This window comes from Streptomyces sp. AK010 (assembly GCF_014207295.1).
GTDB classification, from domain to species: Bacteria; Actinomycetota; Actinomycetes; order Streptomycetales; family Streptomycetaceae; genus Streptomyces; species Streptomyces massasporeus.
On record NZ_JACHCX010000004.1, the window covers coordinates 235,830 to 292,015 of the forward strand.

General features: G+C 72.2%; 51 protein-coding genes and 2 pseudogenes (1 of these 53 only partly in view). 14 read left to right on the forward strand and 39 right to left on the reverse strand.

What is annotated here, in order from left to right; all coding sequences use genetic code 11:
* Positions 1-21: 21 nt before the first annotated feature.
* The 6 genes from HDC93_RS09885 to HDC93_RS09910 form a co-directional block, all read right to left on the reverse strand.
* A complete protein-coding gene (locus HDC93_RS09885) occupies positions 22-573 on the reverse strand; it encodes an arginine repressor (RefSeq protein WP_185009258.1) in 552 nt (183 codons plus the stop codon).
* A 7-nt stretch (positions 574-580) separates the two neighbouring features.
* On the reverse strand, positions 581-1,780 hold the full coding sequence (locus tag HDC93_RS09890; RefSeq protein ID WP_185009260.1) for an acetylornithine transaminase: 1,200 nt from the start codon (positions 1,778-1,780) through the stop codon (positions 581-583).
* Positions 1,777-2,691, reverse strand: a complete 915-nt coding sequence (gene argB / locus HDC93_RS09895) for an acetylglutamate kinase (protein WP_185009262.1) — start codon at positions 2,689-2,691, stop codon at positions 1,777-1,779. The genes HDC93_RS09890 and argB overlap by 4 nt, the downstream gene beginning before the upstream one ends.
* Positions 2,688-3,839, reverse strand: coding sequence for a bifunctional glutamate N-acetyltransferase/amino-acid acetyltransferase ArgJ (gene argJ, locus HDC93_RS09900; protein ID WP_185009264.1), 1,152 nt, complete (start codon positions 3,837-3,839; stop codon positions 2,688-2,690). Before argJ ends, argB begins: the two co-directional genes overlap by 4 nt.
* Positions 3,836-4,864, reverse strand: a complete 1,029-nt coding sequence (argC, locus tag HDC93_RS09905; protein ID WP_185009266.1) for an N-acetyl-gamma-glutamyl-phosphate reductase — start codon at positions 4,862-4,864, stop codon at positions 3,836-3,838. The genes argJ and argC overlap by 4 nt, the downstream gene beginning before the upstream one ends.
* A gap of 409 nt (positions 4,865-5,273) precedes the next feature.
* Complete coding sequence (locus HDC93_RS09910; protein WP_185009268.1) at positions 5,274-7,760, reverse strand: alpha-L-arabinofuranosidase C-terminal domain-containing protein; 2,487 nt, start codon at positions 7,758-7,760, stop codon at positions 5,274-5,276.
* Between the two features lie 137 nt (positions 7,761-7,897).
* Between HDC93_RS09910 and HDC93_RS09915 the strand changes: the two genes are divergently transcribed.
* Positions 7,898-8,368 carry a DUF6314 family protein gene (locus HDC93_RS09915; protein ID WP_185009271.1) on the forward strand — a complete coding sequence of 157 codons (471 nt, stop codon included), beginning with the start codon at positions 7,898-7,900 and terminating at the stop codon, positions 8,366-8,368.
* Here HDC93_RS09915 and HDC93_RS09920 read toward each other — a convergent pair.
* The 3 genes from HDC93_RS09920 to HDC93_RS09930 all read right to left on the reverse strand — a co-directional run bounded on the left by HDC93_RS09920 (position 8,350) and on the right by HDC93_RS09930 (position 10,935).
* Complete coding sequence (locus tag HDC93_RS09920; protein WP_185009273.1) at positions 8,350-8,943, reverse strand: histidine phosphatase family protein; 594 nt, start codon at positions 8,941-8,943, stop codon at positions 8,350-8,352. The genes HDC93_RS09915 and HDC93_RS09920 overlap by 19 nt on opposite strands.
* A gap of 73 nt (positions 8,944-9,016) precedes the next feature.
* Entirely contained in the window at positions 9,017-9,457 is a 441-nt protein-coding gene (locus HDC93_RS09925; protein ID WP_185009275.1) for a GNAT family N-acetyltransferase, read from the reverse strand.
* A complete protein-coding gene (locus HDC93_RS09930) occupies positions 9,454-10,935 on the reverse strand; it encodes a PLP-dependent aminotransferase family protein (RefSeq protein ID WP_185009276.1) in 1,482 nt (493 codons plus the stop codon). Before HDC93_RS09930 ends, HDC93_RS09925 begins: the two co-directional genes overlap by 4 nt.
* Here HDC93_RS09930 and HDC93_RS09935 point away from each other — a divergent pair.
* Positions 10,934-11,854: a DMT family transporter gene (locus HDC93_RS09935; protein WP_185009279.1), complete on the forward strand. Its 921-nt coding sequence runs from the start codon at positions 10,934-10,936 to the stop codon at positions 11,852-11,854. The genes HDC93_RS09930 and HDC93_RS09935 overlap by 2 nt on opposite strands.
* Positions 11,855-11,947: 93 nt before the next feature.
* On the forward strand, positions 11,948-12,148 hold the full coding sequence (locus HDC93_RS09940) for a DUF1918 domain-containing protein (RefSeq protein ID WP_185009281.1): 201 nt from the start codon (positions 11,948-11,950) through the stop codon (positions 12,146-12,148).
* Between the two features lies 1 nt (position 12,149).
* Here HDC93_RS09940 and HDC93_RS09945 read toward each other — a convergent pair whose 3' ends face one another.
* Complete coding sequence (locus HDC93_RS09945; protein WP_185009284.1) at positions 12,150-13,379, reverse strand: glycoside hydrolase family 10 protein; 1,230 nt, start codon at positions 13,377-13,379, stop codon at positions 12,150-12,152.
* 180 nt (positions 13,380-13,559) lie between these two features.
* Between HDC93_RS09945 and HDC93_RS09950 the strand changes: the two genes are divergently transcribed.
* Positions 13,560-14,435, forward strand: coding sequence for a 3-hydroxybutyryl-CoA dehydrogenase (locus HDC93_RS09950; protein ID WP_185009286.1), 876 nt, complete (start codon positions 13,560-13,562; stop codon positions 14,433-14,435).
* A 210-nt stretch (positions 14,436-14,645) separates the two neighbouring features.
* Positions 14,646-14,903, forward strand: a complete 258-nt coding sequence (locus tag HDC93_RS09955; RefSeq protein ID WP_185009288.1) for a hypothetical protein — start codon at positions 14,646-14,648, stop codon at positions 14,901-14,903.
* A gap of 13 nt (positions 14,904-14,916) precedes the next feature.
* Here HDC93_RS09955 and HDC93_RS09960 read toward each other — a convergent pair whose 3' ends face one another.
* From HDC93_RS09960 to infC, 10 genes and pseudogenes are all read right to left on the reverse strand, one after another.
* Positions 14,917-15,462: an NUDIX hydrolase gene (locus HDC93_RS09960; RefSeq protein ID WP_185009290.1), complete on the reverse strand. Its 546-nt coding sequence runs from the start codon at positions 15,460-15,462 to the stop codon at positions 14,917-14,919.
* A 106-nt stretch (positions 15,463-15,568) separates the two neighbouring features.
* Positions 15,569-16,909 carry a transcriptional regulator gene (locus tag HDC93_RS09965; protein WP_185009292.1) on the reverse strand — a complete coding sequence of 447 codons (1,341 nt, stop codon included), beginning with the start codon at positions 16,907-16,909 and terminating at the stop codon, positions 15,569-15,571.
* Between the two features lie 246 nt (positions 16,910-17,155).
* Positions 17,156-17,562 (reverse strand): annotated as a pseudogene (locus HDC93_RS09970) (serine/threonine-protein phosphatase); the annotation flags it as partial.
* 153 nt (positions 17,563-17,715) lie between these two features.
* Positions 17,716-20,268: a phenylalanine--tRNA ligase subunit beta gene (pheT, locus tag HDC93_RS09975; RefSeq protein ID WP_185009295.1), complete on the reverse strand. Its 2,553-nt coding sequence runs from the start codon at positions 20,266-20,268 to the stop codon at positions 17,716-17,718.
* Positions 20,268-21,395, reverse strand: coding sequence for a phenylalanine--tRNA ligase subunit alpha (pheS, locus tag HDC93_RS09980; RefSeq protein WP_185009297.1), 1,128 nt, complete (start codon positions 21,393-21,395; stop codon positions 20,268-20,270). The genes pheT and pheS overlap by 1 nt, the downstream gene beginning before the upstream one ends.
* Positions 21,396-21,523: 128 nt before the next feature.
* Positions 21,524-22,675 carry an ATP-binding protein gene (locus HDC93_RS09985; protein ID WP_185009299.1) on the reverse strand — a complete coding sequence of 384 codons (1,152 nt, stop codon included), beginning with the start codon at positions 22,673-22,675 and terminating at the stop codon, positions 21,524-21,526.
* Between the two features lie 54 nt (positions 22,676-22,729).
* A complete protein-coding gene (locus tag HDC93_RS09990) occupies positions 22,730-23,590 on the reverse strand; it encodes an RNA methyltransferase (protein ID WP_185009301.1) in 861 nt (286 codons plus the stop codon).
* Positions 23,591-23,677: 87 nt separating this feature from the next.
* A complete protein-coding gene (gene rplT, locus HDC93_RS09995; RefSeq protein ID WP_010045263.1) occupies positions 23,678-24,061 on the reverse strand; it encodes a 50S ribosomal protein L20 in 384 nt (127 codons plus the stop codon).
* Between the two features lie 98 nt (positions 24,062-24,159).
* On the reverse strand, positions 24,160-24,354 hold the full coding sequence (rpmI, locus tag HDC93_RS10000) for a 50S ribosomal protein L35 (protein ID WP_003977225.1): 195 nt from the start codon (positions 24,352-24,354) through the stop codon (positions 24,160-24,162).
* Between the two features lie 107 nt (positions 24,355-24,461).
* Positions 24,462-25,112: a translation initiation factor IF-3 gene (gene infC / locus HDC93_RS10005; protein WP_185009647.1), complete on the reverse strand. Its 651-nt coding sequence runs from the start codon at positions 25,110-25,112 to the stop codon at positions 24,462-24,464.
* 395 nt (positions 25,113-25,507) lie between these two features.
* Here infC and HDC93_RS10010 point away from each other — a divergent pair, with 395 nt between their 5' ends.
* Positions 25,508-25,864 (forward strand): DUF1844 domain-containing protein, encoded by a 357-nt coding sequence (locus HDC93_RS10010; RefSeq protein WP_104778687.1) that lies wholly within the window; start codon positions 25,508-25,510, stop codon positions 25,862-25,864.
* A 10-nt stretch (positions 25,865-25,874) separates the two neighbouring features.
* Here the strand turns inward: HDC93_RS10010 and HDC93_RS10015 are convergent, their stop codons facing one another.
* From HDC93_RS10015 to HDC93_RS10025, 3 genes are all read right to left on the reverse strand, one after another.
* Positions 25,875-26,606, reverse strand: a complete 732-nt coding sequence (locus HDC93_RS10015) for an SseB family protein (RefSeq protein ID WP_185009304.1) — start codon at positions 26,604-26,606, stop codon at positions 25,875-25,877.
* A 77-nt stretch (positions 26,607-26,683) separates the two neighbouring features.
* Positions 26,684-27,820, reverse strand: coding sequence for a type VII secretion-associated serine protease mycosin (gene mycP, locus HDC93_RS10020; RefSeq protein WP_221516510.1), 1,137 nt, complete (start codon positions 27,818-27,820; stop codon positions 26,684-26,686).
* A 68-nt stretch (positions 27,821-27,888) separates the two neighbouring features.
* Positions 27,889-28,998 (reverse strand): hypothetical protein, encoded by a 1,110-nt coding sequence (locus tag HDC93_RS10025; protein WP_398984466.1) that lies wholly within the window; start codon positions 28,996-28,998, stop codon positions 27,889-27,891.
* Positions 28,999-30,042: 1,044 nt separating this feature from the next.
* Between HDC93_RS10025 and HDC93_RS10030 the strand changes: the two genes are divergently transcribed.
* On the forward strand, positions 30,043-31,245 hold the full coding sequence (locus HDC93_RS10030) for an amino acid deaminase/aldolase (protein ID WP_185009308.1): 1,203 nt from the start codon (positions 30,043-30,045) through the stop codon (positions 31,243-31,245).
* 13 nt (positions 31,246-31,258) lie between these two features.
* Here the strand turns inward: HDC93_RS10030 and HDC93_RS10035 are convergent, their stop codons facing one another.
* Genes HDC93_RS10035 through HDC93_RS10050 form a run of 4 tightly spaced genes read right to left on the reverse strand, consistent with a single transcriptional unit; the run spans position 31,259 to position 35,732 of the window.
* Entirely contained in the window at positions 31,259-32,155 is an 897-nt protein-coding gene (locus HDC93_RS10035; RefSeq protein WP_185009651.1) for a DUF2510 domain-containing protein, read from the reverse strand.
* A 48-nt stretch (positions 32,156-32,203) separates the two neighbouring features.
* Positions 32,204-32,989, reverse strand: coding sequence for a 3-oxoacyl-ACP reductase (locus HDC93_RS10040; protein WP_185009310.1), 786 nt, complete (start codon positions 32,987-32,989; stop codon positions 32,204-32,206).
* Entirely contained in the window at positions 32,986-34,359 is a 1,374-nt protein-coding gene (locus HDC93_RS10045; RefSeq protein WP_185009312.1) for an aldehyde dehydrogenase, read from the reverse strand. The genes HDC93_RS10040 and HDC93_RS10045 overlap by 4 nt, the downstream gene beginning before the upstream one ends.
* A gap of 8 nt (positions 34,360-34,367) precedes the next feature.
* Positions 34,368-35,732 carry a glutamine synthetase family protein gene (locus HDC93_RS10050; RefSeq protein WP_185009314.1) on the reverse strand — a complete coding sequence of 455 codons (1,365 nt, stop codon included), beginning with the start codon at positions 35,730-35,732 and terminating at the stop codon, positions 34,368-34,370.
* 98 nt (positions 35,733-35,830) lie between these two features.
* On the opposite strand from HDC93_RS10050, the gene HDC93_RS10055 reads away from it, so the two are divergent.
* From HDC93_RS10055 to HDC93_RS10065, 3 genes are all read left to right on the forward strand, one after another.
* Positions 35,831-36,568 (forward strand): FadR/GntR family transcriptional regulator, encoded by a 738-nt coding sequence (locus tag HDC93_RS10055; RefSeq protein WP_185009316.1) that lies wholly within the window; start codon positions 35,831-35,833, stop codon positions 36,566-36,568.
* Between the two features lie 149 nt (positions 36,569-36,717).
* Positions 36,718-38,163 (forward strand): ethanolamine permease, encoded by a 1,446-nt coding sequence (gene eat, locus HDC93_RS10060; protein ID WP_185009318.1) that lies wholly within the window; start codon positions 36,718-36,720, stop codon positions 38,161-38,163.
* A gap of 37 nt (positions 38,164-38,200) precedes the next feature.
* Positions 38,201-38,896, forward strand: a complete 696-nt coding sequence (locus HDC93_RS10065; RefSeq protein WP_185009654.1) for a gamma-glutamyl-gamma-aminobutyrate hydrolase family protein — start codon at positions 38,201-38,203, stop codon at positions 38,894-38,896.
* Between the two features lie 139 nt (positions 38,897-39,035).
* Here the strand turns inward: HDC93_RS10065 and HDC93_RS10070 are convergent, their stop codons facing one another.
* Positions 39,036-39,965, reverse strand: coding sequence for a LysR family transcriptional regulator (locus tag HDC93_RS10070; RefSeq protein ID WP_185009320.1), 930 nt, complete (start codon positions 39,963-39,965; stop codon positions 39,036-39,038).
* A gap of 70 nt (positions 39,966-40,035) precedes the next feature.
* On the opposite strand from HDC93_RS10070, the gene HDC93_RS10075 reads away from it, so the two are divergent.
* Positions 40,036-41,187, forward strand: coding sequence for a TDT family transporter (locus HDC93_RS10075; RefSeq protein ID WP_185009322.1), 1,152 nt, complete (start codon positions 40,036-40,038; stop codon positions 41,185-41,187).
* On the opposite strand, the gene HDC93_RS10080 is transcribed toward HDC93_RS10075, so the two are convergent.
* The 3 genes and pseudogenes from HDC93_RS10080 to HDC93_RS10090 all read right to left on the reverse strand — a co-directional run.
* Entirely contained in the window at positions 41,099-41,818 is a 720-nt protein-coding gene (locus HDC93_RS10080; protein WP_185009324.1) for a helical backbone metal receptor, read from the reverse strand. The genes HDC93_RS10075 and HDC93_RS10080 overlap by 89 nt on opposite strands.
* Complete coding sequence (locus HDC93_RS10085) at positions 41,815-42,384, reverse strand: helix-turn-helix domain-containing protein (protein WP_142164937.1); 570 nt, start codon at positions 42,382-42,384, stop codon at positions 41,815-41,817. Before HDC93_RS10085 ends, HDC93_RS10080 begins: the two co-directional genes overlap by 4 nt.
* 333 nt (positions 42,385-42,717) lie before the next feature.
* Positions 42,718-43,149 (reverse strand): annotated as a pseudogene (locus tag HDC93_RS10090) (glycine betaine ABC transporter substrate-binding protein); the annotation flags it as partial.
* A gap of 150 nt (positions 43,150-43,299) precedes the next feature.
* Between HDC93_RS10090 and HDC93_RS10095 the strand changes: the two are divergent.
* Together HDC93_RS10095 and HDC93_RS10100 are read left to right on the forward strand one after the other, a co-directional pair.
* Positions 43,300-44,229 (forward strand): 5'-3' exonuclease, encoded by a 930-nt coding sequence (locus HDC93_RS10095; protein ID WP_260419519.1) that lies wholly within the window; start codon positions 43,300-43,302, stop codon positions 44,227-44,229.
* A 79-nt stretch (positions 44,230-44,308) separates the two neighbouring features.
* Entirely contained in the window at positions 44,309-45,151 is an 843-nt protein-coding gene (locus HDC93_RS10100; RefSeq protein WP_185009328.1) for a siderophore-interacting protein, read from the forward strand.
* Between the two features lie 30 nt (positions 45,152-45,181).
* On the opposite strand, the gene HDC93_RS10105 is transcribed toward HDC93_RS10100, so the two are convergent.
* A complete protein-coding gene (locus tag HDC93_RS10105) occupies positions 45,182-45,763 on the reverse strand; it encodes a GNAT family N-acetyltransferase (protein WP_185009330.1) in 582 nt (193 codons plus the stop codon).
* 667 nt (positions 45,764-46,430) lie between these two features.
* On the opposite strand from HDC93_RS10105, the gene HDC93_RS10110 reads away from it, so the two are divergent.
* Positions 46,431-47,423, forward strand: coding sequence for a pseudouridine synthase (locus HDC93_RS10110; RefSeq protein ID WP_185009332.1), 993 nt, complete (start codon positions 46,431-46,433; stop codon positions 47,421-47,423).
* On the opposite strand, the gene HDC93_RS10115 is transcribed toward HDC93_RS10110, so the two are convergent.
* The 7 genes from HDC93_RS10115 to HDC93_RS10145 form a co-directional block, all read right to left on the reverse strand.
* A complete protein-coding gene (locus HDC93_RS10115; protein WP_185009334.1) occupies positions 47,417-48,940 on the reverse strand; it encodes a cytochrome P450 in 1,524 nt (507 codons plus the stop codon). The two genes, HDC93_RS10110 and HDC93_RS10115, sit on opposite strands and share 7 nt — an antisense overlap.
* A gap of 60 nt (positions 48,941-49,000) precedes the next feature.
* Positions 49,001-49,621, reverse strand: coding sequence for an ATP/GTP-binding protein (locus HDC93_RS10120; protein WP_031108857.1), 621 nt, complete (start codon positions 49,619-49,621; stop codon positions 49,001-49,003).
* Positions 49,602-50,000 carry a DUF742 domain-containing protein gene (locus HDC93_RS10125; protein ID WP_185009336.1) on the reverse strand — a complete coding sequence of 133 codons (399 nt, stop codon included), beginning with the start codon at positions 49,998-50,000 and terminating at the stop codon, positions 49,602-49,604. Before HDC93_RS10125 ends, HDC93_RS10120 begins: the two co-directional genes overlap by 20 nt.
* Positions 49,997-50,404, reverse strand: coding sequence for a roadblock/LC7 domain-containing protein (locus tag HDC93_RS10130; RefSeq protein ID WP_030848665.1), 408 nt, complete (start codon positions 50,402-50,404; stop codon positions 49,997-49,999). Before HDC93_RS10130 ends, HDC93_RS10125 begins: the two co-directional genes overlap by 4 nt.
* Entirely contained in the window at positions 50,401-52,041 is a 1,641-nt protein-coding gene (locus HDC93_RS10135) for a sensor histidine kinase KdpD (protein WP_185009338.1), read from the reverse strand. The genes HDC93_RS10130 and HDC93_RS10135 overlap by 4 nt, the downstream gene beginning before the upstream one ends.
* A gap of 400 nt (positions 52,042-52,441) precedes the next feature.
* The gene (locus HDC93_RS10140) at positions 52,442-55,291 is read right to left on the reverse strand and encodes an RNA helicase (protein ID WP_185009340.1); all 2,850 of its coding nucleotides are present in this window, start codon (positions 55,289-55,291) and stop codon (positions 52,442-52,444) included.
* Positions 55,292-55,347: 56 nt separating this feature from the next.
* Positions 55,348-56,186 carry the 3' portion of a diacylglycerol kinase gene (locus HDC93_RS10145; protein WP_185009342.1) on the reverse strand. The gene runs 49 nt beyond the window's last position, so 839 of the gene's 888 nt are visible here — the last part of the coding sequence; its start codon lies off the right edge, out of view — the gene reads right to left on this strand; it ends in the stop codon at positions 55,348-55,350.

Genomic DNA, 56,186 nt, shown 5'->3' on the forward strand with positions numbered 1-56,186 from the left:
ACACACCCCCCACCCGCACCCCTACGTCGCGTGCCCGTTCTGCGCCAGCCTCAGCAGATGGTCCGCCAGCGCCTGCCCCCCATCAGGGTTCCTGCTGATCAGCATCAGCGTGTCGTCACCCGCGATCGTCCCGAGGATGTCGTGCAGCTCGGCCTGATCGATGGCCGAGGCCAGGAACTGCGCTGCCCCCGGAGGGGTCCGCAGGACCACGAGGTTCGCCGAAGCCTCCGCGGAGATCAGCAACTCCTGCGAGAGCCGCCGCATCCGCTCCTCCTTCGCCGACCCGCCCAGCGGCGCCCGGGGCGTGCGGAACCCGCCCTCGCTGGGCACCGCGTAGATCAGATCGCCGTCGTCGTTGCGGATCTTCACCGCGTTCAGCTCGTCGAGGTCCCGGCTGAGCGTCGCCTGCGTGACGCTCAGCCCGTCATCGGCGAGCAGCTTCGCCAGCTGGCTCTGCGAGCGGACCGGCTGCCGGTTGAGGATGTCCACGATCCGGCGGTGGCGGGCGGTGCGGGTCTGCGGCACGGCGGGCCCGTTCGCCCCCGGCTGCTCGTGGTCCTGCGCCTGGCTCATCGTCGTCTCATTCCCCGGATCGTCCGTCCCCGCTCACTGCCTGGAGGATGCCGGGCAGCGCCCCGAGAAGCGCGTCCACCTCGTCGTCGCCGAGGTTCAGCGGCGGCATCAGCCTGACGACGTCGGGGGCGGGCACGTTCACCAGGAATCCGGCCTCCTGAGCCGCCTGGCGCACCTGGGGCGCGAGCGGCTCGGTGAGCACGATACCCAGGAGCAGTCCCGTACCCCGGACCAAATCGATCAACGGATGGCCGAGGCCCTCGATTCCGTCCCGCAACCTCTCGCTCTGCCGCTTGACGTTCTCCAGCAACCCCTCGTTCTCGATGGTGTCGATGACGGCGAGCCCGGCGGCGCAGGCGACGGGGTTGCCGCCGAACGTCGTACCGTGCTGGCCGGGCTGGAGCAGGTCGGCGGCCCGTCCGAAGGCGACGGTCGCGCCGAGCGGCAGTCCGCCGCCGAGCTGCTTGGCGAGGGTGACGACGTCGGGCAGGACGCCCTCGTGGGCCTGGTACTCGAACCAGTTCCCGGTCCGGCCGATGCCGGTCTGCACCTCGTCGAGGACGAGCAGCGCCCCGTTCGCCGCAGTGATGGCCCGGGCGGCCTTGAGGTAGCCGGCGGGCGGGACGACGACGCCGAGCTCGCCCTGGATCGGCTCCAGGACGACGAGCGCGGTCTCGTCGGTGACCGCGGCGGCCAGCGCCTGCGCGTCGCCGAACGGCACGTGCGTGACGTCGCCGGGCAGCGGCAGGAACGGTTCGCGCTTGCCGGCCTGGCCGGTCAGGGCCAGGGCGCCCATGGTCCGCCCGTGGAAGGCGCCCTCGGTGGCGACGATGTGGGTCCGGCCGGTCAGCCGCCCGATCTTGAAGGCGGCCTCGTTGGCCTCGGCGCCGGAGTTGCAGAAGAAGACCTTGCCGTCCCGGCCGAAGAGGCGCAGCAGCCGTTCGGCGAGGGCGACGGTGGGCTCGGCCATGAAGAAGTTGGAGATGTGGCCGAGGGAGCCGATCTGCCGGGTGACGGCCTCGACGACGGCCGGGTGGGCGTGGCCGAGGGCGTTGGTGGCGATGCCGCCGACGAAGTCGAGGTAGGAGGTGCCGTCGGCGTCCCACACGCGGGTGCCCTCGCCGCGTGCCAGGGGCAGCAGCGGGGTGCCGTAGTTGTTCATGAGTGCGCCCTGCCACCGCTCGGCGTACTCCTGATGGACGGTCATACGGCTTCCCCCTCTGGCTCGTCGGGCACGACCATCGTGCCGATGCCCTCGTCGGTGAAGATCTCCAGCAGGATCGAGTGCTGGACCCGGCCGTCGATGACGCGGGCGGTGGTGACGCCGTTGCGTACGGCGTGCAGGCAGCCCTCCATCTTCGGCACCATGCCGGACGACAGGTCCGGCAGCAGCCGTTCCAGTTCGGCGGCGGTGAGGCGGCTGATCACCTCGTCGCTGTGCGGCCAGTCCTCGTAGAGGCCCTCGACGTCCGTGAGGACCATGAGGGTTTCGGCGCCCAGTGCAGCAGCGAGTGCCGCAGCCGCCGTATCAGCATTGACGTTGTAGACATGTCCGTCGTCCTGGGAGCGGGCGATCGACGAGACGACCGGGATGCGGCCGTCGGCGAGCAGGGCCTCGATGGCGCCCGTGTCGATCGCGGTGATCTCGCCCACGCGCCCGATGTCGACCAGCTCGCCGTCGATCTCGGGCTGGTGCTTGGTGGCGGTGATGGTGTGCGCGTCCTCGCCGGTCAGGCCGACGGCGAGGGGTCCGTGCTGGTTGAGCAGCCCGACCAGTTCGCGCTGGACCTGCCCGGCCAGCACCATCCGTACGACGTCCATGGCGTCCTCGGTGGTCACCCTCAGGCCCGCCTTGAACTCGCTGACGATGCCGTGCTGGTCGAGGGCGGCGCTGATCTGCGGGCCGCCGCCGTGCACGACGACGGGCTTGAGGCCGGCGTGGTGCAGGAACACCACGTCCTGGGCGAAGGCGGCCTTGAGGTCCTCGTCGATCATGGCGTTGCCGCCGAACTTGATGACGACCGTCTTGCCGTTGTGCCGGACCAGCCAGGGCAGGGCCTCGATGAGGATCTGCGCCTTGGGCAGCGCGGTGTGCTTGCGCGTGGCTCCACTGCTCATGACGAGTACGCGCTGTTCTCGTGGACGTAGTCGGCGGTGAGGTCGTTGGTCCAGATGGTGGCGGTCTCGGACCCGGCGGCGAGGTCGGCGACGATGTGCACCTCGCGGTAGCGCATGTCGACCTTGTCGCGGTCCTCTCCGACGCCGCCGTTCTTGCAGACCCAGACGCCGTTGATGGCGACGTTCAGCCGGTCGGGCTCGAAGGCGGCGCTCGTCGTGCCGATCGCGGAGAGCACGCGGCCCCAGTTGGGGTCCTCGCCGTGGACGGCGCACTTGAGGAGGTTGTTGCGGGCGATGGAGCGGCCCACCTCGACGGCGTCGTCCTCGGTTTCGGCGTTGATCACCTCGACCTTGATGTCCTTGCTGGCGCCCTCGGCGTCCCGGATGAGCTGCTGGCCGAGGTCGTCGCAGACCTGCCGTACGGCCTCGGCGAACTCCTCGTACTCCGGGGTGACTTCGGCGGAGCCGGAGGCGAGCAGCAGCACGGTGTCGTTGGTGGACATGCAGCCGTCGGAGTCGACCCGGTCGAAGGTCGTGCGGGTGGCCGCGCGCAGGGCCCGGTCGAGGACGTCGCTCTCCAGGGCCGCGTCGGTGGTGAGGACGACGAGCATGGTGGCGAGGCCGGGGGCGAGCATGCCCGCGCCCTTGGCCATGCCGCCGACGGTCCAGCCGTCCTTGGTGACGACGGACGTCTTGTGGACGGTGTCGGTGGTCTTGATGGCGATGGCGGCCTTCTCACCGCCGTGCTCGCTCAGGGATCCGGCGGCCGTCTCGATGCCCGGGAGCAGTTTGTCCATGGGGAGCAGGAGGCCGATGAGGCCGGTCGAGCAGACGGCCACCTCGATGGCACCGCGGCCGAGGACCTCGGCGACCTTCTCGGCCGTGGCGTGCGCGTCCTGGAAGCCCTTCGGCCCCGTGCAGGCGTTGGCGCCACCGGAGTTGAGGACGACGGCGGACACCTGGCCGCTCTTCAGCACCTGCTCGGACCACAGGACCGGCGCGGCCTTCACGCGGTTGGAGGTGAACACGCCCGCGGCGGCGCGGCGGGGGCCGGTGTTGACCACGAGGGCCAGGTCGGGGTTGCCGTTCTCCTTGATCCCGGCGGCGATGCCCGCCGCCGTGAATCCCTTTGCTGCCGTCACACTCACGGCGCAACTCCGATCGTCGTCAGTCCGGTGGTCTCGTCGAGCCCCAGGGCGATGTTCATGCTCTGGACGGCACCGCCCGCGGTGCCCTTGGTGAGGTTGTCGATGGCGCTGATCACGATGATCCGGCCGGCGTCCGCGTCGTACGCGACCTGCACGTGAACGGCGTTCGAACCGTGGACGGACGCCGTGGCGGGCCACTGGCCCTCGGGGAGCAGGTGCACGAACGGCTCGTCGGCGAAGGCCTTCTCGTAGACGGCGCGCAGGGACTCGCCCGTGACGCCGCCGGCGGCCTTGGCGCTGCACGTGGCGAGGATGCCGCGGGGCATCGGCGCGAGGGTCGGCGTGAAGGACACGGAGACGGTCTCCCCCGCCGCCGCGCTGAGGTTCTGGGTGATCTCGGGGGTGTGCCGGTGCCCGCCGCCGACGCCGTAGGGGGACATCGAGCCCATGACCTCGCTGCCGAGCAGGTGCGGCTTGGGCGCCTTGCCCGCGCCGGACGTGCCGGACGCGGCGACGATCACGGCCTCGGGTTCGGCCAGGCCCGCCGCGTACGCCGGGAAGAGGGCGAGGGAGACGGCGGTGGGGTAGCAACCGGGCACCGCGACGCGCTTGGACCCCTCCAGCGCGGCGCGGGCACCCGGCAGTTCGGGAAGGCCGTAGGGCCAGGTTCCGGCGTGCGGGGAGCCGTAGAACCGCTCCCAGGCGGCGGCGTCGGTCAGCCGGAAGTCGGCGCCCATGTCGACGACGAGCACGTCCGGGCCGAGCTGCTCGGCGACGGCGGCGGACTGCCCGTGCGGCAGGGCGAGGAAGACGACGTCGTGACCGGCGAGGACGTCCGGGGTGGTCTCCTGGAGCACCCGGCCGGCCAGGGGCAGCAGGTGCGGCTGGAGCGCACCGAGACTCTGTCCCGCGTTCGAGTTACCGGTCAGGGCGCCGATCTCGACCTCGGGGTGTGCCAGGAGCAGACGGAGCAGTTCCCCGCCCGCGTACCCACTCGCTCCGGCCACTGCCGCTCGTACCGCCATGGATCCTCCTCCTTAGAGGGCATGACTATACGTTTCTCTGCACGTTTATGCAATCCCGTGCATGAGCGGTGCGGCGGCCGGAACGGCGACTCGGGAAACCGGCTTTGTCCTGACCATGACCGCAGGGTAAGGTCCGCGGGCACATTTCAGGGGATCACGGCCGGTGGGGGACATGGCCGAGGAGAACGACGTGCCCATGAAGAGCGCGAAACGCGTTGTGGCGCGCGGGCGGAGTCGTGCCGGACGACGCGGTGCTGCTGTGCGCGTCGCGGAGCGGGTGCTGCAGACGCTCCCGGGGTGGACTTCGCGGGGGTGAGCACGGGCGTGGACGTCGCGCGGGTGACCACCGGGGCTGCCCTCCCGCGGAGGTGGGCCACCGTCCGGGGACGGCGGCCCACTCGGGCGGCTCCTACCTCTGCTTGATCCGCAGGAACGTCACCGAGTTCGCCGGGAAGGTGTACGTGAACTTCTCGGCCACGCCCCGGACGGTGGACGTCACCGGCGTCACCGGCGTGTCCGTCTCGGTGTTCACGGCCGTCTCGTCGGCGGCCAGCGTGGTGACGCGGGCCGTGGAGGCGACCTTGGCGCCACCGAGGTCGACGGCCGTACGGGCCTCGGCCGGCCGGGCGTTGACGACCTTGACGATCAGGTCCCCGGTCCGGGCGTCCTTGGTGACGACCTGACGGAACGGCTCGGCCGGCTTGTCGTCCTCGAAACTGCCCCACTCCTTGCCGTCGAGGAACAGGGCGACCTGGCGGCCGCGCACCTTGATGTCGATGTCGTAGGCCCGGCCGGTCTCGATCGACCCGGCCTTCGTCATCAGGGTGCCCTTGCCGCCGTCCACGGCCTGCTCGATCGCGGACTGGGTGTTGTTCCAGCCGCCCAGGTTCCACCAGTAGTAGTTGCCGGTGTCCTTGACGCCGAAGGCGACGAGGAAGCCCTCCTTGCCGGACTTCTTGGTGGCCTTCACATGCAGGTCGTAGTCCCTCCAGGCCGGGTCGCCCGCCGTGACCATGGTGTTCTCGGCGGCGGTGTCGGTCTGGACGTAGGCCCCGTCCTGGATGCTCCAGCTGCCGGTGCCGGCGTGCTTCCACTTCGAGGCGTCACCGGAGAAGTCGTCGCCGAACAGGGTCGAGCCGTCGGCGGAGGTGACCGACACGTCGTCGTACGCGGCGCTGGTCGCCCACGTCGACAGGCCGACGGCGCCGGTGATGGGACCGCTGACATCCGGGGTCCCGGTGGCCCGGGAGGGGACCACGCGGTCGCCGACGTTGTTCATGAACAGCTTCTGGACCTCGTAGTTGGCCGAGTTCCAGGAGGCCCGGTTGTTGAACCAGATCATGTCCGGCCGCCACTGGACGTAGTCCTCGTTGGCGAGCAGCGGGGCGTAGGAGGCAAGCTTGACGACGTCCGCGTTGCGCTCCAGGCCGGTCATGAAGGCGGCTTCGGAGAGGCCGTTCTTCCAGGCGTTGCCCTGCGAGGCGTACTCGCCGAGGAAGACCTTGGGACCCTTGCGGTCGTAGGAGTCGTAGCGGTCGTTGTTCTGCAGGAACCAGTTCGGGCTGTTGTAGTAGTGCTCGTCGACCATGTCGACCTTGCCCTCGCGGTTCAGCTGCCAGGCGGTGTCGAAGGTCGCGCCGGCGTCGTCCGGGCCCGAGTTGGAGATGACGGTGATGTCCGGGTACTTCGCCTTGATGGCGGCCCGGAACCGCTCGAAGCGGGCGAAGAACTCCTTGGGGAGGTTCTCCTCGTTGCCGACCCCGATGTGGGTCAGGCGGAAGGGCTCGGGGTGGCCCATCCGGGCGCGGACCTTGCCCCACTTCGAGGTCGCGGGGCCGCCCGCGAACTCGATGAGATCGAGGGTGTCCTGGATGTGCCGCTTGAGCAGCGCCTCGTTGTCGGTGGCCTTGTTCTGGCCGCAGCCGGTCACCAGGGCGGGGACGACGGGCAGCGGCATGGCGCCGATGTCCTCGGAGAAGCGGAAGTACTCGTAGTAGCCGAGGCCGTAGCTCTGGTTGTAGCCCCAGAAGTTGGCGTTGGTGGCGCGCTCCTCGACCGGGCCTACGGTGTCCTTCCACTGGTAGCTGCGCTTGCGCTGCCAGTTCGAGGCCTCGCTGTAGTCCTCCATGGAGCCGGTGTTGACCAGGCAGCCGCCGGGGAAGCGCACGAAACCCGGCTTCAGGGCCGCGATCTTCTCGGCGAGGTCCTTGCGCAGGCCGTTCGGCTGGTTCTTGTAGGTCTCGCGCGGGAAGAGCGACACCTCGTCGAGCGCGGCGGCCTCCGCCGAGGCGACGGCGAGCCGGCCGCGGTTGCTGGTGCGGGTCGCCGTGAAGGTGGCCTTGTACTTGGCCCAGCCGCCCTTCACGGCGACCTGGCGGGCGGTGGCGAGGCTGCCCGCGGCGTCCTTCAGCGAGACGGTGAGCGTGCTGCCGCTCGCGGCGCGGGCCCACACGGAGAAGTCGTAGCGCTTGCCCTGCTCGACCCTGATGCCGGTGTTGTAGCCGGAGTTCGTGACGGACGAACCGGCGCCCAGGGAGAGGTAGTTGCGGTTGCGTTCGTTGAGCCGCCCGGAGTCGTCGACGACCTGGGCCGTGCCGCCCACCGACCAGGAGGTCAGGGGCGTGTAGGAGCCGTTGTCGGCGGTGGAGTACTCGAAGGATCGGTTCTGCACGAGCTCGGCGTACAGACCGCCGTCGGCGGCCCGGTTGATGTCCTCGAAGAAGACGCCGTACATCGTGTCGTCGATCTTCGCGCCCTGGGCGGACGGGTCGACGGTGATCGCGTAGTCGGTGGCGCCCTCGGCCTGCGCGGGGGCCGGTACGAGGGCTGCTGCCGTCAGGAGGGCGGTGGCCGTGAGACCCAGTCTCCATCGGGTGCGGGCGGCAGTGCGTGGCATGGATACTCCGCGGCTCTCTGGTAGAGGAGTGTTCGAAATATCAGACATTGATCAGAACTTCGAACGGCAAGATAGGGAGGGGGCGGATGCGCGTCAATGGGTCGCGCAGGAACGGTGGGAACGGAGAGCGGGGCAGGATGGGCGAGTTCTGGCCAGTGCCGGACGCACTGGCGTATCTGGCCGGACGCTGGCGGGTGTCACGGTCGGTGCGGGATCTCGCGAGCGGCACGGAAGGCGAGTTCACCGGTGTGACCGAGTTCGTCCCGCTGCCCGACGGGGCCACCGGCCTCGGCGCACGGGAGACCGGCGGGCTGCTGCACCACGAGTCGGGCACCTTCGTCTGGCAGGGCGTCGCCCGGCCCGCCGAGCGGACGCTGCGGTTCCTGCGAGGCCCGGGCGGCACGGCGCAGGTGCGGTTCGCCGACGGGCGGCCGTTCCACGACCTCGATCTGACGTCCGGCCGGCATGTCGCCGACCATCCCTGTGCGGCGGACCTCTACCGCGGCGAGTTCACCGTCCACGACTCCGACCGCTGGCGGACCGTGTGGCGCGTCGGCGGCCCCGCCAAGGACCTGGTCCTGCGGACCGACTACGCGCGCGAGGGCTGAGCGGACGCCCCGTCGAGGCGCAGGTTCCAGCGACCCGCCCGGCCCGTCACGGCGGTCGTCGACAGCGGGCGGACGTCGATGTTCCAGTACGTCGAGGGCGGTGCCTTCAGGGCGTACACCAGGGCGGCCCGGATCACGGACGGCTCGGCCACCGCCACCACCCGGCAGCCGTCCTCGACAGGCCGGGTGTCGAGCCAGCCGCCGACGCGGGTGATGAAGTCGACGAGCGACTCGCCGCCGTGCGGTGTGGCGTGGGGGTCGGTGAGCCAGGCGTCCACGGCGTCCGGTTCCCGGGCCATCGCCTCGCCGAGGGTCAGCCCACGCCACCGGCCCATGTCGCAGTCGCGCAGGCCCAGCTGGACCAGCGGCGCGTACCCGAGCCCCTCCCCCGTGGACCGGCTGCGCGGAGTCGGCGAGCAGTAGCGCAGTTCGGCCGCGGCGAGCGGCAGCAGCTCCTGGGCGAGGCGCTCCACCTCCCCCCAGCCGGCCTGGTCCAGCGGCCGGTCGTCCTCGAAACGCTCGGCGAGCAGCGGAGAGCTGCGTGCGGAGGCGACGAACGTGACCCGAAGTGGCATGCAGGGATCGTGGGCGCAGCATGTGCGCAGGTCAAGAGGTGTTACCTACGAGTTACCGAGGGTGTGCCGGCCTTCACTGGCCGAAGACGAGCGCCATCCAGTGCTCGGGCCGTTCCAGCTGCGCGAACCCGAGTTTCGCGTACACCCCGTGCGCGTCGTGCGTGGCGAGGAGGACGCGCCGCACCCCGTACTGCCGCATCTCGTCCCGTACGGCGGCCACGAGCGCGCTGCCGACGCCCTTGCCGCGCACCGACGGATCGACGTACACGTCGCACAGCCACCCGAAGGTCGCCCGGTCGGTGATCACCCGGGCGTACGCGACCTGCTCCCCCGACACGGTCTCGTGGACGCCGAAGTTGAGCGAGCCCTCGATCGCCCGGTCCTGCTTCTCCCTCGAACGCCCCAGCGCCCAGTACGCGTCGGTGGACAGCCAGTGGTGCACGCGCGCGCGGTCGACGCGGCCGGGGTCGGTGGAGATCTCATAGCCCTCGGGGAGGCTCGGCGTGTCGGTCATGTCCGCGATGCTCGCAGTCCGCCCGCAGGGGCGTCGAGCGGTTGTCCGAGCACCTCGTCGCAGGCCCTGCGCAGCCGTCGTACGCCCTCCGCGATCTCTCCGGTCCCGGCGACCGCCGCGAAGCTGAGCCGCAGGTGCGCGGCCGGGGGTTCGGCGCTGAAGTACGGGCGGCCGGGTGTGAGGGCGACGCCGGCGCGCAGGGCCGCGGAGGTCAGGGCGGACTCGTCCGTGCCGTCGGGCAGGCGGGGCCACAGGTGGTAGCCGCCGGAGGGGACGTGCGGCAGGGCCAGCTCCGGCAGGTGCAGGGCGAGCGCGCCGGTCATCGCGTCCCGCCGGGTCTTCAACTCCGCGGAGACGGCTCGCAGATGACGCGGCCAGGCGGGCGAGCCGACGAGTTCGAGTGCGGCCTCCTGGAGCGGGCGCGGCACGAAGAACGTGTCGACGACCTGGATGGCGCGCAGCCTCTCCAGCACCGGCCCGCGCGCGGCCAGGGCGCTCACCCGGAAGCTCGGCGAGGTCGCCTTGGTCAGCGAGCAGACGTGGACGACGACGCCGTCGGGGTCGTCGGCGGCCAGCGGGCGCGGCAGGGGCCCGGCGTCCTCGTGCACGAGCCTGCGCACGAAGTCGTCCTCGACGACGAACGCGCCCGCCTCGCGGGCGATGCGCAGCACCTCGGCGCGCCGCCCGGGCGCGAGCACCGCGCCGGTGGGGTTCTGGAAGAGCGGCTGGCAGACGAAGGCCGGGGCTCCGGTGGCGCGGAAGGCGTCGGCGAGCAGCGCCGGTTTCACGCCGTCGGCGTCCACCGGGACCGGCACCGGGCGCAGACCGGCGGCCCGGGCGATGGCGAGCATGCCGGGGTAGGTGGGCGACTCGACCAGGACGGGGGCGCCGGGCGGGGCGAGGGCGCGCAGGGCGGTGGTGAGCGCGGACTGCCCGCCCGCGGTGACCAGCACTTCGGCGGCGGTGAACGACCCGCCGATGCCGCGTGCGAACCACTCGCGCAGCTCCGGCAGCCCCTCCATGGGCGGGCGCCCCCAGGCACCGGGACGCCGCCCGGCCCGCGAGAGGGACGCTGCCATCGCCCGCTCAGGCTGCAACGACGGGTGCAGATAGCCGCCGTTGAACTCGATCACGCCGGGCGGCGGGGCGGCCAGCGACACCAGCACCCCGGAGGCGTCGACCGAGCGTGGGACGAGGTCGGCCGCGCCGTCGGCGCTGAGGGCGACCTCCTGCCAGGAGGTGTCCCCGGCAGGGGCCGGTGCGGTCCGGGCCGGTGCGCGGAACGCGCCCGCCCCGGGCCGGGTGACCACGAGACCCTCCGCGGCGAGCTGGGCCAGGGCCCGCGACACCGTCACGGGGCTCACCCGGAACCGCTCCACCAGAGCCCGGCTCGACGGCAGCTTTCCACCGGGAGAGTAGCGGTCGAGCTCCCGCTTCAGCCGTTCCGCCAGTTCACCTACACTGCTACGCTCTTGCATGAGAGCACAGAGTAGCGCTACTTCCGCCCCTTCGATAACGGTCGCCGGCTCGGAACCGGAGCCTCCCGGCTTCGGCACCCTCCAGGCCGCCCTCGGCGTCGTCGCCTTCTCCCTCACGTTCCCGGCCACCGCCTGGGGGCTGGAGGGCTTCGGGCCCTGGTCGCTGGTCGCCGTGCGGAGCGTTCTGGCAGCGGTGATCGCGGGCGGCTGTCTGCTGGCCCTGCGCGTGCCGCTGCCCGCCCGCCGGCACTGGGTGGGGCTCGCGGTGGTCGGGGCCGGTGTCGTCCTCGGCTTCCCCCTGCTGACCACGCTGGCGCTGGAGACGTCCACCACCGCGCACGCCGCCGTCGTGGTCGGACTGCTTCCGCTGACCACCGCGCTCTTCTCCGCACTGCGCGTCGGCACCCGGCCCTCGCGCACCTTCTGGGTCGCGGCCCTGGCGGGCGCGGCGGCGGTGCTGGCCTTCACCGTGCAGCAGAGCGGCGGCGCCCTGACCACCGCCGACCTCTACCTCTTCGCCGCGCTGCTGGTCTGCGCGGCCGGCTACACCGAGGGCGGCCGGCTGGCCCGGATCATGCCGGGCTGGCAGGTGATCGGCTGGGCGCTGGTGCTGTGCCTGCCGCTGACCGTGCCGGTCGCCGCGCTCGCCCTGACGCACGAACCCGTACGGCTGACCGCGCACAGCGTCACCGGCCTGCTGTGGGTCGCGGCGGGCTCGCAGTTCGTCGGGCTGGTCGTCTGGTACCGCGGCATGGCGGCCATCGGCATCCCCAAGGCCAGCCAGTTGCAGCTCGCCCAGCCGCTGCTCACACTGGTGTGGTCGGTGCTGCTGCTGGGCGAGCACCTCACGGTCGCCACCCCGCTGACGGCCGCGGCGGTGCTGGTCTGCATCGCCGTCACACAGCGATCACGCGGCTGAGCGGGACGGCGCACGGCCCCTGCCGGCAGGCGCCCCCCGCCGTAGACTCGGAGGCCACGGACCGTGGCTCCGCACCTCGTGAGGAGGCCCCAGATGCGCGCAACCGTGGGCGACCAGCTTGTCCAGCACGGCAGGGTGGTCGGTCAGCACGACAAGGTCGGCGAGATCGTCGAAGTGCTCGGCCAGGAGGGCGACCCCCCGTACCGCGTCCGGTTCGAGGACGGGCACGAGGGCGTGTGCTCCCCGGGACCCGACACCGAGATCCGGCACCGGGAGACCACCACCGGGCCATGACTCAGCGCGGGGGCGGCGCCGGCTGCCCGTAGTGGTCGGCGACGACCCGCGCCATCGCCCCGATCCGGTCGGCCGCCACGTCCTTGGCGGCGAAGTAGACGTGCCCGCGCACCTGTGCGTGCTCCCCGGCCAGCGTCAGGTGCCGGGACAGCTCGCCCGTCTGCTGCCACGCCGCGGGCTGCGCCGGATCGCCGGCCTTGTACAAGGCCTCCCCCACGTAGAGCTGCGTCGAGCTGCCGCGCGCGACCTCCGCCCACCAGGGCACCAGCTTCGCGTAGTCGGCGGCGGCGAAGCCGATGTTCCAGTACAGCTGCGGGACGATGTAGTCGATCCAGCCCTCGCGCACCCACTTCCGGGTGTCCGCGTGCAGATCGTCGTACGTCTCCACACCCGCCTTGGTGTCCGAGCCGAGCGGGTCGGTCCCGGCGTTGCGCCACACGCCGAAGGGGCTGATGCCGAAGCGGGCGCCCGGCCGGACCTCCTTGACGCGGTCCGCGGTCTCCCGCACCAGCGAGTCGATGTTGTCCCGGCGCCAGGCGGCCCGGTCCGGGTAGCCGCCGCCGTGCTCGTCGTAGGCGGCGTCGTCGTCGAAGGTCTGCCCGGCCACGGGGTACGGGTAGAAGTAGTCGTCGAAGTGGACGCCGTCCACGGGGTACTTCGCCACCGCGTCGAGCATCGCGTCCTCGACGAAGGCGCGGACCTCGGGCAGCCCCGGGTTGTAGAAGAGCTTCCCGCCGTACGTCACCACCCAGCGGGGGTTCTCGCGGGCGGGGTGGGAGGCGGCCAGGCGGGACGGGTCGGCGTGCACGGCGATCCGGTACGGGTTGAACCAGGCGTGCAGCCGAAGCCCCCGGGCATGGGCCTCCTCGACGGCCGTGCCCAGCGGATCCCAGCCGGGGTCCTTGCCCTGGGTACCGGTGAGGTACTGCGACCAGGGCTCGTACGGCGAAGGCCACATAGCGTCCGCCGTGGGCCGGACCTGGAAGAACACGGTGTTGAGGCGGTTGTCGGCCGCCGTGTCGAGATGGGTGAGCAGTTCGGCGCGCTGCTGCGAGGCGGTCAGCCCGGATTTCGAGGGCCAGTCGCGGTTGGCCACGGACGCGATCCAGACGCCCCGCATCTCGGAGTCCGCCGCCCCGCCACCGTGCCCGGTCGCGGCCGACGCCCGAGGCGTCATCGTGAAAGCCGACAGCGCCGCCACCGCGAACGCCCTGCGTGAGACTCGTCCCATCCGCATGCCCCAGAAAGCCGCGGATCCGCCCGGTCGCGGATCGCTCCGGGGCCAGCATGCCCGAAGCGGACCCGACCCCCGCGATCGATCATCGATACTTCGGAGTAACGTGCTCGAACGGAGCAGGCGCCGGGACCCGGCGAGCCTGCCCGGACGTGGATCAGCAGCGAAAGGGACGATGTGACGGACATCCCAGCGGGAGACATTGCACGCGTCGGAGTCGTGGGCTGCGGTCAGATGGGCGCGGGCATCGCCGAGGTGTGCGCCCGGGCCGGCCTGGACGTCATGGTCGCCGAGACCACCGGCGAGGCCCTGGAGATCGGCCGCACCCGGCTGTTCACCTCCCTGGCCAAGGCAGCCGAGCGCGGCAAGATCACCGAGGAGGAGCAGGAGGCCACGCTGGCCCGCCTGAGCTTCACCACGGACCTCGGCGAGTTCGCCGACCGTGACCTGGTGATCGAGGCCGTAGTCGAGAACGAGCAGGTCAAGACCGAGATCTTCCAGGTGCTCGACCAGGTCGTGACCCGGCCCGACGCGATCCTGGCCTCCAACACCTCCTCGATCCCGCTGGTGAAGCTCGCGGTGGCGACCTCGCGGCCCGACCAGGTCATCGGTATCCACTTCTTCAACCCGGCACCGGTGCAGAAGCTCGTCGAGCTGATCCCGGCGCTCACCACGTCCGAGGGCACGATCAGCCGCGCGCAGCTGTTCACCGAGAAGCTGCTCGGCAAGCACGCCATCCGCGCCCAGGACCGCTCCGGCTTCGTGGTCAACGCGCTGCTGATCCCGTATCTGCTCTCCGCGATCCGGATGTTCGAGACGGGCATCGCCAGCCGCGAGGACATCGACAACGGCATGGAGATGGGCTGCGCCCACCCGATGGGCCCCCTGAAGCTCTCCGACCTGATCGGCCTGGACACGGTCGCCTCGGTCGCCCAGTCCATGTACGAGGAGTACAAGGAGCCGCTGTACGCCGCTCCCCCGCTCCTGCAGCGCATGGTCGACGCGGGCCGGCTGGGCCGCAAGACGGGCTCGGGCTTCTACACGTACGCCTGACCGCCGATCGAGGCCGATTACGGACGGTCAGATTTCGGCCAATCAGTGGGCCCGGCACCCGAAGAGGTGCCGGGCCCACTGCCTTCACACACCGTGTGCGCGCCGGGCTCGCATATGCCCGTTACACACTCTCCCCAGGCGTCCACCAGGCGAGTTGACTCCTCATGCGCATGCAAGGGATGTGAAACGACTACGGAAAGGAGCGGACTCGTGACCGCCGATCCCGAGCATCCCGTCGTATCCGGAGAACTCGCAGAGTTACGACGCCGCCTCGACGTGGCCTACGCCCGCGTCGAGGGCGGGCTGGCTCTGCTCAGCCACCGCACCGAGGAGACCGCCAAGGAGATCGACGAGCTCAACACCCGGATTCACACGCTCGAACACACGCGCTGGCCGCTGCCCGCGGTCGCCGCCCTCACCGCCGTGGGTGCCCTCGTCCTGGCGATCTGGCAGGCGCTGGGACGCTGAGGCCCGGTACGGCCTAAGACAACGCGTCCTGTCCGAGCCTGAGATGGTGCAGCAGAAGTAACGCGGCCGCCATGTTGGCGGCCGGGACCTCGCCGCGGGCGACCATGTCGGGGACGAGCTTGAGAGGCACCCATTCCCGGCGGTCCGACTCGAAGTCGTCCACGGGGTGCCCGACGTAGTCGCCCTCGTCGGCCCAGTACACGTGGTGCCGGGCGTCGGTCAGCCCGTTGGACGGCTCCACGCTCATGAGGTGGCGCAGGGGTCCCGGCCGCCAGCCGGTTTCCTCCTCCAGTTCCCTGGCGGCCGCGCGGGCGATGTCCTCGCCGTCCTCGACCACCCCGGCCGCGAGTTCCCACCCCCAGCTGTCGGTGATGAAGCGGTGCCGCCACAGCAGCAGCACCTCGTTGGCCTCGTTGACGACCGTGGCCACCGCAACGGGCCGCAGCCGTATGAGGAAGTGGTCCAGATGCCGGCCGTCGGGCAGTTCGACATCCGCGAGATTGACGCTGAACCAGCGGTTTGAGTACACAGTTTGTTCGTTGCGTTTCGTCCACTGCACGGTTCTGCCACCTTCCGTCGAGTAAGTGGCAATATCGCAGCAGAGACGGAGGGACAGCAGGCGCACGGGAAGCGCCTCGGAGCGACACGGGCACCACCGCCCGGATCTACAACGGTACGCGCAAGGCCCCGTCGATGAGTTCGGCCGCCTCGGCCGTGCCCGCGCAACCGCTGCGCACCAGGTGCTCCCGCACCGCGCGCAGCCGGTCGCGCAGCCGCTGGGACTCCATGCCCCGGGCTTGCTCGGCCATCTGCACGGCGATGGCCACCGCCTTGTCGGCGTTGCCCTGCCGCAGCTCGATGGTGCTGAGCATCGCCAGCCGGTGCACCCGGCCGCGGTCGTGCGCCGGGTTGTCGACGGCCGCCGCGGCATGCTCCCCAGCGGCCGCGATCTCCCCGAGGCTCAACAGCGCCTCCGCCACCTGCACGTTGACGAGCCCGGGCTGGACATAACCGGTCTCGTCGGGCTCGTAGCCGCGCCGGATGCGCTCGGCGGACTGCTCGGCCCGCCGGATGCAGGACAGGGCGCTGGTGCCGTCGCCGAGATGCGCGTACGCCTTGGCCTGCATCGCGTACAGGTCGGAGGCGAGCGCCGGGGTGATGTGCTTGCCGGCGGCCCGCAGCGCGGCCTCCGCGAAGGCCACCGACTGCCGGTACTCCCGCATGAACAGCGACTGGTTGACGAGCAGGGCGATCACATACGCCCCGAGCCCCCGGTCCCCGCTGGCCTTGGCGAGCCGCAGCGCCTGGTGGAAGTAGCGCTGGGCGAGTCCGTGGGCGTCGGAGTCGTACGCGCAGATGCCGGCGACCGCCACCAACCCGCCGGTGGCCCGGTGCAGTTGCCGGCCGGTCTCGTCGGTGTAGCTGCCACGCAGCAGCGGGGCGGCCTCGGCGTTGAGGAAGCCGACGATCCGGGCCCGCGTCGCGATGCCTCCGGCCTTGCGGTACATCTGCTCGTAGTGCGCGCGGGCGGCCCGCAGCATCTCCAGGTCGCCGGTGGTGACCCGGTGTCTGCCGCCGCGTGAGACGTCCACGTCCTCGGGCGGGTTCTCCCACTCCCACACCGGCATCACGGCGGGCGTGCCGGTGAGCGCGGGCGCGCCCAGGATGTGCGGACGCTGCTGCTGGTCGGAGCGCCACAGGGCGGTGGCCCGTTCGACGAACCCGGACAGCGAGCCGGTGTGCGGGGCGGACGGCTCACCCGGCACGCCGAGGCCGATGTCGTCGAGGGTGACCTGCCGTTGCAGCCGGCCCGCGAGCACCTCGCAGATCAGGTCGGGCACCTGGCCCCGGGGCCGCTGCCCCTTCAACCACCGCGCGACGGCGGTGTGTTCGTACCTCAGGGACAGACCACGTGCCCGTCCCGCCTGGTTGACGTGTGCGGCCAGCCCCGCGTGCGAGATCCCCGCCTCGTCCAGGATCGCGTCGAGCAGAGTGTTGGGCTGCATGTGGGCCCCCGGATGGCTCGGTGCGGACAGGTTAGTGGTTCCGCCTTCACACGGGGTGTGAACGGAGTGCTCGAATCCACACGGTGTGCGCACTGTCGCTCAGAGTCGCCGACCGGTTGACTGAATTGCCTCGAAAGAGGCCGGCCGGGCCGCCGGCTCCCCCTCGTACAGTGCGGCGGCCCGCACCCGCCGTCCGCCCAGCTGCCTGCCCGACACTCCGTGGCGGGGCGGACGGCTCCGCCGGCAGTCGTGAGCGGCCTCGCGGAAGCAGCCCAGCACGGCGGCGACGGTCCCGAACGGGCCGATCCCGTGCCCGCGTACCTCGCCCGTCACGGCCCGCACGCCGTGCTCGGTGGCGACGACCTCGTACAGGTCGCCCCCGGCCGCGGCGCCACGCTCCGCCGGAACCTGGGCGGCGGCCACGTCCAGCCCGTCGGTCCGCGAGGGCAGCGGCCGCAGCAGCGCCCGCATCAGCGAGTGCCGCACGTGCAGGATCAGCGCGGTCCCGACGGCGAAAACACGGCGCTGGTGACGATCCGCGCCGGGAGACCGGTCTCCCGGGCGAGCGGACAGAGCAGCTTGTACGCGACGGCCGCCGCGCCCCACGCGAGGGGAAGACCGAGGCTGCGCACCCGGTCCCTGACGCGGATCATGCCGATGGCCCCCCCAATAGGCCCTGACACAGAATCGGACCGGCCCGAGAAGGCCGGTCCGATTCTGTCGACAGCACACCGAAAAGGGGGAGATCACCCACCTTTACCACTCAACCGAGTGAGTGACCTGACCCTCTTCCCGGGTGCGGGCACTCAGCTCCGCAGCTCCGCACCCACACGCTCACCCGCGAGGGCGACCGCCGCGTCCCGGGCCGCGGACGCCTCGTCCACGGTCAGCGTCCGGTCGGCGGCGCGGAACCGCAGCGCGTACGCCAGCGACTTCCGCCCCTCGCCCAGCTGCTCGGCGTTCTCGTAGACGTCGAACAGCCGGATGGACTCCAGCAGTTCCCCGGCTCCGTCCCGCAGTGCCGCCTCGACGTCCACGGCCGGCACGAACGCGTCGACGACCAGGGCGACGTCCTGCGTGGCGACGGGGAACGTGGAGATCCGGGGTGCCGTCGCCGTGGGGTCACCGGCGGTCTCCACCGCGTCCAGGTCGAGCTCCATCGCGCAGGTGCGCGCGGGCAGCCCGAGGGCCTTCACGACCCGCGGGTGCAACTCGCCCGCGTGCCCGACGATCCGCTCGGCGCCGTCCGCGGTGACCGCCAGCTCGGCGCACCGCCCCGGGTGCCAGGGTCCGTACTGACCCTTGCGGATGACGAGTTCGGCACCGGCCTCGTGCGCGACGGTCCGTGCGGCCTCGACCGCGTCGGCCCAGTCGGCCGGACGGCCCTTGCCCCACCAGCCGGCCTGCTCGCGCGCCCCGGCGAGGACGACGGCGATGTGCCGCGGCTGGTCGGGCAGCGCCGCGTTCAGCTCGGCGAGCTCCTCGTCGGTCGGACGGCCGTCGACGGGCAGCACGGCCGCGACCCGCTGCTCCTCGCGCGGCCGGAAGACCAGACCGGACTCGAACAGCGCGAGGTCGTGCGAGCCCCGGCCGTCGTTGCGCCGCAGGGCGGCGAGCAGACCCGGCAGCAGCGACGTGCGCAGCGCGGGCTCCTCGTCGCTCAGCGGGTTGCTGAGCTTGACGACGCGGCGGGCCGGGTCGTCCGCCTCGAGGCCGAGCTGGTCGAAGACCTGCTCGCCGATGAACGGGTAGTTCAGCGCCTCGACGTATCCGGCACCGGCCAGGGCGCGGCCGACGCGGCGGTGCAGCCGCTGCCGGTCCGTCAGGCCGAGGCCCGCCGGCGGCTTGGGCAGGGTGGAGGGCAGGTTCTCGTAGCCCTCCAGCCGGATGACCTCTTCGGCCAGATCGTTCGGGTCGGTGAGGTCGGGCCGCCAGGACGGGACGGTGACGATCAGCTCGTCCTGCCCGTACACGTCGCAGCCGACCTCCTGGAGGCGGCGCACGACGGTCTCGCGGCCGTAGACGACGCCCGCGACCTTGTCCGGGTGGTCGGCCGGGATGGTGATGGTGCGCGGCGCGGACGGGGCGAGGACCTCGGTGACGCCGGCCTCGGCGGTGCCGCCCGCGAGCAGGACCAGCAGGTCGACGGTGCGCTGCGCGGCGGCCGCCGCGGCCTGCGGGTCGACGCCGCGTTCGAAGCGCCGGGACGCCTCGGAGGACAGCTTGTGGCGGCGCGCGGTGCGCGCGATCGACACGGCGTCGAAGTGGGCGGCCTCGATGACGACGTCCGCCGTGGCGTTCTCGGCGTTGTTGGGGGTCCCCCCTGCTCGAGCGGAGTCGAGAGCTCGGGGGTGGTCGGCGATCTCCGTGTTGGCGCCGCCCATGACGCCGGCGAGCCCGATCGGGCCGCGGTCGTCGGTGATCACCAGGTCCTCGGCGTCCAGCGTGCGCTCGACGCCGTCGAGGGTGGTGAGCTTCTCGCCCGCCTCGGCCCTGCGCACCCCGATGGTGCCCTGGACCAGGCCGCGGTCGTAGGCGTGCAGGGGCTGGCCGAGTTCCATCATCACGTAGTTCGTGACGTCGACGGCGAGCGAGATCGGGCGCATGCCGACCTTCTGCAGGCGGCGCTGGAGCCAGATCGGCGAGCGCGCCTCGGCGCTGAGGCCGGTCACCGTGCGGGCGGTGAAGCGGTCGCAGCCGATCGGGTCGGAGATCCGCACCGGGTAGCCGTACGCGTTCGGGCCGGGCACGTCGATCAGCGCCGGGTCGCGCAGCGGCAGGCCGTAGGCGATGGCGGTCTCGCGGGCCACGCCGCGCAGCGACAGGCAGTAGCCGCGGTCGGGCGTGACGGCGATGTCGAGGACCTCGTCGACCAGTTCCAGCAGCTCGACGGCGTCCTTGCCGATCTCGGTCTCCGGCGGCAGGACGATGATGCCCTTGGTGCCGTCGTCGCCCATGTTCAGCTCGTCGCTGGAGCAGATCATGCCGCGCGACATCCGGCCGTAGGTCTTGCGCTCGGCGATCTGGAAGTCACCGGGCAGGACGGCGCCGGGCAGGGCCACGACGACCTTGTCGCCCACGGCGAAGTTGCGGGCACCGCAGATGATCTCCTGCGGCTCGCCGGTGCCGTTGGCCTGGCCGACGTCGACGGTGCAGAAGCGGATCGGCTTCTTGAAGTCCGTCAGCTCCTCGATCGTCGCCACCTGGCCGACGACCAGCGGACCCTTGAGGTCGGCGCCCAGCTGCTCGACGCTCTCGACCTCCAGACCGGCCGAAATGAGCTTGGCCTGCACGTCGCGACCGGTCTCCGTCTCCGGCAGGTCGACGTACTCCCGCAGCCAAGAAAGCGGGACCCGCATCAGATCTCCATCCCGAACGGCCGGGTGAACCGGACGTCACCCTCGACCATGTCTCGCATGTCTTCGACGTTGTGGCGGAACATCAGCATCCGCTCGATGCCGAACCCGAAGGCGAACCCGCTGTACTTCTCGGGGTCGACACCGCAGGCGGTGAGCACCCGCGGGTTGACCATGCCGCAGCCGCCGAGCTCGATCCAGCCCTCGGAGGAGCAGGTGCGGCAGGGGTGGTCGGGGTTGCCGACGGACTCGCCCTTGCAGACGTAGCAGAGCATGTCCATCTCGGCGCTGGGCTCGGTGAACGGGAAGAAGTTCGGCCGCAGCCGGGTCTTCATGTCCGCGCCGAACAGGGCCTGGACCATGTGGTCGAGGGTGCCCTTGAGGTCGGCCATCGTCAGGCCCTCGTCGACCGCCAGCAGCTCGATCTGGTGGAAGACGGGCGTGTGCGTGGCGTCCAGCTCGTCGGTGCGGAACACGCGGCCGGGGCAGACGATGTAGACCGGCAGCTCACGGTCGAGCAGCGCGCGGGCCTGCACCGGGGAGGTGTGGGTGCGCAGCACGACGCCGGACCCGGACTCGTCGGTGCCCTCGGGGCCCTGGACGAAGAAGGTGTCCTGCATCTGCCGGGCCGGGTGGTCGGGCAGGAAGTTCAGGGCGTCGAAGTTGAACCACTCCGCCTCGGCCTCCGGCCCCTCGGCGACCTCGTAGCCCATGGCGACGAAGACGTCCGCGACCCGCTCCATCATGGTGGTGAGCGGGTGCCGGGCGCCGGACGGTACGCGGTCGTACGGCAGCGTGACGTCCACCGCCTCCTCGACGAGCACGCGCGCGTCCCGCTCGGCCTCGAGCTCCACCTGGCGGGCGGCGAGGGCCTTGTTCACGGCGCCTCGGGCCTGGCCGACGCGCTTGCCGGCCTCGGCCTTGGCGTGCGGGGGCAGGGCGCCGATCTCGCGGTTGGCGAGGGCCAGCGGGGAGGTGGGGCCGGTCTGGGCGACCTTGGCCTCGTGGAGAGCGTCGAGGGAGTCCGCGGCGGCGAAGGCGGCGAGCGCCTCGTCCCGCATGCGCTCGATCTCTTCCGGTTTCAACGTCTCGACCTCGACAGGGTCGTACGACTTATTCGGTGCCGACATCTCTTCCCGTGCTTCCGATTGGCTGGCTGGAGGTCCCCGTCTCCGACTCGGACGGCCGCCTTAAGGGACACAAAGGTGCCAATGGCCGAGTCTAACGGGGTGGAGGTGCGCGAATGCGCCCGCGGTGCTCAGGCGAGATAGGCCGGAGCGCTCACGGGCAACGTAAATCGGAACTCGGCGCCCGCGCCGGGGGCGCGGCCGACCGTGATGGTGCCGCCGTGGGCCTCGACGATGCCCTTGACGATGTAGAGCCCGAGGCCCGTCCCGCCGCGCTTGCTGCCCCGCCAGAAGCGGGTGAAGACGCGGTTCATGGACTCCTCCGGAATGCCGGACCCCTCGTCGCTCACCGTGACCGACGTAGCTGCGTTCTCGGCGTACTCGCCCTCGCGGAGGGACGCCGTGGCCGTGACGTCGATCGTGACAGTTCCCTCGCCGTGCCGCACGGCATTTTCGAGCAGGTTGCTGAGCACCTGGTCGATCTTGTCGGGGTCGGCCCACAGGTCGGGCAGCGGCTGCTGGACGCGCAGCAGGAACCGGTCGGCGGGCTGCCCCGCGGCGACGTAGGCCTGGATGTGCCGTCCGACGGCGGCGCCGATGTCGACGGGCTGGCGGCGCACCTCCAGGCGGCCGGAGTCGATCCGGGAGATGTCGAGCAGCTCGGCGATGAGGCGGGTGACCCGGTCGGCGTCGGCGTCGACGGTCTCCAGCATCAGCCGCTTCTGGTCGTCGGTGAAACGTTCCCACTTGGCGAGCAGGGTGGCGGTGAAGCCCTTGACGGAGGTCAGCGGGGAGCGCAGTTCGTGGGCGACGGTGGCGATCAGCTCGGCGTGGCTGCGCTCGGTGCGGCGGCGGGCCTCGGTGTCGCGCAGGGTGACGACCAGGCGCCGGAGGGGTCCGGTGGGCCGGGTGCGGACGTAGCGCGCGCAGACCAGCACCTCGCGGCCGCCGGGCAGGAGCAGGTTGCGCTCGGGCTGTCCGACGCGGATGGCGAGGCCGCCGTACGGGTCGGTCAGCTGCCACCAGCGCCGGCCCTCCAGGTCCTCTAACGGCAGGGCCTTCTCCAGGCGCTGCCCGAGGGCGTCCTGGGCGCGGACGGCGGTGATGCGCTCGGCGGCCGTGTTGAAGCAGATGACGTGGCCCTGCTCGTCGGCGACGACGAGTCCGTCGGGCAGCTGGTCGGGGTCGATGCCGAGTCCGGCGGGATCACCGGGTGGCCGGGGCGCGGCGGGCGGCTTCCCGGCGTCCTGGGCTCCCGGTGCGCTGCTCGTGCCGACACTCATCCCCGTACCCCACCTCCAAGGCTCCGCTGAGGGGTCCCTGAGCTGGTCACCCTACTAGTTCCCGGTGACGGAGCGGCACCCTCCAAAGGCGCGCTGTGCACGCGCCGACGCATAGAGACATACGGCGGCGGCGGTGGCGAGGTTCAGGCTCTCGGCCTTCCCGTGGATCGGAACGCGCACGACGGCGTCCGTGAGGGCGCGGGTCTCCTCCGGAAGGCCCCACGCCTCGTTGCCGAAGACCCAGGCGGTCGGCCCGCCCATGGTGCCCTTGTCGAGCTCGTCGTCGAGGTCGCGGTCGCCCGCGCCGTCGGCGGCGACGACCCGGACGCCGGCGTCCCGCAACCGTTCGACGGCCTGCTCCACGGGGACGCCGACGGCGACGGGCAGGTGGAACAGGGAGCCGACGGAGGCGCGGACGGCCTTGGGGTTGTACACGTCGACGGAGGCGTCGGTCAGCACGACGGCCTCGGCTCCCGCGGCGTCGGCGCAGCGCAGCACGGTCCCGGCGTTGCCGGGGTCACGGACGTTGGCGAGGAGGGCGACGAGCCGCGGGCGGGCCGCGAGGACCTCCTCGAAGGGCGTGTCCAGGAACCGGCAGACACCGACGAGGCCCTGCGGGGTGACGGTGGTGGAGATGTCGGCGATGACCTGCTCGGCGGCGAGGTGCACGCGGGCTCCGGCGTCCCGGGCCGCTCCGACGATGTCGGCGTAGCGCTCCGCGGCCTCCGTCGTGGCGAACAGTTCCACGAGGGTGGCGGTGTCCCCGGCCCGGTGCCCGGCGGCTTCCCGCACGGCCTGCGGTCCCTCCGCGAGGAACAGCCGGTCCTTCCCCCGGAAGTTCCGCTTGGCCAGCCGCCGCGCGGCCAGGACGCGGGGGGAGCGGGGGGAGATGAGCTCGGGGGTGGCGGGAGGCATCCGGTTCGCTTTCTGGGTAGCTGCACAGCAGGACCCGCAGACCGTCCGGCCTGCGGGTCCTTCAGTCACATCGGCTCGGAGCCGGCGTCACGCAGCCTTCGGCGCGTTCACGTCGCTCGGCAGCGCCTTCTGGGCGACCTCGACGAGCGCGGCGAACGCACCGGCGTCGTTGACGGCCAGCTCGGCCAGGATCTTGCGGTCGACCTCGATGTTCGCGGCCTTCAGACCCTGGATGAAGCGGTTGTAGGTCATGCCGTTGGCGCGGGCAGCGGCGTTGATGCGCTGGATCCACAGCTGACGGAAGTCGCCCTTGCGCTTCTTGCGGTCGTTGTAGTTGTAGACCAGCGAGTGGGTGACCTGCTCCTTGGCCTTGCGGTACAGGCGCGAGCGCTGACCGCGGTAGCCGGAGGCCTGCTCGAGGATCGCCCGACGCTTCTTGTGGGCGTTGACTGCCCGCTTGACGCGTGCCACTTGTTAACTCCTTGTAGCGGGGCCGTGGGGGTGCTCACACGACCCGAAATCGATTGGGTCCCGGTCTGACGTGCGTCCGGCGCTCACGCGCCCGGACGTCACTTGCCGAGAAGCTTCTTGATCTTCGCGGCGTCGCCCGGGGCCATCTCGGCGTTGCCGGTGAGGCGACGCGTCACACGGGACGACTTGTGCTCGAGCAGGTGGCGCTTGCCGGCGCGCTCGCGCAGCACCTTGCCGGAGCCGGTGATCTTGAAGCGCTTGCTGGCACCGCTGTGCGACTTGTTCTTCGGCATAGCGCCGTTCTCTCCTCGTCGGTGGCGCTCCGGTGCCCGGTCGCGAAACCGGGCACGGTGGAGCGTCGTCTTGTATCGGTTGCTTCCTGGGACTGGCGTCCCGGGAGTCACGCCTCGGCGGGCTCCTCAGCCGGCGCCTCGGCCATCGCCTCGGCCTCCGCGGCGTTCTGCGACTTGCCGGGGTTGGCCTTCGCTTCCGCCTTGCGGGCTTCCTGCGCCTGGCGAGCCTCGGCCATCGCCTCGGTCTTCTTCTTGTGCGGACCGAGAACCATGATCATGTTTCGGCCGTCCTGCTTCGGGTTCGACTCAACGAAACCGAGGTCGGCCACGTCTTCCGCGAGCCGCTGCAGCAGCCGGTAGCCCAGCTCGGGCCGGGACTGCTCGCGACCACGGAACATGATCGTGATCTTGACCTTGTCGCCCTGCTTGAGGAACCGAACGACGTGACCCTTCTTGGTGTCATAGTCGTGCGGGTCGATCTTCGGCCGGAGCTTCATCTCCTTGATGACCGTGTGCGCCTGGTTCTTGCGCGCCTCACGGGCCTTCATGGCCGACTCGTACTTGAACTTCCCGTAGTCCATGAGCTTGCACACGGGCGGACGGGCGTTCGCCGCGACCTCGACCAAGTCCAGGTCGTACTCCTGCGCAAGCTCCAGTGCCTTGGCCAGGGGGACGATGCCCACCTGCTCGCCACTGGGACCGACAAGTCGCACCTCGGGAACGCGAATCCGGTCGTTGATGCGGGGCTCGGCGCTGATGGATCCTCCTCGGTAGCACCACGCGACGGTCTGGCGGACGGCCGCGTAACGTCTCTGTTCGACAGACCAACCGCGCCGAAGCACAAAAAATGCCCCGGACGATTCCCAGGCGGAGCTCCTCGAACTACCGGAGCACCGCCGCGGGAAGCCGCGGGGCGCGCTTTCGGACGGATCGCCGCCGCTGGGACGGGACCGCCTGACCGGTGACCCGCCGCCCTGAGGGTGATCGGGTGGGAGTTCGAAAGCCTCCACTTGTGGGTCGGACTCGCGAGCTGTGAGGCACACGTGTCCGACCGGTCGTTACACGAGGTTACCAGCAATGGCCAGGAACGGCCAATTGGGGCGAGCCGGGGTCACGTGGGGTTCGCCCGCCCCCTGCGCCTATCGTGTGGGGCATGAGTGACACCCCTCCTGAGTCCCCCGACTTCGACGCCATGGCCCGCGACATCGCCGAGGTCCCGGCGGTCGAGGTGATCGTGACGGTCGCCGTCAACCTGATGAGCGCCGCCGCGGTGAAGCTCGGTCTGACCGAGGAGGGCGAGAAGCACAAGGACCTGGACGAGGCCCGCAAGCTGGTCCACGCCCTGGCCGGTCTGCTGGACGCGACGGCGACCGAGATCAGCTCCTTCCACGCGGCTCCCCTGCGCGACGGCCTGAAGTCGCTGCAGCTGGCGTTCCGCGAGGCCTCCCTCGTCCCGGACGAGCCGGGCCAGGGGCCGGGCGAGAAGTACACGGGCCCGGTCTACGGCTAGTCCATCCGCTTCATCCGCGTACGTACAAGGGCTCGCCCGGCGGCGTCGCCCCGGCCGGCAGGACTGCCAGGTCGAGGCCGCGCACCAGGCGAGCCCTCAGTGTCTCGTCGGCGGCGAGGCGGCGCGCGACCGCGTGCACGCCGGCCTCGTGCGGTACGGCCGGCTCGAAGACCAGGGCGAGTGTGCCGTCGGCCTGGCCCGGGCCGAGGTAGGCCCGCACCACCGCGCGCACGTCGGCGACGACTGCGCGCACCGCGGCCACGACCGCCGGGTCGTCGAGCGGGTCCGTGGTGGTGCGGCCCTCGGCGAGTGACAGCAGCGCGGGACCCGTCAGCTCGAAGGGCACCGGTCCGGCCATGTCGAGAACGACCGTGTCCGCCTTCTCGTGCGCCGCGGCCTGCAGCGCCTGGTGCAGCGGTACGGCGACGGGGCGGGCCTCCGGGTCCCAGCGGGCGAGGGAATCCGTGGAGGTGAAGGCGGGCAGGGCGGTGCGGTCACCGGCCTTCAGCGTCGGTACGGCCATGTCGCTGGTCTTCTCGCGGCGCAGTCCCCGCTCGTCCTCCTCGACCTCGCCGAGCACGGCCACGACGGGGACGAGCAGCCGGGCGCCCTTGAGGGCGGCCAGGACCGGACCCACGGCGCTCCGGTCCGCGGACCAGGCGGCGAGTGCCGCGCTCAGCCGGGGGTCGGCGGAGCCGTCGTCGTCGGAGAAGCCGGAGTCCGGGATGTTCTTGTTCGCCACGCGTCGACCCTATCGGCCGGATGGTGTGCGTCCGGCAGCGGCTCAGTAGTCCTCCCGGCCGCTACGCCGGCAGCGGCTCAGTAGTCCTCCCGGCCGCTACGCCGGCCGCGCCACAGGACGACCGCCGCGACCAGCAGGACGCCACCGGCGCCGCCCGCGAGGGGGGCGGCCCAGTCGGCGGTGCCGTCCTCGGATGCGTCGGCGCCCGGTCCGCTGCCGAAGTACTTCGCACCGTAGGACGCCGGCCGGAGGCCCTCGGGCTCGATCCGGCCGGCGGCCTCGATGGCGGCGGCCGGGTCGATGAAGCCGAAGCCGCGGGAGTCGTCGCGGCCGCCGGACGGGGCGTCGCGGGCGGTGTCCTCCAGCAGCGACTTGATCTGGGCCGGGGCGAGGCCGGGGTGGGCGGCCTTGACCAGGGCGGCGGCGCCGGAGACGAAGGCGGCGGCGGCGCTGGTGCCCCAGCCCTCGTAGTACTTGTGGTCGGGGTCGGCGATGACGACGTCGACGCCGGGGGCGCTGACGGTGGCGTACCAGCGGCGCGTGGAGAAGGAGGCGCGGGTGCCGGCCCGGTCGACGGCGGTGGCGGCTATGACGCCGGGGTAGGCGGCCGGGTAGGAGATGTGGTCGCCCTTCTCGCCGCCGTTCCCGGCGGAGGCGACGACGACCACGCCCTTCTTCAGCGCGTACTGGACGGCCTGGTCCTCGCTGGGCTCGGGGTGTGCCGAGGCCGAGTCGTCGCCCAGGGAGAGGTTGATGACGTCGGCGCCGTGGTCGGCGGCCCAGCGGATGCCCTCGGCGAGGGCGTTGCCGCGGGTGGAGCGGGCCTTGGCGCGGGAAGAGTCTCCGTCCTCGAGGATCACGCGGACCGGCAGGATCTTCGCCTCGGGTGCGATGCCGAGGACGCCGTCGGCGTCGCCGGGGCCGTGTCCGTGGCCGGCGATGATGCCGGCCATGGCGGTACCGTGCCGGGCCCAGGCGCGGTCCCCGGGTTCGGCTCCGAAGCCGACCAGGTCCTTGCCGGGCAGGACGTTGCCGGCCAGGTCGGGGTGGTCGGCCTCGACGCCGGTGTCCAGGACGGCGACGGTGATGCCCCGGCCCTTCGTGGTCTGCCAGGCCTCCTCGGTGTGCATGGCCTCCAGGGCCCACTGCTGGGCGCGGATGCCGTCGGCGTGCGCGGTGGCGGCGGGGAGGAGGACGAGGCCGGCGGTGAGCAGGGCACCGACGGCGACGGCCGTGCGGGAGGGCTTGCGCGGGCGTTTCCCGGCGGGCGTGTGGTCGGCGTTCACGAAGGCTGCTCCGAGGCCGAGCGGACGTTTCTGCGGAAGTCGCGTTCGACGCGGTCGGCCAGGCCCTGTGCCTCGTTGCCCAGGCCGGCCTGTGCGGCGGCGGTGGTGGCGTCGGCCTCGACGGCGTCCCCGGCGGGCTGGGGGTCGTCGACGGTACGGCCGTCGGCCCAGCCGGAGACGGCGTAGACGACGACCGGGGCCTCGGTGAGTACGGAGACGGTCCAGGAGGCGCGCTGCGGGGCGCCGAAGCCGGCGGCGGGCGTGCCCTTCGCGGCGTACGGCAGGGGCATCAGGTCGCTGCGGCGGTCCAGGCGTTCCTTGCGGAAACGGTTCGCGAGGGCGGTCATGCCGGGGGCGTCGGCCGTGGTGAAGAGCAGGCCTACGGTGGTCACGTAGCTCTCGGTGGCGTCGGTGTAGGTGGCGCGCAGGAGGCGGTCGCAGCCGACAGGGGCGAGGGCCTTGCGCAGCAGCGGGTCGAAGGCGTCCTTGCAGCCGCTGTCGGGGGCGACGGCGATGCGGGTCCAGGTGCGGTCGGCTCCGCCGGGGCCGGCGCCCCGGCCCTGCACGGTGGGCGGGAACAGCTGGTCGACGGGGACGCTGTGCCAGAGGCTTCCGGCGGCGGCGAAGCTGCTGGGCGAGCCTTCTGCCCCGGAGTCGCCTACGAGCCAGCTGCCGGTGACCGCTCCCGAGATGAGGCCCAGCCCGAGCACGAGGCAGACGGCTGCCGCGGCGGCCTGCGACGCCCCGCGGCGGCCGAGCGGCCGGGGCCGGGCGTCACCGTCGTAGCCCTCGGGCTCGCCGAACGACACCAGGGGGCGTGTGGCGCTCCAGGAGAGGGCGGGGTCGGGAGTGACAGGGGCGGAGGGGGCCGGGGGTTGGTGCGCGGGACGCGGCGGTGTGGCGGGGCGAGTGGTCGTCGTCCCCTGCGCGGCGGAGCGGCCGAAGGGGGCGGCGGGCTCGTCCGGCGTCGGGCCGGCGGGGACCGGGCGCAGGCGCGCGGTCGTCTCGTACGAGTGCTCGCCGGGTGCGCCGGTACTGCGGGGCGCGGGCAGGCGGAACGGCCGCCCGGTCGTCTCCGGCGGCGCCCCGGCCGGACGGTTGGGCACGGAGAGGCGGAAGGGCCTGCCGGAGGTCTCCGCCGGGGTCCCGTCCGACGTGTCCGAACGACCCGCGCGGCCGGAGGGTCCCGACGAGGGGAGGTCACGCGGCCGCGGGGGGACGTCAGGTGCCGGGGCGGTGGAGGCCGTGTCCGGGCCGGGGCGGGCCGCACGGCCTGTGCCGGGCACCGTGGACGACCCGGGGCGGGCCTCGCGGCCCACGCCGGACGCCGTGAACGACTCAGGACGCGTGCCACCCCCGCCGCCGGGCGCGGTCTCCGTCCCAGGACGGGCCTCGCGGCCCACGCCCGGCGCCGTGAACGACTCAGGACGCGTCCCGCGACCGACACCAGACGCCGTGTCTGTCCCCGGGCGGGCCTCGCGGCCCACGCCGGACGCCGTGGACGACGCAAGACGGGCCTCGCGGCCGACCGTGGGCGGCGTGTCCGGGAAGCGGGTGGAGGCTCGAGGCGGGGGCGGTGCGGGGGACTCGGTGCGTCGGAGTGCGGGGGACTCGGAGCTGCCGGGCGGCGTGGGCTCGGAGAGGCGGGACGCGGCGGCGTCGAGGTTCGTGGCGTCGAGGGTCGGGAAGCGGGGGTGGCCGTTCGGTCGGCCGGAGGGGCGCGCGGCGTCCGTTCCGGGCGGGGTCGTCGCGGGGCCGGAGGCTGTGCCCGGGGTGTCCCGCTCGTCCGTCGCAGGGGAATCCGGCGCGGCCGGGGGGTGTGACGGGCGGGGAGGGGTGGTGGGGCGCGGAGGGAAGGAGGCACGTGGCGCTTCCGTGCTCATGCACCCCCCGTTTCCTGATGCCCGGGCCGCTCGTCCGACGCGGGCGGTGTCGTCCTGCCCGAGGCCCGGTACCAAAGCGTCCCGGGCACACATACCCGTACGGACGGGGCGTCATCCCGGCGCGGATCCCCGGCCGGCGGCGCCCCCCGTACGTGCGCGTCACTCTACGGCTTGTCCCTGGGCGAACGGGAACCAGTCCACGATGCCGGGGCATCTGCCCGGAACGTCCCCCTACCCTGCGGTAATCCAGTCTGGCAGGCTGCGTTCATGACTGCGCGCGCCGCCGACCGGGCCCGTTACGACCGGGCCACCGCCCATCTCGACGCCCCTTACGCGATCGTGGACCTGGAGGCATTCGACGCCAACGCCGCCGATCTGGTCCGCCGCGCCGGGGGCAAGCCGATCCGCGTCGCCAGCAAGTCCGTGCGCTGCCGGGCGCTGCTGGAGCGCGTCCTGGCCCGGGACGGCTTCGCGGGGATCATGTCGTTCACGCTCGCCGAGTCGCTGTGGCTGGCCCGGTCGGGGTTCGACGACGTGTTGCTCGCCTACCCGTCCGCCGACCGTGCGGCCTACGCCGAACTCGCCGGTGATCCCAAGCTCGCCGCCGCCGTGACCGTGATGGTCGACGACGTCGCCCAGCTGGACCTGATCGACGCCTCCCGGGGTGGCGGGCGTGAAGTGGTGCGGGTGTGCCTGGAGTTGGACACCTCCCTGAAGCTGCTCGGCGGGCGGGTGCGGGTCGGGGCCCTGCGTTCGCCGCTGCACTCCCCCGCCCAGGTCGCCGACGTGGCGCGGGCGGTGGCCCGGCGGCCCGGCTTCGAGGTCGTGGGGATCATGGCGTACGAGGGGCATGTCGCCGGGGTCGGGGACTCACTGGCCGGGCGTCCGCTGCGGTCCCGTGCCATCCGGCTGATGCAGGCAACGGCCAAGCGTGAACTCGCCGCCCGGCGGGCGGAGGTGGTGCGCGCGGTGCGGGCCGTCGTGCCGGACCTGGAGTTCGTCAACGGCGGCGGCACCGGCTCGGTGCAGCACACGGCGGCCGAGGACGCGGTGACGGAGATCGCCGCCGGGTCGGGGCTGTACGTGCCGCGCCTGTTCGACAACTACACGTCGTTCAGCGGCCGTCCGGCGGCCCTCTTCGCCATGCCCGTGGTGCGGCGGCCGGGGGTCGGGGTCGTGACCGTCCTCGGCGGCGGGTATCCCGCCTCGGGTGCGGCCGGGGCCGACCGGTCGCCCGTGCCGTATCTGCCCGAGGGGCTGCGCTACGACCCGCAGGAGGGTGCCGGTGAGGTGCAGACGCCGCTGCTCGGTTCGCCCGCCGACGATCTGCTGATCGGGGACAAGGTGTGGTTCCGGCACGCGAAGGCCGGTGAGCTGTGCGAGCGGTTCGACACGCTGCACCTGATCGAGGGCGACGCGGTGACGGCGACCGCGCCCACCTACCGCGGCGAGGGCCACGCGTTCCTCTGAGTCCCCCGGGGCGTCAGTCCGTCGGGCCGATGCTGCTGCCGACGCCGCCGCCGGTGTCCGCGTCGCCGAACGGGCGGATGCCCTTGGTGACGCGGTCCATGTCGGCGAGCGGCGGTCCGTCCTCGCCGGCGTCGAAGACGTACCGGACGAGGACCGGCGATTCGGTGCCGACGCTGGACGGGAAGACGAGCGACTGGACGTAGCCGCCGGGTCCCTTGGCGGTCGTGACGCGCCAGCGCACCAGGTACCCGGCGCGGCCCGCCACCGCGACCGGCCCGGACGTGACGACCCGGTGCGACTTCATGCCGCCATGGAGCTCGCGGCCGAGGCTGTCGCGGTCGTAGGCCTTGTCGGCCGCCTCCGAGATGTCGGCCTTGGCGAGGGCCTCGGGGGACTTCTCGTCGTTCTCGGTCACCGTGCGGGAGAAGACCATGCCGTGGCGGCACAGGCCCACGCCGCCGGGGCAGTCGTAGGTGCCGTCGGTCGTCATGACGACGTCGTCCTGGGCGACGTGCCGCGGGCGGACCCAGCCGTCGAGCAGCGGGAACGTGATGCCGTTGAGCTGGTCCTCGACGACCGCGGGGACGTCGGCGGAAGGCTCGGAGGTGGACGCCTCGGGGGTCGGCTCCGGCGAATCCGGCGTGTGAGCGGGGGTGGTGGGGGCCGTCCTGGTCGTGGTGCCGTCGCCGTCGCCCCCGCCGAGGACGACGGCTCCGGTGACGATCGCCGCGACCAGGACGACGCCCGTGGCGGTCAGGGCGACCGCCTTCGTCCGGCCCGTGCCGCCGCCCGGCGGCGGGGCGGCGGGGGCCTCGGGCGCGCGGCGGTGCTCGGTCCAGGCCGTTCCGTCCCACCAGCGTTGCCGGTGCGGTGCGCGCGGGTCGGGATACCAGCCGGGCCGAGGCGTCATGCTCATCCCGGCACTGTAGGGCGCGGCCCGGGCCGTCCGGACACGCGCCTACAGGGGTGTGACGTACGCCCCCGCGATCCCGCCGTCGACCAGGAAGTCGGTGGCGTTGACGAACGAGGAGTCGTCGCTGGCGAGGAAGGCCACGGCGGCGGCGATCTCCTCGGCCTCGGCGAACCGGCCCAGCGGGATGTGCACCAGGCGGCGCGCGGCCCTCTCCGGGTCCTTGGCGAACAGCTCCTGGAGGAGGGGGGTGTTGACCGGGCCGGGGCACAGGGCGTTCACGCGGATGCCCTCCCGGGCGAACTGCACGCCCAGTTCACGGGACATGGCGAGCACGCCGCCCTTGGAGGCCGTGTACGAGATCTGGGAGGTCGCCGCGCCCATCCGGGCGACGAAGGACGCGGTGTTGATGATCGAGCCCCGGCCCTGGTTCCGCATGTAGGGGATGGCGGCCTTGCAGCACAGGTAGACGGAGGTGAGGTTGACCTCCTGGACACGCTTCCATGCCTCCAGGCCGGTCTCCAGGATGGAGTCGTCGTCGGGCGGGGAGATGCCGGCGTTGTTGAAGGCGATGTCGACGCTGCCGTAGGTGTCGTAGGCGGTCCTGAAGAGGGCCTCGACCTGCTCGGGGTCGGTCACGTCGACCTTCACGAAGGTGCCGCCGACCTCCTCGGCGGCGGACTTGCCGCGGGTGTCGTCGACGTCGCCGCAGACGACGTGGGCACCCTCGGAGGCGAGGCGGCGGGCGGCGGCGAGGCCGATGCCGCTGCCTGCTCCGGTGACGACGGCGGTGCGGCCGACCAGGCGGCGGCAGATGTTTTCCTGGGCAGTCACTGTGCGGGACCCTCCGTGCTGATGAAGACGTTCTTGGTTTCGGTGAAGGCGGCCAGGGCGTCGGGGCCGAGCTCGCGCCCGACGCCGGACTGCTTGTAGCCGCCGAACGGGGTCCAGTAGCGGACGCTGGCATGGGAGTTGACGGACAGGTTGCCGGCGCGGACGGCCTGGGAGACGCGCAGGGCACGGCCGACGTCGCGGGTCCAGATGGAGCCGGAGAGGCCGTAAGGGGTGCCGTTGGCGAGGCGGATGGCGTCCTGCTCGTCGGTGAAGGGCAGGAGGACGGCGACCGGGCCGAAGATCTCCTCGCAGGCCGCCGCCGAGTCGGAACTCTCCCCGGTGAGGACGGTCGGCGGGAACCAGAAGCCCGGGCCCTCGGGTGCGCTGCCGCGCAGGGCCGGGGCGCCGTCCGGTACGAAGCCGCGGACCCGGTCGAGCTGCTGCCGGGAGATCAGCGGGCCCATCTGGGTCTTCTCGTCGGCCGGATCGCCCACCACCACGGCGGCCAGCGCCTCGGCGAGATGCTCGCGGACTTCGTCGTAGACGGACTCCTGGACCAGGACGCGGGTGCGGGCGCAGCAGTCCTGGCCGGAGTTGTCCAGGAAGGAGAAGGGGTCGACGGCCGTCTTGAGGTCGGCGTCGGCGAAGACGATGTTGGGGCTCTTGCCGCCGAGTTCGAGGGTGACGGGCTTGACCTGCTCGGCGCCGAGGGCCGCGACGCGCGTCCCGGTCCGGGTGGATCCGGTGAAGACGATCTTGGCGACTGAGGGGTGGCGGACCAGGGCGTCGCCCGTGATGTCGCCGCGTCCGGGCAGAACCTGGAAGAGGTGCTCCGGGAGTCCGGCCTCCAGGGCGAGTTCGGCGAGGCGCAGCGCGGTGAGCGGGGTGGTCTCGGCGGGCTTGAGGATGACGGCGTTACCGGCCGCGAGGGCGGGGGCGGTGCCCCAGGCGGCGATCGGCATGGGGAAGTTCCAGGGCGCGATCACGCCGACGACGCCGAGCGGTTCGAGGATCGTGACGTTCAGGCCGCCGGGCACCGGGATCTGCCGGCCGGTGAGCCGTTCCACTCCCCCGGCCGCGTAGTCCAGCAGGTCGCGGACGTTGCCGGCCTCCCAGCGGGCGTTGCCGATGAGGTGGCCGGCCTCGCGGACCTCCATGCGGGCCAGCTCGTCCAGGTGCTCGTCGACGGTGGCCGCGAAGCGGCGCAGCAGCCGGGCGCGGTCGCCGGGGGCGAGGACGGCCCAGATCCGCTGTGCCCTGGCGGCGTGGGTGACGGCCGCGTCGACATCGGCCGGGCTCGCCCCGGCGACGGCGGCGACGACCTCCTCGGTCGCGGGGTTCAGTACTTCCAGAAGGTGCTCGGAAGACAAGGAGGACCTCACATGCGTTCGAAGGAGCGGCGCAGCTCCCAGTCGGTCACCGCGGCGTCGAAGGCGTCCAGTTCGACGCGCGCCATGTTGCGGTAGTGCGCGACGACCTCGTCGCCGAAGGCGGCCCGGGCGACGGTGCTGTTCTCCCAGAGCTCGGCGGCCTCGCGCAGGGTGGTGGGGACGTGGTCCAGGTCGGCGGCGTAGGCGTTGCCGGGGCAGGGCTCGGGCAGTTCCAGCTTCTGCTCGATGCCGTGCAGTCCGGCCGCGACCAGTCCGGCGACGGCGAGGTAGGGGTTGACGTCGCCGCCGGGCAGGCGGTTCTCGAAGCGCAGGGAGCGGCCGTGGCCGACCACGCGCAGCGCGCAGGTGCGGTTGTCCTGGCCCCAGGCGACGGCGGTCGGGGCGAAGGAGCCGGGCTGGAAGCGCTTGTAGGAGTTGATGTTGGGGGCGTAGAGGAGGGAGAAGTCGCGCAGGGCCGCCAGCTGTCCGGCGAGGAAGTGCCGCATGACCTCGGACATGCCGCCTTCGAGGTCGCCGGCCATGGCGTTGGTTCCGTCGGCGTCGGCGAGCGAGAGGTGGATGTGGCAGGAGTTGCCCTCACGCTCGTTGTACTTGGCCATGAAGGTGATCGACATGCCCTCCTGGGCGGCGATCTCCTTCGCGCCGGTCTTGTAGACGGAGTGCTGGTCGCAGGTGACCAGGGCCTCGTCGTAGCGGAAGGCGATCTCGTGCTGGCCGGGGTTGCACTCGCCCTTGGCGGACTCGACGGTGAGGCCGGCGCCGGCCATCTCGTTGCGGATGCGGCGCAGCAGGGGCTCGATGCGGCCGGTGCCGAGGACCGAGTAGTCGATGTTGTACTGGTTGGCCGGGGTCAGGCCCTTGTAGCCGGCGTCCCAGGCCTGTTCGTAGGTGTCCTTGAAGACGATGAACTCCAGCTCGGTGCCGACCTGGGCGGTGTAGCCGAGCTCGGCGAGGCGCTCCAGCTGGCGGCGCAGGATCTGGCGGGGGGCGGCGACGACCGGGGAGCCGTCGCCCCAGGCGAGGTCGGCGTGGAGCATGGCCGTGCCCGCGTTCCAGGGGACGCGGCGCAGGGTGGTGAGGTCGGGGTGCATGGCGAAGTCGCCGTAGCCGCGGTCCCAGGAGGACATGGCGTAGCCGTCGACCGTGTTCATCTCGGTGTCGACGGCGAGCAGGTAGTTGCAGCCCTCGGTGCCGTGCTGGAGGACCTCGTCGAGGAAGAAGCGTGCGGCGAACCGCTTGCCCTGGAGCCGCCCTTGCATGTCGGGGAAGGCCAGGACGACAGTGTCGATCTCACCGCCGGCGACGAGGGTGTGCAGTTCCTCGACGCTCAGCGGGGCTGTGCGGTCTGCCACGGGAAGGCCTCCTAGGCTCCTTGGATCCGCTGCCTTGGATCCGCCGGGAGCCATAAGGTATTGCCGAGAACCATTGCTTGGGAAGGGGGTGCGGCCATATGTCGGAGGAAGCGGGTGGCGGTGAGGTGCGGGACGGGCTGACGCCGGTGCTGCGGCCGGTGCGCGCGGGCAACGGCTTCGAGGAGGCGCTGGAGCAGATCCTCCAGGTCGTACGGCTGGGTCTGGTGCCGGGGGGAGAGCGGCTGCCGGCCGAGCGGGAGCTGGCGGAGCGGCTGGGGATCAGCCGGGTGACGCTGCGCGAGGTGCTGAAGGTGCTCCAGGACCAGCGGCTCGTCGAGTCGCGGCGCGGCCGGTACGGCGGGACGTTCGTGCTGCCGCGCGCCGAGGCCGTCGGCGAGGACGAGCTGCGGCGCCGGGTCGCCGAGGTCGACATAGAGGACGTGCTGCGGTTCCGGGAGGTGCTGGAGGTGGGCGCGGCCGGGCTGTGCGCGGCGCACGGACTGGAGGAGAAGCAGACGGACCGGCTGCGCGAGGCCCTGGCGCGCACCCACGACGCGCCGCTCACCGAGTACCGCCGCCTGGACACGCTGCTGCACCTCACGATCGCCGAGCTGTCCGGCTCCCCTACGCTCACCGCCCAGTACGCGGCCGTCCGCGCGAGGGTCAACGACCTGCTCGACTGCATCCCGCTGCTGGTGCGCAACCTGGAGCACTCCCAGCGGCAGCACACCGCCCTGGTGGAGGCGGTGATCGAGGGCGACGCCGACCAGGCGCGGGAGATCATGCGCGAGCACTGCGGGGGCACGGCGGCGCTGCTGCGGGGGTTCCTCGGCTGAGCCGGGCGCTGGGTGCTCGGTGAGGATTTACGGGCGATTAACGCAGGGGTATTGCCTTCCCGGGTCGGCACCGCAAAGGTATGGCTCCATTCCATTGAGTCGGAGCCCGCTCGCCCCCTGACCACCGCCGCCCCGTCGGGAGTCTGCTTATGTCCCAGGAACCCACTCTCACACCCGCCGCCCCGGAGGGCGACGACTACCTCGAACGCAGAGCGCTGCGCCGCGGCAGCGCCGGCTGGGTGCTGCTGACCGGCCTCGGCGTCGCCTACGTCGTCTCCGGTGACTACTCGGGCTGGAACTTCGGCCTGGCCGAGGGCGGCTTCGGAGGCCTCGCGATCGCCATGGTGCTCATGGGCGCGATGTACGCGTGCATGGTCTTCGCCCTCGCCGAGCTGTCCTCGATCCTGCCCACCGCGGGCGGCGGCTACGGCTTCGCCCGGCGGGCGCTCGGCCCCTGGGGCGGCTTTCTGACCGGCACGGCGATCCTCATCGAGTACGTCCTCGCGCCCGCCGCCATCGTCATCTTCATCGGCGACTACGTCGAGTCGCTGGGCCTGTTCGGCCTGGAGTCCGGCTGGCCCATGTACCTGGTCTGCTTCGCGATCTTCCTCGGCATCCACCTGTGGGGCGTCGGCGAGGCGCTGCGCTTCAGCTTCGTCGTCACCGGCATAGCCGTCATCGCCCTGATCGTGTTCGCGCTGGCGGCACTGCCCGGCTTCTCCTTCGCGTCACTGGACGACATCCCGGTCGACACCTCCGCCGCGGGCTCGAACTCCTGGCTGCCGTTCGGCCTGCTCGGCATCTGGGCGGCGTTCCCCTTCGGCATGTGGTTCTTCCTCGGCGTCGAGGGCGTACCGCTGGCGGCCGAGGAGACCAAGGACCCCGCCCGTACGCTGCCGAAGGCCATCCGCTGGTCGATGGGCATCCTGGTGGTGCTGGCGGTGGTCACGTTCTTCGCGGCGGCCGGGGCACGCGGTTCCGCCGCGATCCAGGAGGCGGGCAACCCGCTGGTCGAGGCGCTCCAGCCGAACGGCGAGGCGACGACCCTGAGCCGGATCGTCAACTACGCGGGGCTCGCCGGCCTGGTGGCGTCCTTCTTCTCCCTGATCTACGCGGGCTCGCGCCAGCTGTTCGCCCTGTCCCGCGCGGGCTATCTGCCCCGCTTCCTGTCGCTCACCAGCGGCCGCAAGGCGCCCTACCTGGGCCTGCTGGTGCCCGGCACGATCGGCTTCCTGCTGGCGGCGATCTCGGGCAACGGCGCGCGGATGCTGAACATCGCCGTCTTCGGCGCGACCATCTCCTACGCGCTGATGTCCCTGTCGCACATCGTGCTGCGCCGCAGGGAGCCGGAGCTGGAGCGGCCGTACCGGACGCCGGGCGGGGTGCTGACCTCCTCGGTCGCCCTGGTGCTGGCCTGCGCGGCGCTGGTCGCCACGTTCCTGGTGGACGTGACGGCGGCGCTGATCGCCCTCCTGGTGTACGCCGTGGCCGTCGCCTACTTCGGCCTCTACAGCCGCAAGCACCTGGTGGCGAAGGCGCCGGAGGAGGAGTTCGCGGCGCTGGCGGCGGCCGAGGCAGAGTTGGCAAGGGACTGAGTGGTTCGACCGTGAGGGAGTTGTCGTGGGCAGGCCGTTGATCGGGGTCAGCACCTATCTGGAGTCCGGTGCGCGCTGGGGCGTGTGGGAGCTGGAGGCCGCCCTGCTGCCGGTCGGCTACCCCCGGTTGGTCCAGCGGACCGGCGGCCTGGCCGCGATGCTGCCGCCGGACGACACGCGGTACGCCGCGCAGGCCGTGGCCCGGCTGGACGGGCTGGTCATCGCGGGCGGACCGGATGTCGAGCCGGTGCGCTACGGCGCGGAGCGCGAGCCGCGGACGGGGCCGCCGGCGCCGGAGCGGGACGCGTGGGAACTGGCGCTCATCGAGGCGGCGCTGGCGGCCCGGGTACCGCTGCTGGGGATCTGCCGGGGCATGCAGCTGCTGAACGTCGCTCTCGGGGGGACGCTCGTGCAGCACATCGACGGGCACGCCGAGGCCGTGGGCGTCTTCGGCGGGCACGGCGTCAAGCCGGTGCCGGGGAGTCTGTACGCCGGTGTCGTGCCGGAGGAGACGTTCGTGCCGACGTACCACCACCAGGCCGTGGACCGCCTGGGAGAGGGCCTGGTCCCCTCGGCGTACGCGGCGGACGGCACGGTGGAGGCGGTGGAACTGCCCTCCGCCGACTGGGTGCTGGGCGTGCAGTGGCATCCGGAGATGGGCGAGGACGTACGGGTGATGAGGGCGCTGGTGGAGGCGGCGAGCACCGGCGGAGTCAGCCCGTCCGGCGCTTGAGGACGAGGCCGTCCAGGCCGAAGCGGGGTCCGGGGGCGCAGCCCCCGGCGGGGGCGGAGGGGCAGCGCCCCTTGGGACGGGACGGGTGAGGACGGCGGGACAGCGCCCCTACGGGTGAGGGCGGCGGGGGGCGAGAAACCTACCCCCGCGTCAGCGACAGCAGGTCCCGCGCCGGGCCCGTCGGGCGGTGCCCCGTCGGCCACACCGCCCTCAGGTCCCGCGCCAGGGCCACCCCCTCCACCGGCACCGACACCAGCCGCCGCATCGCCAGCTCCTCCCCCACCGCCAGCTCGCTCAGCACCGCCGGACCCGCCCCGCTCACCACAGCCGCCTTCACCGCCGTCGTCGAGGACAGCTCGATGAGCGGCCGGGCCAGTCCGCCGAGCGCCACGTCCAGCACCTGCCGCGTCCCCGACCCCTTCTCTCTGAGGATCAGCGGCGTCGACGCCAGTTCCTCCGCCGCCAGCGACCGCCGCCGCCTGGCCCACGCATGCCCCGGCGCGGTCACCACTATCAGCCGGTCATGCGCGATGACCGCCGAGTCGAGACCGGCCGGCACCGACAGCCCCTCCACGAACCCCAGATCCGCCTCGTCCGACAGCAGCCGCTCCGCCACCGCTGTCGAGTTCCCCGCGTGCAGCGACACCGCCGTGTCGGGCCGCTGCGCGCGCAGCGCGAGGAGCCAGCCCGGCAGCAGATACTCGGCGATGGTCATGCTGGCGGCGACCCGCAACCGGGAGTCGCGCCGGTCGCGCAGCGCCTGCGCCCCCACGTCGAACGCCTCCGCCGCCTCCACGATCCGCCGCGCCCAGTCCGTCACCAGCGCCCCGGCGTCCGTCAGCCGGGACCCGCGGGGCGACCGGTCGACCAGCGCGACACCGAGCTGCCGCTCCATCGACCGGATCCGGCTGCTGGCCGCGGGCTGGGTGATGCCGAGCTCCCGCGCCGCGCCACCGAGGCTGCCCAGTCGCGCCACCGCCAGCAGCAGCTCCAGGGCGCCCAGATCCGGCACCCGGTGCGCCACGGAGCCGGTGACGGCCGGCCCGGTCTGCTCATCCGCGTTGCTCATAAACCCAGCTTATGCCGCCATAGAGGCATGATCCCTGGTGGCGGGCCTCCCCCGGCACCACCGTGGAGTCATGGTCACCGCAGCCCGGCCCCGCGCGTATCCGCTCTCCGTCCGTCATCTGGGACCCAACTGGTACGCCACCGTCATGGGCACCGCCGTCGTCGCCACCGCCGGGAGCGCCCTGGCACCGCACGTCCCGGGGCTGCGCGGCCTGCTCGCCGCCGTCTGGGCGCTGTCGCTCGCGCTGCTGGTGACCCTGCTCGGCGCGCGGGCCGTGCACTGGGGAAGGCACCGGGACCAGGCCCGCGCCCACCTCCTCGACCCGGCTGCGGCGCCCTTCTACGGCTGCCTCGCCATGGCCCTGCTCGCCGTGGGCGGCGGTGCCCTCACCGTCGGCCGGGACTGGATCGGGCTGCGGACGGCCGTGGCGCTCGACGCGGTGCTGTTCACCGCCGGCACGGTTCTCGGGCTCGCGGCGGCGGTCGTGGTGCCGTATCTGATGGCCGTACGGCACAGGGTGGAGCCGGGGCAGGCCACACCCGTCTGGCTGCTGCCGCTCGTCGCGCCCATGGTGTCGGCCGCCGTCGGGCCGCTGCTGGTGCCGCATCTGCCGCCCGGGCAGGCCCGCCGGACGCTGCTGCTCGGCTGCTTCGCGCTGTTCGGACTCAGCCTGCTCGCGACCCTGGTCATGCTGCCGCTGGTCTTCGCCCGGTCGCTCACCGGCGGCCCGCTGCCCCTCGCCCTCACCCCGACCCTGTTCCTGGTGCTCGGCCCGCTCGGGCAGTCCACCACGGCCGTCGGTGCCTTCGCGGACGTCGCACCCGGGGTCGTGCCGGCGCCGTACAGCGACGGCTTCGGTGCCCTCGCCGTGCTCTACGGCGTGCCCGTCATGGGGTTCGCGCTGCTCTGGTTCTGCCTGGCCACCGCCCATGTCGTCCGCGCGCGGCGGCACGGGATGCGGTTCTCGATGACCTGGTGGTCGTTCACCTTCCCGGTCGGCACCTGTGTCACGGGCACCGAGGCGCTCGCCCGGCACACCGGGCTCGTCGCCTACGCGGGCCCGGCGGTCCTGCTCTACGCGGTGCTGGTCGCGGCGTGGGGCACGGCCGTCGTGGGCACCGTGCGCGGGCTGCTCAGGGGCGAGCTGCTCGCAGCGCCTCGCCCAGCACCCGCGGCGCCTCGGCCAGTGACGGCCCGTACCACGTCAGGTGCCGTCCGCTGACGAGCGCGCAGGGCAGGCCGGGAAAGGCCTCGGGGCCGTCGTCGGCGGTGAAGCGGTAGGGCTCGTCCGGCAGGACCACCACGTCCGGTTCCGAGGCGCGCAGTTCCTCGAGCGGGACGCGCGGGTAGCGGTCGGGGTGCGTCGCGTGCACGTGGCCGACGCCGAGGCGGGCGAGGACGTCACCTGCGAAGGTGTCGCGGCCCAGGACCATCCACGGCCTGCGCCAGACCGGCACGACCGCCGTGCGGCGCGTCCCGGGCTCCGGCAGGGACGACCAGGTCCGCTCCGCCTCGTCCAGCCAGCGCGGCCGGGCCGTCACCCCGCAGGCGTCCAGCACCCGGGCCAGTTCGTGGAAGGCCTGCGGCACGTCGCGGATCTCCGTCACCAGGACCTCGGCGCCCGCCGCCCGCAGGGCCGCGAGGTCGGGTGCGCGGTTCTCCTCCTCGTTGGCGATCACCAGGTCGGGCGCCAGGGAGAGGATCCGGTCGGTCTCGGGGTTCTTGGTGCCGCCGACGCGTACGACGTCGAGGCCTGGAGGATGCGTGCACCAGTCGGTGGCGCCGACGAGGGCTCCGGGCGCGGAGCGGGCCACGGCCTCGGTCAGCGAGGGGACCAGCGAGACGACCCTCACCGGCGAGGCCGGTCCCGGACCGCCTCGATGTGTTCTGCCACGGCGACGACGACCACGCGGGTGTCCGACTCGGTCGCCCGCCAGCGGTGCCGTACACCACCGGTCAGGTACAGCGTGTCGCCGCGGCCCAGGCGGTAGGCGCGGCCCTCCGCCTCGATCTCCACCGCGCCGTCGGCGACGTACATCAACTGGTCGTTGCGGTACTGGAATTCACGGCCCGCGTCATGGTCGCCGGTGAACTCGGAGGCATGCATCTGGTGGTGGCCGCGGACCAGGGAGCGGGTCCGGGGCTGGGGCTGGGGCTCGGTGCCGTCGGCGCGGACGACGTCCACGCTGCACGCCGGGTCGGCCGCGGCGAGAAGCTCCACGGCGGTGGTGCGCAGGGCGTCGGCGACCTTCTCCAGGGAGCTGGTGCTGGGCCGCGCCCTGTCGTTCTCGATCTGGCTCAGGAACGGGACGGACAGGCCGCTGCGCGCGGCCACGACGGCAAGGGTGAGCTCCAGCGCGCGGCGCCGCCGGCGCACGGCCGCGCCCACCCGAAGGGGTTGCTCTTTGTGGTCGCCCATCGCTCCGGCTCCCTCCTTCGCCCGTCGATCCGCTCCCCGTGCGGCGGTGTCCCGGCGCACTGCTCCTGTTGAGTTGTCTGCACCCTACGCACGTTCGGCAAACCGTTTCATGCGCCCGTCACATAGACGTCATACGGGACGGTGCACGACCTCACACTTCGCGCCAGGGGATCCACCGCCGAAGGGGGCGGGGCGGGTGTTCCTCCCGCGGGAGGAACAGGCAGGGAGAGGGGGTTCAGGGGGTCGCGTAGCGCTCTGTGGTTGTCCGGATCCCGTTCGTGGGATCGGGGGCGGGGTGGGGCGCGGCGTGTCGTGCGTCCCACCCTCGGAACCCTACTGCGGTGTCATGCGCTGCACCATGTCCGGGTGCTGCTCGAGCCACTCGGCCACGGCCTCTTCCTCATGGTCCTGACCGCGGTTCTTGCTCTCGCTCTCCAGCGTGCCGAGCTCGTCCTCGCTCATCTCGAAGTTCTTGATCCACTTCGTGAGCCGCGGGTACTCCTCGGGGAACTTCTCGTTGGAGACGGTGCGGATCGTGCTGCCCTCGCCGAAGCCCTTCTCGGGGTCCTTCAGCTTGGTCGGCTCGTAGTCGCCGTACGCCCAGTGCGGCGACCAGAGGGTGACGGCGACCGGTTCCTTCTTGGCGTACGCGCGCTTCAGCTCGGCCGGCATCGCGGGCGTGGAGCCGTCGACGACTTCGTACTCCTTGTCCAGGCCGTAGCCGGGCGGGACCTTGTTCTTCAGCAGGTCCATCTCGCCGGTGCCAAACAGTTGAAATGCGCAACCAGCCTCGCTCCGGGGTGACGCCTCTGCCCGGGCCCCGGCAGCAAACTCGAAAGTGGGGCGCTTCACACGGAACGCGCAGGACGCAATGCGTTGCGCTGCGGCGAGTCGCTGTCAGCGGCGTACGGCATGATGCGTGGCGTGACCGGACGACTGATGCTCCTCGACACCGCCTCTCTGTACTTCCGCGCCTACTTCGGCGTCCCGGACTCGGTCCGGGCCCCGGACGGCACGCCGGTGAACGCCGTGCGCGGACTGCTCGACTTCATCGACCGCCTGGTCAAGGACCACCGGCCGGACCTCCTGGTGGCCTGTATGGACGCCGACTGGCGGCCGCAGTGGCGGGTGGACCTGATCCCCTCCTACAAGGCGCACCGCGTCGCCGAGGAGCACGCGGTCGGCCCGGACGAGGAGGAGGTGCCCGACACGCTGTCGCCGCAGGTGCCGGTCATCGAGGCCGTGCTGGACGCGGTGGGCATCGCGCGCGTGGGTGTCGCCGGCTACGAGGCGGACGACGTGATCGGCACGTTCACCGCCGGGGCGAAGGGCCCGGTCGATATCGTCACGGGCGACCGCGACCTGTACCAACTCGTGGACGACGCCCGCGGGGTGCGCGTGCTGTACCCGCTGAAGGGAGTGGGCACGCTGCAGCACACCGATGAGGCGGTGCTGCGTGAGAAGTATGGGGTCGACGGCAGGGGGTACGCGGATCTGGCCCTGCTGCGCGGCGACCCGAGCGACGGCCTGCCGGGCGTGCCGGGCATCGGTGAGAAGACAGCCGCCAAGCTGCTGGCCGAGTTCGGGGACCTGGCCGGGATCATGGCGGCGATCGAGGACCGGGGGTCGAAGCTGACGCCGACCCAGCGCAGGCGGCTGGACGAGGCGCGTCCCTATCTGGCGGTCGCGCCGAAGGTCGTCCGGGTCGCGGACGACGTACCCCTGCCCGACGTCTCCACGGCGCTGCCGCGTACCCCGCGCGACCCGGCGGCACTGGAGGCGCTGGCGGCCCGCTGGGGACTGGGCGGATCCCTGGAGCGGCTGATGGCGACGCTCTCGGCGTGATCTCTCGCCGCAGGAGGTGTGAAGTGGGAGCGAGGTGCTAACTTAGGTTAGCCTAACTATGTGAGACAGGGAGGTCCTCATGGCAGAGCGACCGGGCCGCCAGCCGCGCAGGCTCCACTCCGCGCAGGTCGTACGCACCGAGCGGCTGACCCCGCACATGCAGCGCGTGGTGCTCGGCGGCGAGGGCCTCGCCGACTTCACGGCGGACACCTGCACCGACCACTACGTGAAGCTGCTGTTCCCGCCCACGGGCGTCACCTATCCGGAACCCTTCGACCTGCAGCGCGTCAAGGACGAACTGCCCCGTGAACAGTGGCCGGTGACCCGGACCTACACGGTCCGCCAGTGGGACGCCGAGCACCGCGAGCTGACGCTGGACTTCGTCATCCACGGTGACGAGGGCCTGGCCGGTCCGTGGGCCGTTCGCGTCCGGCCGGGCGAGACCGTGCGCTTCATGGGACCCGGCGGGGCGTACGCGCCCGACCCGGACGCCGACTGGCACCTGCTCGCCGGCGACGAGAGCGCGCTGCCCGCGATCGCCTGCGCTCTGGAGGCATTGCCGCGCGGGGCCAGGGCGTACGCCTTCGTGGAGGTCTCCGGCTGTGAGGAGGAGCAGAAGATCGACTCGGACGTGGACGTCGTCTGGCTGCACCGCGGCGCCCGGCCCCTGGGTGAGGCGCTGGTCGAGGCCGTCCGGAACCTGGAGTTCCCCGAGGGCAGGGTGCACGCATTCGTCCACGGCGAGGCGCACTTCGTCAAGCAGCTGCGCCATCTGCTCCGCGTGGAGCGCCAGGTCGCGCGCGATGACCTCTCGATCTCCGGCTACTGGCGCCGCGGCCACAACGAGGACGGCTGGCAGGCCTCCAAGCGCGAGTGGAACGCCCGGATCGAGGCGGAGCAGGAGAGCGTGTCCGCGGCCTGACGGCTCACCGGCGCCGCCGCCGTGCCTGGCTCAGTCCCCCCGGATCCGCGCGTGCAGGTGCATGTCGTGCCAGCCGTCCGGCTGCAGGATCGCACTGCGCTTGGTGCCCTCCAGGGCGAAGCCGGTCCGGGAGGCGACGCTGCAGGACGCCTCGTTGCGCACGGCGTGCAGGAGCTCCAGGCGGTGGAAGCCGATCTCGTCGAGCGCCCACTGTGTGAGCGCGGTCGTGGCGCGGGGGGCGACGCCCCGGCCCCGTGCCTGCGGGGCGGTCCAGTACGCCACCTCCGCCGTCCCGTCGTCGAGCCGTAGCTCGCGCAGCGCGACCCTGCCCAGCAGCTCTCCGGACTCCGCGTCGGCCACAGCCCAGTGCGCCTCCCGCTCCCCCTCCCACGCCCGGTGCCAGGCCTGGATCCAGTCACCGGCCTCCGCCACGGAGTCCGCGGCCCGGGCGTGCCACTGGTGCATCACGGGGTCCTGGAAGACGTCGTACACCGCGGGCGCGTCCCCGGCCCGCCAGGGGCGCAGCACGAGTCCGCCGTCGGCGGGGAGAGTCGGTTGCGGGCGGTCCGAGAGGGTCCCGGCGGTCAGGACCGGGCTGATGAGGAACGGCATGCCCGCATCCTGACAAGGTCCGGCCGGGCGGTCCCCGTCATTTTCCGCCCCGGAACCCCGGGGCTTCCGTCCCCGCACGCCAGCAGCTTCCATCCCCGCCACCGGGTCTTCCGCCCAAGCACGCCTGCGACCCCCATCCGCGCCACCGGTGCTTCCGTCCCCGCACGCCAGCAGCTTCCATCCCCGCCACCGGGTCTTCCGCCCACGCACGCCTGCGACCCCCATCCGCGCCCCCGAACCTTCCGCCCACGCACGCCTGCGACCCCCGCCCCCGAACCTTCCGCCCACGCACGCCTGCGACCCCCATCCGCGCCACCGAACCTTCCGCCCACGCACGCCTGCGACCCCCATCCGCGCCACCGGATCTTCCGCCCACGCACGCCTGCGACCCCCGCCCCCGAACCTTCCGCCCACGCACGCCTGCGACCCCCATCCGCGCCACCGGATCTTCCGCCCACGCACGCCGACTCTTCCGCCCCCGCCACCGAACCTTCCGCCCACGCACGCCTGCGACCCCCATCCGCGCCACCGGACCTTCCGCCCACGCACGCCTGGAACTTCCGCCCCCGCACGCCTGCGGCCCCCGCCCCCGCACACCGGAGTTGTCCGCCCCCGCCCCCCCCGGGGTTTTCCGCCTCCGCACCCCCGCCTCGTACGCTGGGCCGCGATGAGACGCAAGACCCGCATCCCGCCCTCTCCCCTGCCGCAGCGCCACGGGGTGGATCCGGTACGCGTGCGGCTGCCCCCCGCGGGGGCGTGGGGCACGGTGCGCGCGCACCTGGTGGAGCGGCTCTCGGGGGCGGGTGCGGGAGTCGTCGACGGCATGTTCGACGCGGGCCGGATCGTCGGGGCGGACGGACGGCCCGTGGCGGCCGACGCGCCCTTCGTTCCGGGGATGTTCGTGTGGTTCCACCGGGACCTGCCCGACGAGGTGCCGGTGCCCGTCCCGGTGCAGGTCGTGCACCGGGACGAGCACATCGTCGTCGCCGACAAGCCGCACTTCCTCGCCACCACCCCGCGCGGCGGCCACGTCGCCGAGACCGCGCTGGCCCGGCTCCGCCGCGAACTGGACCTCCCCGAGCTCACCGCGGCCCACCGGCTGGACCGGCTCACAGCGGGACTCGTGCTGTTCACGGTGCGCCCCGAGGAGCGCGGGGCGTACCAGTCGCTGTTCCGCGACCGCAGGATCCGCAAGGAGTACGAGGCCGTCGCCCCGTACGACCCCGCTCTCGCCGTGCCCCGGACCGTCCGCAGCCGGATCGTGAAGGAGCACGGGGTGCTCACCGCCCGGGAGGTTCCGGGCGAGCCCAACGCCGTCAGCCGAGTCGAGCTGGTCGAGCACCTCGAACAGCCCGGCGGGCCCGGCGGACTCGCCCGGTACCGGCTCACACCCGCCACCGGGCAGACGCACCAGCTGCGCGTGCACCTGAGTGCGCTGGGCGTGCCGATCCTCGGCGACCCGCTCTACCCGGACGTGGCCGCGCCCGTGCCGGCCGGCGACTTCCGCCGTCCGCTCCAACTGCTGGCGCGGTCGCTGGAGTTCACCGACCCGGTCACGGGCGCGGAGCACCGGTTCCGCAGCGGCCGGGTGCTCGCGGCCTGGGCGTCGTACGATCGGTGGGCCGCCGGCGGGTACGACGGCCCGTCAGACGGTCAGTAGCCGTGCCACCAGCTCAGGAACCGCTGCCAGAGCCCCTTGCGGCGGGCCGGTTCCGCGAAGGCGGGCTGCCCCGGCACCGGCATCGGCTGGGGCTGCACCGGGTCCGGCTGCGGCTGTGCGGCGACCGGCTGGGGCTGCGCCGCGGCCGGTGCGGCCTGCGCCTGTGGCTGCGCGATGCCGATCTGCCAGTCCGAGCGCTGGGCTGCGACCGGCTTGTGGTTGGGCACCTCCTGCACGTCCTGCGGCGGCTTGGGCGCGAACTGTACCGGCAGCTCCATCAGGTGCCGGGAGGCGATGGACGCCGTCCAGCGCAACTCCTCCTCGTCGCAGTCGAGTTCCACGTCCGGCAGCCGCATCAGCAGCGCGTCGACGCCCACGTCGGCGATGGAGCGGCCGATGTCCTGCCCGGGACACTCGTGCGGACCTCCGCCGAAGGCGAGGTGGGAGCGGTTGCCCTGCATGCTGGCCTTCAGGTCCGGCCGTACCCGCGGGTCGACGTTGGCCGGGAGCGGCGCGAAGAGCAGCCCGTCACCCCGGCGGATGCGCTGCCCGCCCAGCTCGGTCTCCTGCTTGGCGAAGTAGGCGAACACCGTGCTGAACGGCGGTTCGTTCCACAGGGACTGCTCCACCGCCTCCGGCACCGTCATCTGGCCGCCGTTGAGCTGGGCCCGGAAGCGTGGGTCGATCAGCACCGTGAGCAGCACGTTGGACAGCAGGTTGGTGGTGGCCTCGTAGGCGGCGAAGAGCACCAGGCGCAGGTGCTCCCGGACCTCGTCGTCGCTCAGCCGGGCCGGGTGCGTGATCAGGTAGCTGGCGAGGTCCTCCTCCGGCTGCGCGCGGCGGGTGGCGGTGAGCCGGCTCAGGGCCTCCATGACGTAGGAGTGGCTGGCGATCGCGGTCTCGGTGCCCTTGAGCGCGTCACGGGCGGCCTCGACGATCCGGTCGTTGTACTCGTCGGGCATGCCGAGGATCTCGCACATCACCGCCATCGGCAGGTGCTCGGTGAACTGGCCGACGAGGTCCGCCTCGCCCGCCTCGCAGAACCGGTTGACGATCACCTGCGTACTGCGGTTGATGTAGCGGCGCAGGCTGCGGAAGTCGATCGTGGAGATGGCGCCCATGACCGCGCCGCGCAGCCGCTTGTGCTCGTCGCCCTCGGCGTGCGAGGCGATGGGCTGCCAGGCGATGTGCGGCATCAGCGGGTGGTCGGGCTTGACGAGGCCCTCCCTGAGCGGGGTCCAGATCCGGCTGTCCCGGCAGTACTGCGAGGGCGAGCGCACCATGTGCAGGTTCTCGGCGTGGCCGAGGACGATCCACATCGGCACGTCGTCGTGGAGCAGCACGGGCGCCACGGGACCGTGCTGCTCCCGCAGTTGCTCGTACAGCGCTCCGAGGTCCTCCGCCTCGTGCAGCCGGTGCAGTCCCCCGGGCCCGAGGCCGTGCGCGGGGCAGCCGGGGGGCGGGCCGGGCCGGAGGTCGTCGTCCGTGCTGGTCGGGGCGTGGGATTCAGGCGTCACAGTGATCGCTCCGAAGCTTTCCAGGTGTCATGGGGGGAAGGGCGGGTGGACGGACACGGATCAGGTGAGCGAGCCCGTCATGGCGAGCGAGTGCAGGAAGCGCATGAGCGTCATCAGGACGTCGCGGCTGGAGGCGCGCCGCCGCGCGTCGCACTCGATGATCGGGATGTCCGGCGTGAGGTCGAGGGCCGTGCGCAGCTCCTCGATGGCGTAACGGGGGGCGTCCGGGAAGGAGTTGATGGCGACCACGAACGGCACGCCGCGCTCCTCCAGGCGCCCCATGACGTCGAAGCTGACCTCCAGCCGCCGGGTGTCGACCAGCACCACCGCGCCGAGCGCGCCCTCGAACAGGCCGTTCCACAGGAACCAGAAGCGCTGCTGGCCTGGCGTGCCGAAGAGGTACAGCACCAGTTGTTCGGTGATGCTGATCCGGCCGAAGTCCATGGCCACGGTGGTGGCCGTCTTGGACGCGGAGCCGAAGTTGTCGTCGACACCGATGCCGGCCTGCGTCATGGTCTCCTCGGTGGTCAGCGGTGTGATCTCGCTGACCGAGCCGACCATGGTCGTCTTGCCGACGCCGAAGCCACCCACGATCACGATCTTGGCCGCGGCCTGTGCCGTGTGGGGCAGCTGGTCCTCGGCCCGGGGGCCCGGGATGGTGTCAGAGCCGTTGAAGTCCATTCATCACCGCTTCGAGGAGGGAACGGTCGGAGCGCGCCTTGCGGACGATCGGGGCGCGCGCCTGCACCAGTTCCGCCGTCAGCAACTCGGTGAGCAGCACGCCCATCGCGCTGAACGGCAGGTGGAGGTAGGCCGACAGCTCGGCCACGGACAGGGGGGCGGCGCAGAGTCGGAGCAGCGCCGCCTGCTCGGGAGAGGCGGACGGCGGCGGGTCCGTGGCACGCGCCACGATCAACGTCACCAGGTCGAGCTCGGCCCGTTCACCGTCCGGGCCGGCCACCACGTACATCCGCTCCGGGTTGCCGGGTGTGCCGTCGCCCTCCTGGGGCGTGGGCGGTTCCGGGACGATGTCGCGCCTCCGGCGTTGGGGAGGCGTCATACGATCTGCCCGTTCCGCCGGGGCGGACTGGTGAGGTGACCGCCGATCCGGACGACCAGGTCGCGCATCATCGCGCTCATCCGGCCGGGTTCACACCGCACGTCGGAGAGCACCGCGAGGAAGGCGTTGGCGCCCGCGCCCATCAGGTAGAAGTAGCCGCGGTCGATCTCGATCATGACGAGCTTCATCTCACCGTCGCCCACGGTGAGTTCCTGGCAGATGCTGCCCGCGAGGGACTGCAGGCCGGCGCAGGCCGCGGCGACCCGGTCCGCCGCGTCCGGCTCGCCGCCGTAGCGTGCGATGCGCAGACCGTCGGCCGACAGCACCACGATCATCTCGATGCCCGGTACGCCGTCGGCGAGCTGCTTGAGCATCCAGTCGAAGTTGCCTCGCTGCTGGATCACTTGAGATCCCCCTCGTCATCGGCCTCGGTGGGGGCCGGGTCGTTGATCAGGTGCAGGTACTTGTGCGGGTTCCGGATGAAGTCGGTCGGGTGGGTGCCGGGTTCGATGCCCTGCTTGAGCCCCTCCCAGAAGGCCTCCAGACCCTTGCCTGGGGCGTCCGGGGACGACATGTCGTGCCACGACTTGGGCTCGGGCTCCGGAGTGGCCCACGGGTTGTACTCGCCCCGTTCGGCGGCCTCCCGGTCGGCCTTCTCGTTGGCCGCCTGCTGGGCGAGCCGCTCGGCGAGGGGCATCTTCACCTTGCTGCGGCGCTGCGGCAGGCCGTTCGCGGTCCACTCGGTGACCTCGGGGACGTCGTCGTCCTCCATGGAGACCGTGGCGGGGATCTTCGGGCTGGTGGGGCGTCGCCTCTTGGGCGCGCGCTTCGGGCCCTCGGGGATACCGACCGTCATGGGGATGCCGGTGGCGCCGATGCCGTGGGCGAGTCCGACGCCGGGCTCGTGGGTGATCATCTCGCTCGGCACGATGAGGATGGCCCGGACGCCGCCGTACGCGGAGGCACGCAGCGAGACCTGCATGTTGTACGCCGTGCAGAGGCGGCCCACGACGGCCAGTCCCAGGCGCGGGTGTTCGCCGATGTCCTGGAGGTCGAGGCCGGCCTTGGCGGCCTCCAGCATGCCCTCGATCCGGGCGCGTGCCTCCTCGTTGAGGTTGACACCGCCGTCCTCGATCTCGATGCAGACGCCGGTCTGCACCTCGGTGGCGGTGACGTGGACCTTGGTCTGCGGCGGCGAGTAGCGCGTGGCGTTGTCGAGGAGTTCGGCGGCGGCGTGGATGACCGGCTCGACGTAGATGCCCTTGACGCTGATCTTGGCGATGGAGGACAGCTGGATGCGCCGGTACTCCAGGATGCGGGACATGGCGCCGCGCAGGGTGCTGTACAGGGACACCGGCTGGGGCCACTGCCGCCCGGGGCGGCCGCCGCCGAGGACGGAGACGGAGTCGGCCAGGCGGCCGATCAGGGCGTTGCCGTGGTCGATGCGCAGCAGGTCGTCGAAGACCTCGGGGTTGCGGCCGTGGTCCTCCTCCATCTCCCGGAGTTCCTCGGCCTGCTGGTGGATGATCGCCTGGACGCGCCGGGCGACACTGACGAAGGAGCGCGCGGCCGCGTCGCGCATGGTCACTTCGCGGTCGACGATCTTGAGCACCGTCAGCAGCGTCTCGGCCTGCGGGGCGGGCAGGTCACGGAACGCGGGGTTGGCGAGGCCGAGCTTGCGCATCACCTCCCTGGGGGATTCTCCGGTGCGCAGCAGGTCGAGCGCGGCGGGGACGAGCTCCCGGGAGAAGCGGACCAGATCGTTCTCGTGGGCGCCGATCCGCTGTTCCAGATGCGCGCTGTGCCGGGCGTGCTCCGCACGCTGGTTGCGCAGCGCACGGCCGCGGCGCACCGCCTCGGCCGCCGTCGCGAGCACCAACGCGGTGGCGATGCCGCCACACCAGCCGACGGCACCCCGGGCGGGCTCCGCCACCAGGGCGACGGCGGCTCCGGTCGCCGCGGCCATGACTATGGCCGGCAGCAACAGCACGCGTGCGTAGGGGAGTTCACGGCGACCTGGAGGGGATTGAACACTCACCATGTGGGCCTTCTGACAGGAGTCGACTGAGGTTCGGGGCTTGTTGCAGGGGGGTATGTCATGAAGCTGTCGGGATCTTCCACACATTGGGGAACAAGCGCACGAATTCATCTCAAGACGGTGCGCTGCGGGCGAGCTTAGTCCGACCGGATCATCGCCGTGTCATATTCAGCAACTGCCGGAAACCGGACGCGAAGGGATAGTACGCTCGGTCGTTTACACGCTGTGACAGCGTTCGAATGCGCAACGTGACGACATACAGGCATACGAAAGCCCACTCACCGTGGCGGGTGAATGGGCCCAGGTACGACGTCCTTCTCGGGGGCGCGGGGCTGTGTCGATGTGCGGCTCCGCCGCGTGGGCGCGAGCAACGACCTACGGCCGGCACCCGCGCATCGAACGATCACCCCACCGACGAGTAGGCGACCACTCCCCGCAGCAACAGATCAACGGCCTTGCGCGCGTTCTTCACCACGGAAGACCCCTGCGGAGCAGCCGCCGCGATCTGCCCGAGCACGTCGATGACCTGCTTGCACCACCGCACGAAGTCCCCCGCCGGCATCTCCGCCTCGCGCAGTACCTCGTCGAGCCCCTTCCCGGAGGCCCACTCGTACGCGGCCCAGGCGAAGCCGAGATCGGGCTCGCGCTGCCCGACCCCCTCGGTCTGGGTGATCCGGAAGTCTTCCTCCAGCGCGTCCAGCCGCCCCCAGATCCGCACCATCTCGCCCAGCGCGGCCTTGGCCTTCCCGGACGGCACCTTCGGCGCCATCGCGTCGTCCGCGGCCCGCGCCTCGAACACCAACGCCGAGACGCACGCGGCCAGTTCGGCCGGGCCCAGGTCCTCCCAGACACCCGCGCGCAGACACTCGCTGGCGAGCAGGTCCAGCTCGCCGTACAGCCGCGCGAGCCGCTTGCCGTGCTCGGTGACCTCGTCGCCGCGCAGGTAGTCCAGCTCGGTCAGCAGCGCCACGATGCGGTCGAACGTCCGGGCGATCGTGTTCGTACGGCCCTCGATCCGCCGCTCCAGCTGCGAGGTGTCGCGCAGCAGCCGGTGGTACCGCTCGGCCCAACGGGCGTGGTCCTCACGGTCGTTGCAGCCGTGGCAGGGATGCGCCCGGAGCGCTGTGCGCAGCCGGGCGATCTCACGGTCGTCGGCCGCCTGGGAACGCCGCTTGCGGTGCTTCTCCGCCGGGATGTGCCCGGCCTTGGTGCGCAGCGCCGACGCGAGGTCCCGACGGGACTGCGGGGAACGGGGGTTGAAGGACTTCGGGATCCGCATCCGCTCCAGCGGCTCGACGGGCACCGGGAAGTCCATCGACGCCAGCCGCTTCACCTGCCGCTCGGCGGTCAGCACCAGCGGGCGCGGCCCGTCGTGGTGCTCGAAGCCGCGGTGGCCGTTCGAACGGCCCGCCGGCAGGCCCGGGTCGAGCACCAGCGCCAGGCCGGCGTACTTGCCGGTGGGCACGTGGATGACGTCACCGGGCTTCAGCTTCTCCAGCGCGACGGCGGCCTCGGCGCGCCGCTGTGCCGCGCCCTGCCGGGCGATCTCGTTCTCCCGGTCCTTCAGTTCGCGGCGCAGCCGCGCGTACTCCTCGAAGTCGCCGAGGTGGCAGGTCATGGAGGCCTTGTAGCCCTCCAGACCTTCCTCGTTGCGCTGCACCTGCCGGGAGATGCCGACGACCGACTTGTCCGCCTGGAACTGTGCGAAGGACGTCTCCAGCAGCTCACGCGAGCGGTGCCGCCCGAACTGCTCGACCAGGTTGACCGCCATGTTGTACGACGGCTTGAAGCTGGACCGCAGCGGGTAGGTGCGCGTGCCGGCCAGGCCCGCGAGGTGCTCGGGGCTGGAGCCGCGCTGCCACAGCACCACGGCGTGACCCTCGACGTCGATGCCGCGTCGCCCCGCGCGTCCCGTCAACTGCGTGTACTCGCCCGGCGTGATGTCCGCGTGCTGCTCGCCGTTCCACTTGACGAGCTTCTCCAGCACCACCGAGCGGGCGGGCATGTTGATGCCGAGGGCGAGGGTCTCGGTCGCGAACACGGCCTTGACCAGGCCGCGCACGAAGAGCTCCTCGACGACCTCCTTGAAGGTCGGCAGCATGCCCGCGTGGTGAGCGGCGATGCCGCGCTCCAGGCCCTCGAGCCACTCGTAGTAGCCGAGGACGTGCAGGTCCTCGGTCGGGATGGAGGCGGTGCGCTCCTCGACCAGGGTGCGGACCCGCTCGCGCGCCTCCTCGTCGTTGAGGCGCAGTCCCGCGTGCAGGCACTGCTGGACGGCGGCCTCGCAGGCGGCGCGGCTGAAGATGAAGGTGATGGCGGGCAGCAGCCCCTCGGCGTCGAGCCGCTCGATGACCTCGGGCCGGCTCGGCGTCCAGATCCGGGACCGCTGCCGGCGCTCGCGCTCACGGTCGGCCTCGCGCATGGACCTGCCGCGCCGCCGGTCCTGGTACGACGGCCGGCTCGCCTCCATGCGCGCCATGCGCGTGAGGTCGGGGTTGACGGCCTTCTTGTGGCCCTCGCCCTCCTCGAACAGGTCGTACATCCGCCGTCCCGCCAGCACATGCTGGAACAGCGGCACGGGCCGGTGCTCGGAGACGATCACCTCGGTGTCACCGCGGACCGTGTCGAGCCAGTCGCCGAACTCCTCGGCGTTCGACACGGTCGCCGAGAGCGAGACGAGCGTGACCGACTCGGGAAGGTGAATGATCACTTCTTCCCACACGGCACCCCGGAACCGGTCGGAGAGGTAGTGCACCTCGTCCATGACCACGTATCCGAGGCCCAGGAGGGTCTGGGAACCGGCGTACAGCATGTTCCGCAGCACCTCGGTGGTCATCACGACCACCGGCGCCTCGGAGTTGACGCTGTTGTCGCCGGTGAGCAGGCCCACCTTGTCCGTGCCGTAGCGGCGGCACAGGTCGGCGTACTTCTGGTTCGACAGCGCCTTGATGGGTGTCGTGTAGAAGCACTTCTTGCCCTGCTGGAGGGCGAGGTGGACGGCGAACTCGCCGACGATCGTCTTGCCGGAGCCGGTGGGCGCCGCGACGAGCACGCCCTTCCCCGCTTCGAGCGCCTGGCAGGCCTCGATCTGGAAGGGGTCGAGACCGAAGTCGTACATCTCGCGGAAGCCCGCGAGCGCGGTGGCCTGCTCGGCTGCCCGCAGGCGGGCTGCCGCGTACCGCTCGGCCGGTGAGAGGTCCTCTGTCATCGTGCTTTCGAGCCTACCGGGCCGCACTGACAACAGGACGATCATTATCCGGATCCGGTCCTGTGAAACCAGGGATCGGCGCAGCTCAGGGGCAGCGGACCTCAGGGGCCGACGACCCGCACGCCCCCGCGCACGCAGCGCGCGCTCAGCGGCAGCGGGCCGAGCGGCTCCCCGTCGGCGTAGCCGGTGACGCCCTCGGCGGAGATCTCGACGCGGGCCGCCCGCAGCACGGTCACCTTGGGATGGTCGACGTGTGTCCCCCGGTACACCCTCGGGAGCACCCGCAGCAGGGTGGTCCGGCTGCAGTCCCCGACCACCGTGACGTCGAACAGTCCGTCGGTCAGGTCGGCGCCGGGGCAGATCCGCATGCCGCCGCCGTAGGAGGAGCCGTTGCCGACGGCCACGAGACTCGCCTCGACCTCCAGGACCTCGTCGTCGAGCCGGATCCGGTACGGGACGGGACGGAACCCGGCGAGTTCGCCGATCATCGCCAGGTCGTACGTGAGGCGGCCGGTGGGCCATCTCATGCGGTTGCCGCGGTCGTTGACGCGGGAGTCGAAGCCGGAGGCGAGGACCGTGCCGAACCAGCGGTCGCCGACCTGCCCGAGGTCGATGTCGCGGATCCGGCCGCACTTGAGGGCGTCGGCGATCATGCGGCCCGCGGCGGCCGGCTGCCGCACGGGCAGGCCGAGGGCGCGGGCGAAGTCGTTGCCGGTTCCGACGGCGACCAGGCCGAGCGCGGTGCGGGTGCCCGCGACCGCCCGCAGCGCGAGGGCCGCCATCCCGTCACCCCCGACGGCGATCAGCGCGCCCGTGCCGGCCTCGACGGCGGCACGCGCGCGGACCAGGGCGTCCGCGGCGTCCTCCCCGAGGACCGTCCGCACCGAGAAGCCGGCCGCCCGCAACGCGGAAGCGGCCGGCTGCGCCGCGCGGGCGCCCC

Excerpts from the sequence above, each read along its gene's own strand:
- HDC93_RS09885 (WP_185009258.1), bottom strand. The coding sequence starts at position 573 with ATGAGCCAGGCGCAGGACCACGAGCAGCCGGGGGCGAACGGGCCCGCC.
- HDC93_RS09890 (WP_185009260.1), bottom strand. The coding sequence starts at position 1,780 with ATGACCGTCCATCAGGAGTACGCCGAGCGGTGGCAGGGCGCACTCATG.
- argB (WP_185009262.1), bottom strand. The coding sequence starts at position 2,691 with ATGAGCAGTGGAGCCACGCGCAAGCACACCGCGCTGCCCAAGGCGCAG.
- argC (WP_185009266.1), bottom strand. The coding sequence starts at position 4,864 with ATGGCGGTACGAGCGGCAGTGGCCGGAGCGAGTGGGTACGCGGGCGGG.
- HDC93_RS09910 (WP_185009268.1), bottom strand. The coding sequence starts at position 7,760 with ATGCCACGCACTGCCGCCCGCACCCGATGGAGACTGGGTCTCACGGCC.
- HDC93_RS09915 (WP_185009271.1), top strand. The coding sequence starts at position 7,898 with ATGGGCGAGTTCTGGCCAGTGCCGGACGCACTGGCGTATCTGGCCGGA.
- HDC93_RS09920 (WP_185009273.1), bottom strand. The coding sequence starts at position 8,943 with ATGCCACTTCGGGTCACGTTCGTCGCCTCCGCACGCAGCTCTCCGCTG.
- HDC93_RS09925 (WP_185009275.1), bottom strand. The coding sequence starts at position 9,457 with ATGACCGACACGCCGAGCCTCCCCGAGGGCTATGAGATCTCCACCGAC.
- HDC93_RS09935 (WP_185009279.1), top strand. The coding sequence starts at position 10,934 with ATGAGAGCACAGAGTAGCGCTACTTCCGCCCCTTCGATAACGGTCGCC.
- HDC93_RS09930 (WP_185009276.1), bottom strand. The coding sequence starts at position 10,935 with ATGCAAGAGCGTAGCAGTGTAGGTGAACTGGCGGAACGGCTGAAGCGG.
- HDC93_RS09940 (WP_185009281.1), top strand. The coding sequence starts at position 11,948 with ATGCGCGCAACCGTGGGCGACCAGCTTGTCCAGCACGGCAGGGTGGTC.
- HDC93_RS09945 (WP_185009284.1), bottom strand. The coding sequence starts at position 13,379 with ATGGGACGAGTCTCACGCAGGGCGTTCGCGGTGGCGGCGCTGTCGGCT.
- HDC93_RS09965 (WP_185009292.1), bottom strand. The coding sequence starts at position 16,909 with ATGCAGCCCAACACTCTGCTCGACGCGATCCTGGACGAGGCGGGGATC.
- pheT (WP_185009295.1), bottom strand. The coding sequence starts at position 20,268 with ATGCGGGTCCCGCTTTCTTGGCTGCGGGAGTACGTCGACCTGCCGGAG.
- pheS (WP_185009297.1), bottom strand. The coding sequence starts at position 21,395 with ATGTCGGCACCGAATAAGTCGTACGACCCTGTCGAGGTCGAGACGTTG.
- HDC93_RS09985 (WP_185009299.1), bottom strand. The coding sequence starts at position 22,675 with ATGAGTGTCGGCACGAGCAGCGCACCGGGAGCCCAGGACGCCGGGAAG.
- HDC93_RS09990 (WP_185009301.1), bottom strand. The coding sequence starts at position 23,590 with ATGCCTCCCGCCACCCCCGAGCTCATCTCCCCCCGCTCCCCCCGCGTC.
- rpmI (WP_003977225.1), bottom strand. The coding sequence starts at position 24,354 with ATGCCGAAGAACAAGTCGCACAGCGGTGCCAGCAAGCGCTTCAAGATC.
- HDC93_RS10010 (WP_104778687.1), top strand. The coding sequence starts at position 25,508 with ATGAGTGACACCCCTCCTGAGTCCCCCGACTTCGACGCCATGGCCCGC.
- HDC93_RS10030 (WP_185009308.1), top strand. The coding sequence starts at position 30,043 with ATGACTGCGCGCGCCGCCGACCGGGCCCGTTACGACCGGGCCACCGCC.
- HDC93_RS10035 (WP_185009651.1), bottom strand. The coding sequence starts at position 32,155 with ATGACGCCTCGGCCCGGCTGGTATCCCGACCCGCGCGCACCGCACCGG.
- HDC93_RS10055 (WP_185009316.1), top strand. The coding sequence starts at position 35,831 with ATGTCGGAGGAAGCGGGTGGCGGTGAGGTGCGGGACGGGCTGACGCCG.
- eat (WP_185009318.1), top strand. The coding sequence starts at position 36,718 with ATGTCCCAGGAACCCACTCTCACACCCGCCGCCCCGGAGGGCGACGAC.
- HDC93_RS10070 (WP_185009320.1), bottom strand. The coding sequence starts at position 39,965 with ATGAGCAACGCGGATGAGCAGACCGGGCCGGCCGTCACCGGCTCCGTG.
- HDC93_RS10075 (WP_185009322.1), top strand. The coding sequence starts at position 40,036 with ATGGTCACCGCAGCCCGGCCCCGCGCGTATCCGCTCTCCGTCCGTCAT.
- HDC93_RS10085 (WP_142164937.1), bottom strand. The coding sequence starts at position 42,384 with ATGGGCGACCACAAAGAGCAACCCCTTCGGGTGGGCGCGGCCGTGCGC.
- HDC93_RS10095 (WP_260419519.1), top strand. The coding sequence starts at position 43,300 with ATGCGTGGCGTGACCGGACGACTGATGCTCCTCGACACCGCCTCTCTG.
- HDC93_RS10100 (WP_185009328.1), top strand. The coding sequence starts at position 44,309 with ATGGCAGAGCGACCGGGCCGCCAGCCGCGCAGGCTCCACTCCGCGCAG.
- HDC93_RS10105 (WP_185009330.1), bottom strand. The coding sequence starts at position 45,763 with ATGCCGTTCCTCATCAGCCCGGTCCTGACCGCCGGGACCCTCTCGGAC.
- HDC93_RS10110 (WP_185009332.1), top strand. The coding sequence starts at position 46,431 with ATGAGACGCAAGACCCGCATCCCGCCCTCTCCCCTGCCGCAGCGCCAC.
- HDC93_RS10120 (WP_031108857.1), bottom strand. The coding sequence starts at position 49,621 with ATGGACTTCAACGGCTCTGACACCATCCCGGGCCCCCGGGCCGAGGAC.
- HDC93_RS10125 (WP_185009336.1), bottom strand. The coding sequence starts at position 50,000 with ATGACGCCTCCCCAACGCCGGAGGCGCGACATCGTCCCGGAACCGCCC.
- HDC93_RS10135 (WP_185009338.1), bottom strand. The coding sequence starts at position 52,041 with ATGGTGAGTGTTCAATCCCCTCCAGGTCGCCGTGAACTCCCCTACGCA.
- HDC93_RS10140 (WP_185009340.1), bottom strand. The coding sequence starts at position 55,291 with ATGATCGTCCTGTTGTCAGTGCGGCCCGGTAGGCTCGAAAGCACGATG.